Annotated in this window: 51 protein-coding genes, 2 tRNA genes and 1 riboswitch (1 of these 54 cut by a window edge); of the genes, 23 read left to right on the forward strand and 30 right to left on the reverse strand. The window is 68.4% G+C overall.

Features of this window, described 5'->3' with window-relative positions; translation table 11 throughout:
• A protein-coding gene (gene pcnB / locus ACFCQI_RS01170) for a polynucleotide adenylyltransferase PcnB (protein WP_395119559.1) crosses the window boundary here: on the reverse strand, positions 1–672 show its beginning. Its footprint begins 684 nt before the window's first position; 672 of the gene's 1356 nt are visible here — the first part of the coding sequence; it begins with the start codon at positions 670–672; its stop codon lies off the left edge, out of view.
• Positions 673–853: 181 nt separating this feature from the next.
• On the opposite strand from pcnB, the gene ACFCQI_RS01175 reads away from it, so the two are divergent.
• A tRNA-Glu gene (locus tag ACFCQI_RS01175) sits at positions 854–929 on the forward strand.
• Between the two features lie 329 nt (positions 930–1258).
• Complete coding sequence (fdxA, locus tag ACFCQI_RS01180; protein ID WP_395119560.1) at positions 1259–1582, forward strand: ferredoxin FdxA; 324 nt, start codon at positions 1259–1261, stop codon at positions 1580–1582.
• 78 nt (positions 1583–1660) lie between these two features.
• On the opposite strand, the gene ACFCQI_RS01185 is transcribed toward fdxA, so the two are convergent.
• Together ACFCQI_RS01185 and dapA are read right to left on the reverse strand one after the other, a co-directional pair.
• The gene (locus ACFCQI_RS01185) at positions 1661–2257 is read right to left on the reverse strand and encodes a hypothetical protein (protein ID WP_395119561.1); all 597 of its coding nucleotides are present in this window, start codon (positions 2255–2257) and stop codon (positions 1661–1663) included.
• Between the two features lie 50 nt (positions 2258–2307).
• Positions 2308–3186 carry a 4-hydroxy-tetrahydrodipicolinate synthase gene (gene dapA / locus ACFCQI_RS01190; RefSeq protein WP_395119562.1) on the reverse strand — a complete coding sequence of 293 codons (879 nt, stop codon included), beginning with the start codon at positions 3184–3186 and terminating at the stop codon, positions 2308–2310.
• 185 nt (positions 3187–3371) lie between these two features.
• On the opposite strand from dapA, the gene ACFCQI_RS01195 reads away from it, so the two are divergent.
• The 7 genes from ACFCQI_RS01195 (at position 3372) to ACFCQI_RS01225 (ending at position 9079) form a co-directional block, all read left to right on the forward strand.
• Positions 3372–3887 (forward strand): glycine cleavage system protein R, encoded by a 516-nt coding sequence (locus ACFCQI_RS01195; protein ID WP_395121213.1) that lies wholly within the window; start codon positions 3372–3374, stop codon positions 3885–3887.
• Positions 3888–4135: 248 nt separating this feature from the next.
• Positions 4136–4597, forward strand: coding sequence for a peroxiredoxin (locus ACFCQI_RS01200; RefSeq protein WP_395119563.1), 462 nt, complete (start codon positions 4136–4138; stop codon positions 4595–4597).
• A gap of 63 nt (positions 4598–4660) precedes the next feature.
• Positions 4661–6043: a PhoH family protein gene (locus ACFCQI_RS01205; protein ID WP_395119564.1), complete on the forward strand. Its 1383-nt coding sequence runs from the start codon at positions 4661–4663 to the stop codon at positions 6041–6043.
• Positions 6044–6429: 386 nt separating this feature from the next.
• Entirely contained in the window at positions 6430–6567 is a 138-nt protein-coding gene (locus ACFCQI_RS01210) for a hypothetical protein (RefSeq protein WP_395119565.1), read from the forward strand.
• A 102-nt stretch (positions 6568–6669) separates the two neighbouring features.
• The gene (locus ACFCQI_RS01215; protein WP_395119566.1) at positions 6670–7623 is read left to right on the forward strand and encodes an aspartyl/asparaginyl beta-hydroxylase domain-containing protein; all 954 of its coding nucleotides are present in this window, start codon (positions 6670–6672) and stop codon (positions 7621–7623) included.
• Positions 7624–7680: 57 nt separating this feature from the next.
• A complete protein-coding gene (gene sigJ / locus ACFCQI_RS01220; RefSeq protein ID WP_395119567.1) occupies positions 7681–8586 on the forward strand; it encodes an RNA polymerase sigma factor SigJ in 906 nt (301 codons plus the stop codon).
• Between the two features lie 37 nt (positions 8587–8623).
• On the forward strand, positions 8624–9079 hold the full coding sequence (locus ACFCQI_RS01225; protein WP_395119568.1) for a carboxymuconolactone decarboxylase family protein: 456 nt from the start codon (positions 8624–8626) through the stop codon (positions 9077–9079).
• A 169-nt stretch (positions 9080–9248) separates the two neighbouring features.
• Here the strand turns inward: ACFCQI_RS01225 and ACFCQI_RS01230 are convergent, their stop codons facing one another.
• The 3 genes from ACFCQI_RS01230 to grxC all read right to left on the reverse strand — a co-directional run bounded on the left by ACFCQI_RS01230 (position 9249) and on the right by grxC (position 11062).
• A complete protein-coding gene (locus ACFCQI_RS01230; RefSeq protein ID WP_395119569.1) occupies positions 9249–10262 on the reverse strand; it encodes an isocitrate dehydrogenase in 1014 nt (337 codons plus the stop codon).
• Positions 10263–10424: 162 nt separating this feature from the next.
• On the reverse strand, positions 10425–10802 hold the full coding sequence (locus ACFCQI_RS01235) for a carboxymuconolactone decarboxylase family protein (protein WP_395119570.1): 378 nt from the start codon (positions 10800–10802) through the stop codon (positions 10425–10427).
• Complete coding sequence (gene grxC / locus ACFCQI_RS01240) at positions 10799–11062, reverse strand: glutaredoxin 3 (protein WP_395119571.1); 264 nt, start codon at positions 11060–11062, stop codon at positions 10799–10801. The genes ACFCQI_RS01235 and grxC overlap by 4 nt, the downstream gene beginning before the upstream one ends.
• Before the next feature lie 113 nt (positions 11063–11175).
• Between grxC and ACFCQI_RS01245 the strand changes: the two genes are divergently transcribed.
• From ACFCQI_RS01245 to ACFCQI_RS01265, 5 genes are all read left to right on the forward strand, one after another.
• On the forward strand, positions 11176–12867 hold the full coding sequence (locus tag ACFCQI_RS01245) for a M48 family metalloprotease (protein ID WP_395119572.1): 1692 nt from the start codon (positions 11176–11178) through the stop codon (positions 12865–12867).
• A gap of 69 nt (positions 12868–12936) precedes the next feature.
• Entirely contained in the window at positions 12937–15027 is a 2091-nt protein-coding gene (gene ppk1, locus ACFCQI_RS01250) for a polyphosphate kinase 1 (protein ID WP_395119573.1), read from the forward strand.
• 61 nt (positions 15028–15088) lie between these two features.
• Complete coding sequence (locus ACFCQI_RS01255) at positions 15089–16606, forward strand: exopolyphosphatase (RefSeq protein WP_395119574.1); 1518 nt, start codon at positions 15089–15091, stop codon at positions 16604–16606.
• A gap of 84 nt (positions 16607–16690) precedes the next feature.
• Entirely contained in the window at positions 16691–17407 is a 717-nt protein-coding gene (locus ACFCQI_RS01260; protein WP_395119575.1) for a peptidylprolyl isomerase, read from the forward strand.
• A 5-nt stretch (positions 17408–17412) separates the two neighbouring features.
• Positions 17413–18141 carry a UDP-2,3-diacylglucosamine diphosphatase gene (locus ACFCQI_RS01265; RefSeq protein WP_395119576.1) on the forward strand — a complete coding sequence of 243 codons (729 nt, stop codon included), beginning with the start codon at positions 17413–17415 and terminating at the stop codon, positions 18139–18141.
• A 578-nt stretch (positions 18142–18719) separates the two neighbouring features.
• Here the strand turns inward: ACFCQI_RS01265 and ACFCQI_RS01270 are convergent.
• From ACFCQI_RS01270 to ACFCQI_RS01360, 19 genes are all read right to left on the reverse strand, one after another.
• Positions 18720–18812, reverse strand: a tRNA-Ser gene (locus ACFCQI_RS01270).
• Positions 18813–18887: 75 nt separating this feature from the next.
• Complete coding sequence (gene csrA, locus ACFCQI_RS01275) at positions 18888–19091, reverse strand: carbon storage regulator CsrA (RefSeq protein ID WP_395119577.1); 204 nt, start codon at positions 19089–19091, stop codon at positions 18888–18890.
• Positions 19092–19346: 255 nt separating this feature from the next.
• Entirely contained in the window at positions 19347–21974 is a 2628-nt protein-coding gene (gene alaS / locus ACFCQI_RS01280) for an alanine--tRNA ligase (protein ID WP_395119578.1), read from the reverse strand.
• A 79-nt stretch (positions 21975–22053) separates the two neighbouring features.
• On the reverse strand, positions 22054–22551 hold the full coding sequence (locus tag ACFCQI_RS01285) for a regulatory protein RecX (protein WP_395119579.1): 498 nt from the start codon (positions 22549–22551) through the stop codon (positions 22054–22056).
• 235 nt (positions 22552–22786) lie between these two features.
• Complete coding sequence (gene recA, locus ACFCQI_RS01290) at positions 22787–23824, reverse strand: recombinase RecA (RefSeq protein WP_395119580.1); 1038 nt, start codon at positions 23822–23824, stop codon at positions 22787–22789.
• A 157-nt stretch (positions 23825–23981) separates the two neighbouring features.
• Positions 23982–24491 carry a CinA family protein gene (locus tag ACFCQI_RS01295; RefSeq protein WP_395119581.1) on the reverse strand — a complete coding sequence of 170 codons (510 nt, stop codon included), beginning with the start codon at positions 24489–24491 and terminating at the stop codon, positions 23982–23984.
• Positions 24492–24599: 108 nt separating this feature from the next.
• Complete coding sequence (locus ACFCQI_RS01300; protein WP_395119582.1) at positions 24600–24836, reverse strand: hypothetical protein; 237 nt, start codon at positions 24834–24836, stop codon at positions 24600–24602.
• A 277-nt stretch (positions 24837–25113) separates the two neighbouring features.
• Positions 25114–26283 (reverse strand): glycosyltransferase family 4 protein, encoded by a 1170-nt coding sequence (locus tag ACFCQI_RS01305; RefSeq protein WP_395119583.1) that lies wholly within the window; start codon positions 26281–26283, stop codon positions 25114–25116.
• Between the two features lie 18 nt (positions 26284–26301).
• Positions 26302–27417 (reverse strand): hypothetical protein, encoded by a 1116-nt coding sequence (locus tag ACFCQI_RS01310; protein WP_395119584.1) that lies wholly within the window; start codon positions 27415–27417, stop codon positions 26302–26304.
• Positions 27414–28136, reverse strand: a complete 723-nt coding sequence (locus ACFCQI_RS01315; RefSeq protein WP_395119585.1) for a class I SAM-dependent methyltransferase — start codon at positions 28134–28136, stop codon at positions 27414–27416. The genes ACFCQI_RS01310 and ACFCQI_RS01315 overlap by 4 nt, the downstream gene beginning before the upstream one ends.
• Positions 28126–29031: a hypothetical protein gene (locus ACFCQI_RS01320; RefSeq protein WP_395119586.1), complete on the reverse strand. Its 906-nt coding sequence runs from the start codon at positions 29029–29031 to the stop codon at positions 28126–28128. The genes ACFCQI_RS01315 and ACFCQI_RS01320 overlap by 11 nt, the downstream gene beginning before the upstream one ends.
• Before the next feature lie 22 nt (positions 29032–29053).
• Positions 29054–31093 (reverse strand): asparagine synthase (glutamine-hydrolyzing), encoded by a 2040-nt coding sequence (asnB, locus tag ACFCQI_RS01325; protein ID WP_395119587.1) that lies wholly within the window; start codon positions 31091–31093, stop codon positions 29054–29056.
• Positions 31081–32220: a glycosyltransferase family 4 protein gene (locus ACFCQI_RS01330; protein ID WP_395119588.1), complete on the reverse strand. Its 1140-nt coding sequence runs from the start codon at positions 32218–32220 to the stop codon at positions 31081–31083. The genes asnB and ACFCQI_RS01330 overlap by 13 nt, the downstream gene beginning before the upstream one ends.
• Positions 32217–33458 carry an O-antigen ligase family protein gene (locus tag ACFCQI_RS01335; RefSeq protein WP_395119589.1) on the reverse strand — a complete coding sequence of 414 codons (1242 nt, stop codon included), beginning with the start codon at positions 33456–33458 and terminating at the stop codon, positions 32217–32219. Before ACFCQI_RS01335 ends, ACFCQI_RS01330 begins: the two co-directional genes overlap by 4 nt.
• Positions 33455–35758, reverse strand: a complete 2304-nt coding sequence (locus ACFCQI_RS01340) for a glycosyltransferase (protein ID WP_395119590.1) — start codon at positions 35756–35758, stop codon at positions 33455–33457. Before ACFCQI_RS01340 ends, ACFCQI_RS01335 begins: the two co-directional genes overlap by 4 nt.
• Positions 35755–37113, reverse strand: coding sequence for a lipopolysaccharide biosynthesis protein (locus tag ACFCQI_RS01345; RefSeq protein WP_395119591.1), 1359 nt, complete (start codon positions 37111–37113; stop codon positions 35755–35757). Before ACFCQI_RS01345 ends, ACFCQI_RS01340 begins: the two co-directional genes overlap by 4 nt.
• A gap of 29 nt (positions 37114–37142) precedes the next feature.
• The gene (locus tag ACFCQI_RS01350) at positions 37143–38402 is read right to left on the reverse strand and encodes a phosphotransferase family protein (protein ID WP_395119592.1); all 1260 of its coding nucleotides are present in this window, start codon (positions 38400–38402) and stop codon (positions 37143–37145) included.
• A complete protein-coding gene (locus ACFCQI_RS01355) occupies positions 38399–40627 on the reverse strand; it encodes a polysaccharide biosynthesis tyrosine autokinase (RefSeq protein WP_395119593.1) in 2229 nt (742 codons plus the stop codon). The genes ACFCQI_RS01350 and ACFCQI_RS01355 overlap by 4 nt, the downstream gene beginning before the upstream one ends.
• A gap of 206 nt (positions 40628–40833) precedes the next feature.
• On the reverse strand, positions 40834–41208 hold the full coding sequence (locus tag ACFCQI_RS01360; protein ID WP_395119594.1) for a hypothetical protein: 375 nt from the start codon (positions 41206–41208) through the stop codon (positions 40834–40836).
• Between the two features lie 127 nt (positions 41209–41335).
• Between ACFCQI_RS01360 and ACFCQI_RS01365 the strand changes: the two genes are divergently transcribed.
• The 3 genes from ACFCQI_RS01365 to mutS all read left to right on the forward strand — a co-directional run bounded on the left by ACFCQI_RS01365 (position 41336) and on the right by mutS (position 46621).
• A complete protein-coding gene (locus tag ACFCQI_RS01365; RefSeq protein WP_395119595.1) occupies positions 41336–42511 on the forward strand; it encodes a polysaccharide biosynthesis/export family protein in 1176 nt (391 codons plus the stop codon).
• Positions 42512–42687: 176 nt separating this feature from the next.
• Positions 42688–43875: an MraY family glycosyltransferase gene (locus ACFCQI_RS01370; protein WP_395119596.1), complete on the forward strand. Its 1188-nt coding sequence runs from the start codon at positions 42688–42690 to the stop codon at positions 43873–43875.
• Between the two features lie 157 nt (positions 43876–44032).
• A complete protein-coding gene (mutS, locus tag ACFCQI_RS01375; protein ID WP_395119597.1) occupies positions 44033–46621 on the forward strand; it encodes a DNA mismatch repair protein MutS in 2589 nt (862 codons plus the stop codon).
• A gap of 12 nt (positions 46622–46633) precedes the next feature.
• On the opposite strand, the gene ACFCQI_RS01380 is transcribed toward mutS, so the two are convergent.
• From ACFCQI_RS01380 to ACFCQI_RS01395, 4 genes are all read right to left on the reverse strand, one after another.
• Positions 46634–47245 (reverse strand): PleD family two-component system response regulator, encoded by a 612-nt coding sequence (locus tag ACFCQI_RS01380; protein ID WP_395119598.1) that lies wholly within the window; start codon positions 47243–47245, stop codon positions 46634–46636.
• Positions 47246–47355: 110 nt separating this feature from the next.
• Positions 47356–47748: an RNA-binding S4 domain-containing protein gene (locus tag ACFCQI_RS01385; protein WP_395119599.1), complete on the reverse strand. Its 393-nt coding sequence runs from the start codon at positions 47746–47748 to the stop codon at positions 47356–47358.
• 5 nt (positions 47749–47753) lie between these two features.
• Positions 47754–48344 (reverse strand): PleD family two-component system response regulator, encoded by a 591-nt coding sequence (locus ACFCQI_RS01390; protein ID WP_395119600.1) that lies wholly within the window; start codon positions 48342–48344, stop codon positions 47754–47756.
• Positions 48345–48425: 81 nt separating this feature from the next.
• Entirely contained in the window at positions 48426–49337 is a 912-nt protein-coding gene (locus ACFCQI_RS01395; protein WP_395119601.1) for an AEC family transporter, read from the reverse strand.
• Between the two features lie 90 nt (positions 49338–49427).
• Between ACFCQI_RS01395 and ACFCQI_RS01400 the strand changes: the two genes are divergently transcribed.
• The 5 genes from ACFCQI_RS01400 (at position 49428) to ACFCQI_RS01420 (ending at position 55018) form a co-directional block, all read left to right on the forward strand.
• On the forward strand, positions 49428–50639 hold the full coding sequence (locus tag ACFCQI_RS01400; protein WP_395119602.1) for a phosphotransferase enzyme family protein: 1212 nt from the start codon (positions 49428–49430) through the stop codon (positions 50637–50639).
• Positions 50633–50730: riboswitch (TPP riboswitch) on the forward strand. Its footprint overlaps the gene before it by 7 nt.
• Before the next feature lie 57 nt (positions 50731–50787).
• The gene (locus ACFCQI_RS01405; protein ID WP_395119603.1) at positions 50788–52965 is read left to right on the forward strand and encodes a TonB-dependent siderophore receptor; all 2178 of its coding nucleotides are present in this window, start codon (positions 50788–50790) and stop codon (positions 52963–52965) included.
• A complete protein-coding gene (gene pnuC, locus ACFCQI_RS01410) occupies positions 52962–53531 on the forward strand; it encodes a nicotinamide riboside transporter PnuC (protein WP_395119604.1) in 570 nt (189 codons plus the stop codon). The genes ACFCQI_RS01405 and pnuC overlap by 4 nt, the downstream gene beginning before the upstream one ends.
• Before the next feature lie 62 nt (positions 53532–53593).
• Positions 53594–54298 (forward strand): glutathione S-transferase N-terminal domain-containing protein, encoded by a 705-nt coding sequence (locus ACFCQI_RS01415; RefSeq protein WP_395119605.1) that lies wholly within the window; start codon positions 53594–53596, stop codon positions 54296–54298.
• Between the two features lie 93 nt (positions 54299–54391).
• Positions 54392–55018, forward strand: a complete 627-nt coding sequence (locus tag ACFCQI_RS01420; RefSeq protein ID WP_395119606.1) for a DUF4124 domain-containing protein — start codon at positions 54392–54394, stop codon at positions 55016–55018.
• Between the two features lie 47 nt (positions 55019–55065).
• Here ACFCQI_RS01420 and ACFCQI_RS01425 read toward each other — a convergent pair whose 3' ends face one another.
• A complete protein-coding gene (locus tag ACFCQI_RS01425) occupies positions 55066–56400 on the reverse strand; it encodes a M48 family metallopeptidase (RefSeq protein WP_395119607.1) in 1335 nt (444 codons plus the stop codon).
• Between the two features lie 116 nt (positions 56401–56516).
• On the opposite strand from ACFCQI_RS01425, the gene ACFCQI_RS01430 reads away from it, so the two are divergent.
• Entirely contained in the window at positions 56517–57194 is a 678-nt protein-coding gene (locus tag ACFCQI_RS01430) for a DUF502 domain-containing protein (protein ID WP_395119608.1), read from the forward strand.
• Positions 57195–57241 lie beyond the last annotated feature (47 nt).

Consider the following 57241-nt stretch of genomic DNA (forward strand, 5'->3'; position numbering starts at 1 on the left):
CGCCGGCGCGGCGTCGCCCAGCAGCGGCCCCAGCGATTCGAAAGGCGCCGCCGCCGCCGCGTCGATGCGCATGCCGAGCTTGCCCGCCAGCCGCGCGGCGCGCAGCATCCGCACGGGATCTTCGTGGTAGCGCACCTCGGGGTCGCCGATCAGGCGCAGCACGCGATCGTGCAGGTCCTGCATGCCGCCGACGTAATCGCGCACGGAGAAATCGCTGATGTCGTAATACAGGGCATTGACGCGAAAATCGCGGCGCAGCGCGTCCTCCTCGATGGTGCCCCAGATGTTGTCGCGCACGATGCGGCCGTCGACGATGTGGCGGTCGCCCTCGCCTTCCTCGCCGGTGCCGCGGAAGGTGGCGACTTCGATGATCTCCGGGCCGAACACCACGTGCGCCAGGCGGAACCGTCGCCCGATCAGGCGGCAGTTGCGGAAGAGCTTCTTGACCTCCTCCGGCGTGGCGTCGGTGGCGACGTCGAAATCCTTCGGACGAAACCCCAGCAACAGGTCGCGCACCGCGCCACCGACGAGGTAGGCGGCATAACCGGCGTCATGCAGCCGGTACAGCACGCGCAGCGCGGCCTTGCTGATGTTCGCCCGCGAAATGATGTGCTGGTCGCGCGGAATGATTCGCAGCGCGGGGGTGGGATCGGTGCCTGGTGTGGGGTTCAAGCGGTTGGAATCCTTGCGGGACGCAGGCGCCCCGTGCTTGCCATGTTCACGATGCCGAGCATCAACAAATAGCCGCGGCAGGACGACGATCTGTGCACCTGCGCGGCAGGCTTCGACGCGCGTCGATCGGGCGTTGCCGCGCGAAGCAATTCCGCTATACTAGCGCGCTTCGCCGCACAACGCTCCCTTCGTCTAGTGGCCCAGGACACCGCCCTCTCAAGGCGGGAACACGAGTTCGAGTCTCGTAGGGAGCGCCATTTGGTTGTGCAATCTTCCATGATTGCCATGGTCTGGAAGGAGTGCGGTAGCCCAAGGTTACCGGCTATCGGCTGGATCAAAAGCAGCCATCCATGGCCGCACTGTCTGTCACCTGTGCGATCATCCCCGATCGCGGTTGTCCGGGAACATCCGGACAGCAGGGAGTTCCGGGCCTTCGGCCGGATCAGAAGCGGCCATCCATGGCCGCACTTTTCAAAAGAGCCCTCTGCCGAACCCCGCGAGAGCCCTTCGGTGTACTTTGCCGTGGATCTGCGTCGTTTTTCAGAAGAGCGTTCCATCTGCCCCTTCCTACAGCCGAGTTGACTTCATGACTTTCGTCGTCATCGACAACTGCATCAAGTGCAAGTACACCGATTGCGTCGAGGTGTGCCCGGTGGATGCCTTTCACGAAGGCCCGAACTTCCTGGTGATCGACCCGGACGAGTGCATCGACTGCACCCTGTGCGAGCCGGAGTGCCCGATCAACGCGATCTACCCGGAGGACGACGTGCCGGTGGGGCAGGAGCCGCTGGTGGCGCTCAACGCCGAGCTGGCCAAGAGCTGGCCGGTGATCACCGAGCGCAAGGACGCTCCCGCCGATGCCGGCGACTGGGAAGGCAAGCCGGACAAGCTGGCGCTGCTCGAGCGCTGAACCGGCCTGCCGTCACGATGTCGAAACGAAAACGCCGCCCCTCCGGGCGGCGTTTTCGCCTGCGTGGCGCGCTTGCGATCAATCCAGCTTCGACTTCAGCCGATCGATCACCTTGGCCACCGCGCCCAGCGAATCGCTCTGCGCGCGAATCTCGCTGCCGGCGTCGCCGCGGCTCTCCACGTTGACCTGTACCTGGTGCATGCCGCCACCGGCGGTGCTGGCAGAATCATCCCGGTGCCGGCCGAACAGTCGCGAGAAGAAACCGCGCTTCTTGCCGGTGGCGGCCGCCGTCACGCTGACCACGTAGGAGTGCGTGGCGTCGTCGTGGCTGACCAGTTGGCCCGCCTTGCCGTCGGCCAGCACCTTGCCCACCTGCTGGTACACGCTGTCGACCGTGCCCTCGTGCACGAAGCCGTCGGAGATCTGCCCTGCCTGGCCCGGCACGCCCGCCACGGAGGCAGTCGCGCCGTCCGCCGTCGGCTGGTTCGCGCCCGGCGGCGGGATCACCAGGGCGTCGCTGGTGGAGGGACGATCCATGCTGGGCGGAATCTCCAGCGGCGCCTCCTGCCGGGCCTTCTGCCACGCGCTGTGCGAACGGAACATGCCGCAACCGGAGAGCAGCAGGCCGGCGAGCGCGACGGCCGGCAAGGCCACGAGGAGCGAGGTTTTCTTCATCGAATCGGATTCCGTGAGTGAGCCAGGCCCGGATCAGCGGGCGCAGGTGTCTAGGATGACAGACTGGACAGCGCCTGGTGCAAGCGGGCGCGATCCGGGCCGTCGGGCAGTTCCACCAGCGGCAACCGCGGCCGGGCCGAGCCCAGCCCCAGCGGCGGCAGTCCGGCCTTGACCGCGATCGGATTGGGCGCGCAGTCCAGCGCGTGCAGCAAGGGTTCCAGTGCATCCCGGCACCGTGCCGTGGCCGCCTCGTCGCCCGCCGTGGCGGCGTCGCACAGGGCGCGGAACAGCCGCGGCACCAGGTTGGCCACCACCGAGACGGTGCCGGCCGCACCGGCAAGCATCGCCGCACCGGCGCTGGCGTCGTCACCGGACAGATAGACGAAATCCGCGCGCGCAAGTTCCGCCAGCGCGGCGATCCGCGGCGCATCGCCCCGCGCTTCCTTGATGCCGATGATCGCCGGATGCTCGCTCAGGCGCGCCACCGTCTCCGGCAGCAGGTCGCAACCGGTGCGACCGGGCACGTTGTAGAGCAGCACCGGCAAGCCGCCTGCATCGGCGACCGCGGTGAAGTGTCGCCACAGGCCCTCCTGCGTGGGGCGCACGTAGTACGGCACCACCACCAGTGCCGCATCCGCGCCCAGCTCCTGCGCACGACGCGTGGCAGCGATGGTCTTCGCGGTACCGGCCTCGCCGGTGCCGGCAATCACCGGCACGCGACCTGCCACGCGCTCGATCGCGAACGTCAGCAGGCGGTCGAACTCGCCCGCCTCCAGCATGTGCGCCTCGCCGGTCGAGCCGGCCACCACCAGCGCCTGGGTGCCGCCGGCGATCTGCTGTTCGATCAGGCGGCCGAACGCCGCCAGGTCGAGGCTGTCGTCGGCCGCGAACGGCGTGACCAGCGCACAGATGCTTCCACGAATGTCCACGTGCTCGATTCCGCTGCAACGGCAAGCCCTGCATGTTACTTGCCGCTTCGCAAGACGGGCAAGTAAGCTCGATGGGAGTAACCTGATGCTTCCGCATCGGGCGGAATGCTGCCCACAGGTGGACCTCCTTGAAATCTCCCTCCACTGCCTCGCACGCGGCCGGACGCACGACTGGCGACAGCCAGTTGCTGATCCAGGCGCTCACTCCGGCCGACAAGTCGCCGCTGCTGGCGCTGGCCCGCCGCATTGCCGACGCCGGCTGCAACCTTTCCGAATCGCGTGTCTCCACCATCGGCACCGAGGTCTCGCTGATGCTGCTCGCCAGCGGCGCCTGGGATGCGCTGGCCAAGCTGGAAACCGCACTGACCAAGCTGGCCCGCGACGAAAGCCTGCGCCTGGTGCACTACCGCACCGGCCAGCGCGGCAACAGCGCGCAGCTGCCTTACCTGGTGGAAGTGGTGGCCGCCGATCGCCCCGGCATCGTCGCCCGCATCGTGGAGTTCTTCGCCCAGCACGAAATCAGCGTGGAGCAGTTGAACTCCACCCGCTATAGCGCCATGCAGACCGGCGCGGAGATGTTCCAGGCCCAGTTCACCATCGGCATCCCGGCGGACATCCACATCGCCGCCTTGCGCGACGATTTCCTGGAACTGTGCGACGGCATGAACCTCGACGCGATCATGGACCCGGTGAAGTTCTGAAGTGTTGCCGTCCGCCGAGCATCGCGCGAACGCCTTGCCCTGACAAGACCTGTCATCCGCCACCCCGGGCGCGCTAGTCTGTGGCCGTGGCCCTGCCGGAGGACGTCAGCATTGCAGAACCGCGAGTCGATTCACGCCAGCCGGCCCCGGCTTGCCCGGTCGCCTCGCCGCCGCACTGTCGTCATCCGCGCCACGTCTCCCTTCCATCCCACCGCAAGCACGGCCGCGCAGGCCGCGCAGGATGCCCCATGCCCGCCATCGGCAAGAAACTTCCCGCACTGAAAGGCACCACCGGCGACGGCACCGAGCTGAAGCTTTCCGACTACCGCGGCCAATGGCTGGTCGTGTACTTCTATCCGAAGGATTCGACCCCCGGCTGCACCAACGAGGCCAGGGACTTCCGCGACTTGCACGCGAAGTTCCGCCAGCGTCACGCGCAGGTCATCGGCGTGTCACGCGACTCACCGAAATCACACGCCAACTTTGCCGCGAAGCAGGAGCTGCCGTTCCCGCTGATATCCGACGCCGACGAAACCTGGTGCCAGGCCTTCGACGTGATCCACGAGAAGGTGCTCTACGGCAAGCGCCACCTCGGCATCGTGCGCAGCACCTTCCTGATCGACCCCGGCGGCAAGCTCGCCGCCGAATGGCGCGGGGTGAAAGTCCCCGGCCACGCGCAGGCCGTGCTTGACGCGATCCCCGCCGCCTGAGCCATTCGCCCTGATGAGTTGTCGCCATCCGATTTGCCCACCCACCAGCGAGGACACTTCCGCATGACCGGAAGCAAGCGCATCTACGCTCTCGACACCAACGTCCTGCTGCATGACCCGACCTCGCTGTTCCGCTTCGAGGAACACGACGTCTTCATCCCCATGACCGTCCTGGAGGAGCTGGACGAGAAGAAGAAAGGTGCTTCGGAAGTCTCGCGCAACGGCCGCCAGGTCAGTCGCTTCCTCAACGAACTGATCGAGGCCGGCAAGCAGCACGACCTGGCGGAAGGGCTGGAACTGGCCAATCCGCAAGGAGTCAAGCTCAAGCGCGGCGGCTCGGCCGGTCGGCTCTATTTCCAGCATCGCATCAGCAGCAACGGCCACACCAAGGCCGACAACCAGATCCTCGCCGCGGTGATCGAGCTGCGCGACCAGAACCAGGATCGCGACGTGATCCTGGTCACCAAGGACATCAACCTGCGCATCAAGGCCGGCATCAACGGCCTGGTTGCGGAGGATTACGAGAACGACCGCGCGCTCGACGATTTCTCCCTGCTCTACACCGGCTCGACCGAACTGCCGGCGAACTTCTGGGAGCTGCACCCGGAAGTGCACTCGTGGACCGATCACGGCCGTACCTATTACCAGCTCGATCGCCGCGAGGACGAGGCGTGGCATCCCAACGAGTGCCTCTACCTGCCCGGCGAGAACGAGATCGAACTGCGCGTGCAGAAACTGGACGACGAGCACGCGACGCTCATGCTTCTGGACGACCACTCGCACGCCAACCATCACGTCTGGGGCATCGGTGCGCGCAACCGCGAGCAGAACTTCGCGCTCAACGCGCTGATGGACCCGGAGATCGACTTCGTCACCCTGCTCGGCAACGCCGGTACCGGCAAGACCCTGCTGGCGCTGGCCGCCGGCCTGGCCCAGGTGATGGACCAGCAGCGCTACCGCGAGATCATCATGACCCGCGCAACCGTTTCCGTCGGCGAGGACATCGGCTTCCTGCCCGGCACCGAAGAGGAAAAGATGACACCGTGGATGGGCGCGCTCACCGACAACCTCGAAGTGCTCGCCAACCCCGAGGACGGCGGCAGCTGGGGCCGCCAGGCCACCAACGACCTGCTCGCCTCGCGCATCAAGATCCGCTCGCTCAACTTCATGCGCGGGCGCACCTTCCTGTCACGCTACCTGATCATCGACGAGGCCCAGAACCTCACCCCGAAGCAGATGAAGACCCTGATCACCCGCGCCGGCCCCGGCACCAAGATCGTCTGCCTCGGCAACGTCGAACAGATCGATACTCCCTACCTCACCGAAACCACCTCCGGGCTTACCTATGCGGTGGATCGCTTCAAGAGCTGGGAGCATTCGGCGCACATCACGTTGCGGCGGGGAGAGAGGTCGCGGTTGGCGGATTTCGCGGCGGAGATGATGTAGGAGCTGGCTTTCGGTTTTCGGCGTTCGGAAGCCCGGTAGCGGAATACCTGCCAGGCAACACCACTCCTGCCATCATGGTGAACATCCGATGCGCTGCGCGCGGTTGACCAGCCGCGACGCGGAACGCAGGTTGGACTTGCCGGTGTCCAACGATCCATTGCGGGCACGTCCATGGGAAATCGTGCCAAACAGTTGGGGGGCAAGCCTTGAATGCGGTGACCCGTCGAGGCTGGCCAACCTGGCCGCGGGAACGGCGCACGCGCGAATCCGCATCCGGTGGCTGAAGAACGTGATCGCACGTGGTACCGGCCCCGTCACGTAGAATGTGTTGCCGTTGCCAAAGCCAAGACCGAGTTTTCGCCTCTCACGACCAAGCAAGGACCGCCATGTCAACCGCACTTTTGATGCAATTGTTCCAGATCATGCTGGTTCTCGGCCTGGGCACGGCGTTGGCGGTTTCCGCCATACGGTTGATGTGGATTGCCGGCAGTTTCCTCAAGCGCAAATCGCGCCTGTTGCCGTAAAGACAAGTCGCACGAAATGGCGTCCGGCCGGGCCGCCGTCAACTGATGTTGCCATCGGTCGAGTAGAATCACGACATTGCTGGCTCCGTGGTTCCTCTGCCCATGTTCGTGACGCCGCGCCTCATCCTGTTGCTCTTGTTCGCCTTCTTCGCACTGTGCGTGCTGCTGGTGCATTTGCGCGGGCGGGTGCGGTTGCGTTTCGACCGCCAGCTGGTGGATCACTCGGCAGTGTTCGCGCCTTACAACCTGCTGATGTACGCGTTCTCGGCGGTGCCGGCCAAGCCGATACTCGACCGTCGCGGATTTCCCGAGCTGGATTTGCTGCAGGCAAACTGGGAGACGATCCGGGCCGAGGCGCTGCACCTGACGGACCGGGGACACATTCGCGGCACCACGAAGAACGACGACGCCAGTTTCAACAGCTTCATCAAGCAGGGCTGGAAGCGCTTCTACCTCAAGTGGTACGGCGAGCCGCTGGCCTCGGCCCAGGCGCTGTGCCCGAAGACGGTGGAATTGCTCAATGCGATCCCCGGAATCAAGGCGGCGATGTTCGCCACGCTGGCACCCAACAGCAAGCTCAATCCGCATCGCGATCCGTTTGCCGGTTCGCTGCGCTATCACTTGGGCCTGATCACGCCGAACTCGCGCGACTGCCGCATCTTCGTCGATGGCGAAGAGCACGCCTGGGGCGACGGCAAGGACGTGGTGTTCGACGAGACCTTCGTGCACTGGGTGGAGAACAAGACCGACCAGACCCGGGTGATCCTGTTCGCCGACGTGGAGCGCCCGCTGCGCACGCGCTGGATGAGTGCGATCAACCATCGCGTGGGCGCGTTCATGGGCAAGATCACCGCTTCGCCCAACAGCGACACCGGTACCGAGAAGACCGGCTTCATCAACCGCCTGTACGCGTGGAGCCAGCGCAAGGGCGCCATGCATCAATGGAAGGCGGCGTTCAAGCGGCGTCACAAGAAGCTGTACAAGGCCGGAAAATACGTCGGCATCCTTGTGCTGCTATGGCTGATTTTCCTGGCTCCCTGGCCATTGCTCCGCTAGCGGTCACGTTTCGCTCCATCCATGCGTCCTGGCAGCATCCTTTCCCCGGAGTGCCTCATGGATTCGCAAACCGCCCTGTTCCAGCAACACCGCCAGCGCCTGTTCGGCCTGGCCTACCGCATGCTCGGCACGCCCGCCGACGCCGAGGACGTGCTGCACGATGCCTGGCTGCGCTGGCACGCACAGAATGTCGCCGCGCTGGACGACCCGGAAGCCTGGCTGGTCACCGTGACCACGCGCATCGCGCTGGATCGCCTGCGCCGGGCCAAGGCCGAACGCGCGCACTACTCCGGCCCCTGGCTGCCGGAGCCGCTGACCGTGGATACCGACCAGCCCGAGACGCAACTGGAACGCGCCGAAAGCCTCACCCTCACCTTTCTGCTGTTGCTGGAGCGGCTGAGCCCCGAGGAGCGTGCCGCCTTCCTGCTGCGCGAAGTGTTCGACTACAGCCACGCCGAAACGGCCTCGATGCTGGAAATCAGCGAAGACGCCTGCCGCCAGCGCGTGCACCGGGCGAAGCAGCGGCTGCGCGAGGATCGACCGCGCCAGCCGATGCCGAACACCGACATCCAGCGGCGCCTGCTCGAACGCTTCATGCAGGCGCTGCAGCAGCCGGACATGCCCACGTTGCGTGCCTTGTTTGCCGAAGACGCCATGAGCGTATCCGACGGCGGCGGCCTGGCGCGGGCCACCCTGCACCCGCTGCACGGCGCCGAGCGGCTGGCCCGGCTGTACATGCAGATCGCGCTGCAGCAGCAGCGCCATGGTGGCGTGCGCCACGAAATCCGCCAGCTCAACGGTACGCCGGCCCTGTTCGGCTGGCAGGGCGACACGCTGGTCTCGGCCAGTTGGATCGACGACGACGGCGAACGCATCACCGCTGTGCATGCCCTGCGCCACCCCGGCAAGCTTGCCCGGCTGGCGGCGGTCACGAAATCGACGGCGCCCACGTCCTTGCACTGAACGGCCGGTCCCGGCCGCACACCGCAAGGAGAACCCCATGCCTCGTTTCAACGTCAACAAGCGCCTCGACGCCGTGAAGCCCCTGTTCGCCCTGGGCGAATACATCAAGAACTCCGGCATCGAACAAAGTCTGATCGAACTGGTACAGATGCGCGTTTCCCAACTCAACGGTTGCGCCTACTGCCTGGACATGCACAGCAAGGATGCCCGCGCCGCCGGCGAGACCGAGCAGCGCCTGTACGTGCTGCAGGCCTGGCGCGAGGCGCCGTTCTACAGCCCGCGCGAGCGTGCCGCGCTGGCGTGGTGCGAGGCGGTGACCCGGCTCGACCCGGTGCACGGCGTGCCGGACGAGGTCTACGAACAAGCCCGCGCCGAATTCAGCGAAGAACAGCTGATCGACCTCAACATGGCAGTGATCGCGATCAACAGCTGGAACCGCATCGCCATTCCCTCTCGCGCGGAACCCGGTCACTACCGGGCGGCGCAACACTGAACCGGCGGCGCCTCGCGCAAACCGTGCACGGCAAGCCTGCCTCGCGATGCGCGCCAACGGCGTATCCCGTCAACGGCATGACACCGGCTGGGGCACCACCATCCCGCGCCGATCCAACGAAAAGGCCGCGGCATGCCGCGGCCTTCATTGCGCCCAGCGGCGTCCCGGATCAGGCCGCGAGGCGCTTCACGATGGCGTCGGCGAAGCTGCCGGTGCTGCCCTTGCCGCCGATGTCCGGCGTCACGCTGTCGCGATCGTTCGTCATGGTGTCGCGGATCGCGGCGCGCAGCTTGTCGCCCTTGGCCACCATGTCCAGGTAGTCGAGCATGTCGGCCGCGGCCAGCAGCAGCGCGCAGGGGTTGGCGATGCCCTTGCCCGCGATGTCCGGTGCCGAGCCGTGCACCGCCTCGAAGATCGCCGCGTGCTCGCCGATGTTGTCGCCCGGCGCCAGGCCGAGGCCACCGACCAGGCCGGCGCACAGGTCCGAGAGGATGTCGCCAAACAGGTTGGTGGTGACGATCACGTCGAACTGGTACGGGTTCATCACCAGCTGCATGCAGGTGTTGTCCACGATCATCTCGTTGAACTCGATCTGCGGGTATTCCTTGGCAATCTCGCGCGCCACATTGAGGAACAACCCCGAGCTGGTCTTCAGGATGTTCGCCTTGTGCACCGCGGTGACCTTCTTGCGGCCCTTCTTCACCGCCAGCTCGAAGGCGTAGCGCACGATCCGGCTGCTGCCCTTGCGCGTGTTGCGCGCCACCGACTCGGCGATCTCGCCGTCGGCGGACAGGGTTTGCCCCTCGGAGCGGTAGGCGCCCTCGGTGTTCTCGCGCACGGTGATGATGTCGATGTTCTCGTAGCGCGACTTGGTACCGGGGAAGCTCACCGCCGGGCGCACGTTCGCGTACAGGTCGAAGTGGCGGCGCAGGGTCACGTTGACCGAGGTAAAGCCGCCGCCGATCGGCGTGGTCAGCGGGCCCTTCAGCGCGACCTTGTGCTCGGCGATCTTGTCCAGCGTGGCCTTGGGCAGCAGGTCGCCGTGCTTCTCCAGCGCGACCATGCCGGCGTCGACGAAGTCGTATTTCAGGCCGCAGTCCAGCGCGTCGAGCACGCGCAGCGTGGCGGTCATGATCTCCGGGCCGATGCCGTCGCCCGGGATCACGGCGATGGTGTTGTTCATGGGGGGACTCCTTGGGGGCTGATCGCATGCACGGCGCGCAAGGCGCGCGTCAAGACCGCCCATTATCGCTCATGAGCCCCAACGCCGGACACCCGTCCGCCGCGCAAGTCGTTGCAAATCCTCGCATGGAGCGTTGCGGAAAGCCGCATGCCCGCGGGCATCTCAAGCGTGGTCGGCGCACTCCGGCGCACCGGACTCGCCGTTCTCCAGCTGGTCCAGGAAATCCACCGCGCGGCGCAGATGCGGGATCACGATCGAGCCGCCCACCACCAGGCCCACGCTGAACACCTCGAAGAACTCGTCGCGCTGCACGCCGGCTTCCTTGCACTGGGCCACGTGGTAGCTGATGCAGTCGTCGCAGCGCAGCACCATCGAGGCGACCAGGCCCAGCATCTCCTTGGTCTTCACGTCCAGCGCGCCGGCCTTGTAGGTCTGCGTGTCCAGCGCGAAGAAGCGCCGCACGACCTGGTTGTCCTCGGCCAGGATGCGCTCGTTCATGCGTTGGCGGAACGCGGTGAATTCGGCCAGCTTGTCGCTCATGCGCCCGCCTCCAGCAATTGCGCCAGTTTGCCGCTGCGGTCGGCCGCCGCCAGGTCGTCGAAGCCACCGACGTGGTGGTCGTTGATGAAGATCTGCGGCACGGTGCGCGCGCCACCGCTGCGCGTCAGCATCGCCTCGCGCTGGGACGGGTCGGTGTCCACGCGCACCTCGGTCCACTCCAGCCCACGGGCCTTGAGCAGGTTCTTGGCGGCCACGCAGTAAGGACACACCGCGGTGGAATAGACCTCGATCTTCGACATCACGACAACTCCGCAAAACGGGGGAACGGCCTGTAAATGGGGGCGTCCGGGACAACAGGCAAGGTGGGAACCGACGCCGCCCGGGGCGGTCACAATGCTATTGTCGCTTACCCATGGCCATGACACCACGACGACCCGCCCGGCGTGTTCTGACTGCGCTGCTCTGCGCCGGCCTGACCTGCATGGCCAGCGCGCAGGACGACGTACGCCTGCCCGACCTGGGCAGCTCGGCCGACGCGCTGATCTCGCCGCAGGAGGCGCGTGATTACGGCGCCTCCATGCTGCGCCAGATGCGCGCGCTGGACATGGTGGTGGACGACCCGCTGCTGGACGACTACGTCAACGATCTCGGCCATCGCCTGGCATCCAACTCCGACAAGCCCAAGGACCACTTCGCCTTCTTCATCGTGAGGGACCCGGAGATCAACGCCTTCGCCGCGCCAGGCGGCTACATCGCGGTCAACTCCGGGCTGTTCGTCATCACCCGCGACGAGAGCGAACTGGCCGGCGTGATCGCGCACGAGATCGGCCACATCACCCAGAACCACCTGCAGCGGGCATTCGAGGCCTCGCGCAAGGATGCGCCGCTGATGGCGCTGGTGCTGCTGGGTGCGGTACTGGCCGGCGCCGGCAGCCACAGCGGCGACGCGCCGATGGCGGTGCTCGCCGGCGGCCAGGGCCTGATCGCGCAGCGTTCGATCAACTTCACCCGCAAGGACGAGATCGAGGCCGACCGCGTCGGCATCCAGACCCTCGCCAAGGCCGGTTTCGACCCGGAAGCGATGGCGGCCTTTTTCCAGCGCATGCAGGACGTGCTCAGCACCGGCGCCGGTGGCGACGACGTGCCCGTCCTGCTGCAGACCCACCCGGTGACCAGCATGCGCATCAGCGACGCCAAGGCGCGTGCCGGCGCACTGGTGGCGGCGCAGAAGCTGCGGCCCTCGGGCACCGTCATGGACGTGCAGCAGTGGCAGCAGCACACCGCGCCGATCGCCTTCGTCAAGGACCCGACCTCGCTGCTGGACACGCCCAGGCCCGGCCCGCTCGACACCTACCAGCTGATGCGCGAACGCGTGCGCGTGCTGGCCGGCGACGCCACCCGCGAAGCGACGTACTACGGCTCCAACCTGCAGGACCGGCCTGCGTTCGACACCCCGGCCAACCATTACGGCTACGCGCTGGCACTTACCCGCAGCGGCCGCGGCGCACAGGCGGTGGCGCAGTTGCAGCCGTTGCTGCGCGACGCGCCGGACAACCTGATCCTCAAGCTCGCGCTGGCCGATGCCAGATTGCAAGCCGGCCAGCGTGCCGCGGCGCTCGCCATCTACCAGGACCTCAACGAGCAATCGCCGCGCAACCGCGCGGTGGCGCTGGCCTACGCCAAGGCGCTCACCGCCGGCGGCGACAAGGCGCAGGCCGGCCTCGCCGCCAGCTTGCTGCGCCCCCTGCTGGACGACGCCAGCGAACCGGAGATCTACAGCGCCTACGCCCGCGCCAGCGACGCAGCCGGCGACAACGTGCGTGCCGGCGAGGCGTTCGCCGATGCCAGCTATTACTCCGGCCGCCCGTTCGACGCGATGGAACAACTGCAGCGTCTGCTCAAACGCAACGACCTGGATTACTACGCCCGCGCACGCATCCAGGGCCGCATCACCGAACTGACGCCGCTGCTGCTGGAGCTGCGCAAGCGCCGGATCGAGACCAAGGACAACCCGGACAGCCAGCAGCACGCACAACCGTTCGGCCCGTGCATCGAGCCCGCCTGCCGCGGCAGCGCGCCAGTCTCCGCCTGGCGGCAGGATTGATCCGCCGCTGAAGGTCCTTTGCGCGCCGGCGCATCATGCATCGTCCACCGCCATGGGCCAGAATGGGCCATGTCCAGACCTTCCGCCCGCGTACCCGCCGTCGACCTTGCCGCCCCGCAGCTGTACTTCAGCCGCGAGCTGGCCGCCCTGGAGTTCAACTTCCGCGTGCTGGCGATGGCCCGCGATGCCAGCGTGCCCCTGCTCGAACGCGTGCGCTACATGAGCATCGTGGCGAACAACCTCGACGAGTTCTTCGAGGTGCGCGTGGCCATGCTCAAGCATCATCACGCCTACGGCTCGGCCGCGCCGGGCCCGGATGGCGTCCCCTCCGGCGAATTGCTGGCGCGCATCCGCGGCCGGGTGCTGGACCTGGTGGCCGAGGTCTACGCCGCGTGGCGGGAACAGATCCGCCCGCAGCTGGAGCAGGAGCACATCCACATCCTCACCCGCAAGCAGTGGACGCCGCGCCAGCGACGCTGGCTGCAGGGCTATTTCGAGCACGAGGTGCTGCCGGTGCTGTCGCCGCTGGGGCTGGACCCGGCGCATCCGTTCCCGCGCATCCTCAACAAGACGCTGAACATCGCGGTCGTGCTGAAGGGCCGCGACGCCTTCGGCCATGAAGGCCATCTGGCCCTGGTGCGCGCACCGCGGTCGCTGCCGCGGATCATCCGCGTGCCGGCCGAGGTCAGCGGCCGTGGCCATCACTTCGTGTTCCTGGCGGAGTTGCTGCAGGCTTTCGTCGACCTGATGTTCCCCGGCCTCAAGGTGCTCGGCTCGTACCAGTTCCGCGTCACCCGCAACAGCGAGCTGATCGTCGAGGAGGCAGAGGTGGAAAACCTCGCGCTGGCGCTCAGCGAGGAACTCCTGGGCCGCGGCTACGCGCGCCCGGTGCGGCTGGAGATCGCCGAGGATTGCCCGCAGGCGATCACCGCGCTGCTGGTGGAGAAATTCCAGCTCGGCGAGGCCGACGTCTACCGCTGCGACGGCCCGGTCAACATCATCCGCGCCGGCCTGATCTACGACTGGCTGGACCGTGCGGAGCTGAAGTTTCCGCGCTTCACCCCGCAGTTGCCGCCGTCGCTGGACAGCAGCCTGAACAAATTCGAGGTGATCGCCAAGGGCGACGTGCTGCTGCACCATCCCTACCAGAGCTTCGCCGCGGTGATCGACCTGCTGCGCCAGGCCGCCGCCGACCCGCAGGTGCTGGCGATCAAGCAGACCCTGTACCGCGCCGGCGAGGACACCCCGCTGGTCGACCTGCTGGTGGAGGCCGCGCGCCACGGCAAGGACGTCACCGTGGTGATCGAACTGCGGGCGCGCTTCGACGAGGAGGCCAATATCCGCCTGGCCACGCGGCTGCAGGAGGCCGGCGTGCAGGTGGTGTACGGCGTGGTGGGTTACAAGACCCACGCCAAGATGATGCTGATCGTTCGCCGCGAGGGCGACACCTTGCGCCGCTACGCGCACCTGTCCACCGGCAACTACCACCAGGCCAACAGCCGCGTGTACACCGACATCGGCCTGATGACCGCCAACCCCGAAATCGGCGAGGACTTGCACAAGGTGTTCCAGCAGCTGTCCGGACTGGGCCCGGTGATCGAGCTGAAGCGCCTGCTGCATTCGCCGTTCACGCTGTATCGCGGCGTGCTGGCCCGGATCGAGCGCGAGACCGAACACGCCCGCGCGGGGCGACCGGCGCGCATCGTGGCCAAGCTCAATGCGCTTAACGAGGCGAAGGTGATCACCGCGCTGTACACCGCCTCGCAGGCCGGCGTGGAGATCGACCTGATCGTGCGCGGCGCCTGCACCTTGCGACCCGGCCTGCCCGGCGTCTCCGAGCGCATCCGGGTGCGCTCGATCGTCGGGCGTTTCCTCGAACACAGCCGGGTGTACTGGTTCGCCAACGATGGCGAGGCGGAAATCTACTGCGCCAGCGCCGACTGGATGGAGCGCAACCTGATGCGGCGGATCGAGATCGCCTTCCCCATCCTCGATCCGCAGCTGGCCGCGCGTGTCTACGACGAGACGCTGGCCAACGGCCTGGCCGACAACACCCAGGCGTGGCTGCTCGACAGCGACGGCCGCTACACCCGCGCCGAGCCCGGCGACAACCCGCCGTACAGCGCGCAGCAGACGCTGCTGGAACGACTGTGCCCGTGAGCCGCCTGCAATGCGCGCACGCGTGCGAGAATCCGCACTTCGCGATTGCCGGAGCGCCGGATTGAGCGCAGTCGAACAAACGCCGATCCGCGATGGCGAACTGATGGCCGCCATCGACATGGGCTCGAACAGCTTCCACATGGTGGTGGCGCGCATGGAGCATGGCGAACCGCGGGTGATCGACCGCCTGCGCGACACCGTGCGCATGGCCGCCGGCCTGCGCGCCGACGGCAGCCTGGATGCCGAACGGCGCGCGCGCGCACTGGCCTGCCTGGCCCGCTTCGGCCAGCGCATCGCCGGCTTGCCCACCGCGCGCGTGCGCGCCGTGGCGACCAATACCGTGCGCCAGCTCGCCTCGCCGCAAACCTTTCTGACCGCGGCGGAAGCCGCGCTGGGCCACCCGATCGAGGTGGTCTCCGGCCGCGAGGAGGGCCGCCTGATCTTCCTCGGCGCCGCGCACGACCTGCCCGCCTCGCGCGAACCGCGGCTGGTCATCGACGTCGGCGGCGGCAGCACCGAATTCATCATCGGCCGCGGCCTCGCGCCGTTGCACACCGAGAGCGTGCAGGCCGGCTGCATCGCCTCGACCCTGCGTTTCTTCCCCGGCGGCAAGATCACCCGCGCGCGCTGGCAGCGCGGCCTGAGCGAGATCGGCGTGCTGCTGCAGCAGTTCGCGGAGGACTATCGCGAATCGGGCTGGCAGGATGCGTTCGGCTCGTCCGGCACCACCAAGTCGATCGGCGCGGTGGCACTGGCCATGGAGCTTTCCGACGACGGCATCACGCCCGCGGCGCTGGCCGCCCTGCGCGATGCGTTGATCGAGCAGGGCCAGGTCGGCACGCTCAAGCTGCCGGGCCTGGTTCCCGAACGCACGCCGGTGTTCGCCGGCGGCGTGATGATCATGGAAGCGGCCTTCACCGCGCTGGGCATCGAGCGGCTGCGCGTGTGCGAAAGCTCGATGCGCGAAGGACTGCTGTGGGACCTGCTCGGCCGCGCCGGCGGCAGCGACCCGCGCACCGCCAGCATCGACGCGCTGGCGACCCGCTACGGCGTCGACCGCGCGCAGGCGCGGCGAGTGGAAGCGACGGCACTGATGCTGTTCGACCAGGTCGCGCGCAACTGGAAGCTCGACGCCGACGCGCGTGAGTGGCTGTCCTGGGCTGCGCGGGTGCACGAGATCGGCCTGGCCATCGCGCACAGCCAACATCATCGCCACGGCGCCTACATCCTGCGTCATGCCGACCTGGCTGGCTTCTCGCGGCAGGAGCAGGAATTGCTGGCCGCGGTGATCGAACTGCACCGGCGCAAGCCGGACAAGTCCATCGTCGCCAGCCTGCCGCTGCGTTATCGCGCGCTGGCGAAGCACATCACCGCGCTGTTGCGTCTGGCCGTGCTGTTCCGCCGCGCCCGCCGCGCCGAGTCGCTGCCGCAGATGCAACTGGCAGCCAGCGCCCGCTCGCTGCGCCTGAAACTCCCGCCGGGATGGGGCGAGCAGCACCCGCTCACCGAAGCCGACCTGCAACAGGAAAAGGCACCGATGACCGAACTTGGGGTGAAACTGGATCTCGCGAACAAGTGATCCGCCTTTTTCGCGGCATGCCGATGCCATGCCGCGTATCATGGACGCCCGCCTCGTGAATGCCGGTCCGGATCGCTCGCTGCCATGCTCAAATCCCTGCTGATCGCCCTGCTCCTGCTCGTTCCGTTCGGCGCCGCCGCGCAGGCGGGCAAACCTGCACCGGCCACATCGAGCGCCGCGCCCGTCGCCGCACCGCCGCACGTGCTGCTGCACACATCGCAGGGCGATCTCACGCTGGAGCTGTATCCGGACAAGGCGCCCAAGAGCGTGGCCAACTTCCTGCAGTATGTGCGCGACGGCTTCTACGACGGCACCCTGCTGCACCGGGTCATCCCCGGCTATCTGGTGCAGGGCGGCCTCTACACCCGCGACCTGCAGCCCAAGCGCACGCGCCCGGCCATCGCCAGCGAGGCGGACAACGGGTTGTCGAACCTGCGCGGCACGATCGCCGTCGCCCGCGGCGCCGATCCCAATTCCGGCACCGCGCAGTTCTTCTTCAACCTGGTCGACAACCGCCGACTGGATTTCGTCGGCAACCAGAGCGGCCTCACCTGGGGCTTCGCGGTGTTCGGCAAGGTGACCAAGGGCATGGACGTGCTGGACAAGATCGCCGCCCTGCCCACCCGCCCGCTGGGCCCGTTCGCCGGCGACGTACCCGAGCCACTGGTGGTGATCGAGAAGGCCAGCGTGATCGGCGAAGAGGTTCAGGCGCCGGCGAGCAGTGCCAAGGCGCCGGCCAGGGCAGCATCTGTCACCAAACCGACCAGCAAGCCGGCGGCTAAGCAGTCCGGCGGGAACTGATCGGCATGGCCACGTTGTTCATCGCCGACCTGCACCTCGATCCCGCACGCCCGCAAATCACCCGCCTGTTCGAGAATTACCTCGCCAGCGACGAAGTGCGAAGCGCCGACACGCTGTACATCCTCGGCGACCTGGTGGAAGCCTGGATCGGCGACGACGATGATGCCGAGTTGCCGCAGCGCATCGCCGAGGCCATCCGCGCCGTGCACGATGCCGGTGTGCCGGTGCATTTCATGGTCGGCAACCGCGACTTCCTGCTCGGCGAAACATTCGCCGCCCGCGCCGGCATGACCCTGCTCGACGACCGCACCGTGCGCGACATCCAGGGCCGGCCCACCTTGCTGATGCACGGCGACACGCTGTGCACCGATGACCTCGCCTACCAGGCCGTGCGCAAGCAGGTTCGCACGCCCGAATGGCAGGCGCAGATCCTGGCGATGCCGCTGGAGGCGCGCCGCGCGTTTGCCGCCAAGGCCCGCGCCGACAGCAAGGCACACACCGGCAGCACCATGGAAAGCATCATGGACGTCAACGCCGAGGCGGTCGCCGCGGCACTGCGCGGAGCGGGCGTGACGCGGTTGATCCACGGACACACGCATCGGCCAGCCATCCATCGTCTCGAACTGGACGGAAAGCCGGCCGAGCGGATCGTGCTGGGGGACTGGTACGAACAGGGGTCGGTGCTGGTGGTGGACGGCGAGCGCGTGGAGCTGCGTGGATTGGCGACGAGGTGAGGCCCCACGGGCCCGAAACTCGACATCAAGGATTGATTCCCCGAACCGTTCGGGCTGAGCGTAGCGCTGGAGGCACGCAGTCGAAGCCTCGGCGCGACCTGCCAAGCAAGAGCTCGCTTCGATGGAATGCGTCGCGGCGTAGAGGACGCGGGGATTGTGAATCCCATCCACGGGATTCACCCCTTCGCGCTGCGCGCTACGGGGCCAGCCTTCGGCTGTCCAAATTCGTTCCAGACGAATTTGTCGCTCGCGGAGGCAGGATGCCGGAGCGAACAGCGGCAAAGCCGCCGGCCCGAAGGGTGAGGCGCAGGATGCGCCGAGTCACCGGAGAGTTCGTCCACCGCCTCTCTCCGCCAGATACGCAAAACGCCCGCTTCGACGGAGCACGTGGTTACTTGGTCGTGCACGAGGGATTGTTCGGCCCATCCATGGGCCTCACCCCTTCGCGCTGCGCGCTACGGGGCCAGCCTGCGGCTGTCCAATTTTGTTCCAGACAAAATTGTCGAACCGGGAGGGTCCGTCCACCACCTCTCTCCGCCAGATACGCAAAACGCCCCGTTCGGGGCGCTTTGCGTATCTGGCGGAGAGAGAGGGATTCGAACCCTCGATCAGGCTTTTGACCCGATACTCCCTTAGCAGGGGAGCCCCTTCGGCCACTCGGGCATCTCTCCGGGGTTTTGCCGCATGACTGCGGAGCCGGCAAGGATACTGATCGGCGCGGCCCAGGTAAAGTCTTGAAACGGTGGTCAGTGGTCGCCGCTGTCGTCCGGAGCGCTGCCGGCGTCGTGTTCACCGCGGATTCGCTGGTAGATTTCCTCGCGATGGACGGCCACGGTTTTCGGCGCGTTGATGCCGATGCGTACCTGATTGCCTTTCACGCCAAGAACGGTGACGGTCACCTCGTCGCCGATCATCAGGGTCTCACCGACCCGGCGGGTCAGAATCAACATGATTGCTACTCCATAAAATGCTGCTGGTCACAGGCTTGCGGATTGACCCTGCCTCACCCCTGAGCGTGAGTCCATCCGCGGCTCGACGTTTTTGATCCGTCGAAGGCCCTACCGCCTTCCCGGCTCACAGCCAAAACACTCCTTAAGCGTCCTGACTGGCGGCTTTGCGCCTTTTGGCGAAAAACCGACCTCCGCGGATACTAACTGAGCACGATTCCCCGGTGCAATCGGCGCTGCAGCAGTCGTTAAGCCGAATCAATGCGAGGAAACCCAGTCGGCAAGACCCGCCAGGATCGCCGGCAAGTCGGCGCTGTCGGAACCGCCGCCCTGGGCCATGTCGGGTCGACCGCCGCCCTTGCCACCGATCTTCGCCGCGACATGGGCGACCACGTCACCGGCCTTGATCCGGCCCAGCGCCTTGCCGTGTACACCGGCGATCAGCGCGACCTTGCCGTCGGCAGCCCCGGCCAGCAGCACCACGCAATCGCCGAGCTGCTGCTTGAGCTGGTCGACGCTGTCGCGCAGCGACTTTGCGTCGAACCCTTCAAGGCGCGCAGCGACCACCTTGATGCCGTCGACGTCTGCAGCCGAGGCAGTCAGGTCGGCAGTGGCGGAACCGGCGGCCTTGCTGCGCAGCGAATCCAGTTCGCGCTCGAGTTTCTTCTGGCGATCGAACAACTGGCGCAGTTTTTCCACGGCGTCGTCGCCGCTGCTGGAGAGCAGACGGGAGAGATCGGCGAGGCGGCGCTCCTCCTCGGCGACATGCGCGAGCGCACCGTCGCCGGTGACCGCCTCGATGCGACGCACGCCGGAGGCGACGCCGGATTCGCCGACGATCTTGAACAGGCCGATGTCGCCGGTGCGGTTGACGTGCGTGCCGCCGCAGAGTTCGGTGGAAAAGTCGCCCATCTTCAGCACGCGCACTTCATCGCCGTACTTTTCGCCGAAGAGTGCCATGGCACCAGTGGCGATCGCCTCGTCGTAACCCATGCGGTGCACCTCGGCGGCCGCGTTGCGGCGCACCTCGGCGTTGACCATCGACTCGACGCGAGCCAATTCCCCGTGGCTCACTGGCTTGGGGTGCGAGAAATCGAAACGCAGGCGCTCCGGCGCCACCAGCGAGCCCTTCTGGGTGACGTGGGTGCCGAGCACCTCGCGCAGCGCCGCATGCAGCAGATGCGTGGCCGAGTGGTTGAGCACGATCGCCTGGCGGCGCGCGGGATCCACCTGGGCGTCGAGCAGGTCGCCGCTGCGCAGCGGTTGCGTGCCGTGCCAGTGGCCGGCGTGGCCGAAGAACACGCCGCCCATCTTCAAGGTGTCGTCGACCGCGAAACGGCCGGACGTGCCGGACAACGTGCCGGTGTCGCCGACCTGGCCGCCGGATTCGGCGTAGAACGGCGTGCGATCCAGGATCAGCAATCCTTCCTCGCCCTCGCCCAACCGGTCGACATGGCGACCGCCGCGCACGATGCCAAGCACCTTGCCGCCGCGGTCTTCCAAGGCCTCGTAGCCGAGGAACACGGTAGGCGGCAGTTGGCTGGCCAGCTCGGCCGGCATCTGTCCCCTCGCCTCGAACTTGCCGGCGGCGCGGGCGCGTTCGCGCTGCTCGTTCATGGCCTGCTCGAAGCCGGCCATGTCGACGTCGAGGCCGCGCTCGCGTGCGATGTCGGCGGTGAGGTCGACCGGGAAACCGTACGTGTCGTAGAGGCGGAACGCCTCGGCGCCCGGGATGGTCTTGCCGGACTTCGCCGCGGCCTCGTCGAACAGCCGCATGCCGTGTTCCAGCGTTTCGCCGAAACGCTGCTCCTCGGTGCGCAACGCATCCTCGACGATGGCCTGCTTCTCTTTCAGCTCCGGATAGGCCTCGCCCATCTCCTCCACCAGCGGCGCCACCATCTTCCAGAAGAAGTCGCCGCGCACGCCGAGCATCCAGCCGTGCCGCAGCGCGCGGCGGATGATCCGGCGCAGCACGTAGCCGCGCCCCTCGTTGGACGGCAGCACGCCGTCGACGATCAGGAAGGAACAGGCGCGGATGTGGTCGGCAATCACGCGCAGCGACTTGTTGGCCAGGTCGGGCGTGCCGGTGAGTTCGCCGGCGACGCGGATCAGGTGCGCGAACAGGTCGATCTCGTAATTGGAATGCACGTGCTGCAGGATCGCGGCAAGCCGCTCCAGGCCCATGCCGGTATCCACGCACGGCGCCGGCAGCGGGCTCAGCGTACCGTCGGGGGCGCGGTCGAACTGCATGAACACCAGGTTCCAGATTTCGATGTAGCGGTCGCCGTCCTCATCCGGCGAACCGGGCGGACCACCGGCGATGTGCGCGCCGTGGTCGTAGAAGATCTCGGTGCACGGGCCGCACGGGCCGGTGTCGGCCATCTGCCAGAAATTGTCGGAGGCAAACGGCGCGCCCTTGTTGTCACCGATGCGGATGATGCGCTCGACCGGCACGCCGATCTCGTCGCGCCAGATCGCGAAAGCCTCGTCGTCGGTGTGGTAGACGGTGACGGTGAGCCGCTCCGGCGGCAGCTTGAACACCTGGGTCAGCAGCTCCCACGCCCAGCCGATCGCCTCATGCTTGAAGTAGTCGCCGAACGACCAGTTGCCGAGCATCTCGAAGAACGTGTGGTGGCGCGCGGTGTAGCCGACCTGGTCCAGATCGTTGTGCTTGCCGCCGGCGCGCAGGCAGCGCTGCACGTCGGCCGCGCGCACGTAGCCGGGTTTCTCGCTGCCGAGGAACACATTCTTGAACTGCACCATGCCGGAGTTGGTGAACATCAAGGTCGGGTCGCTGGCCGGCACCAGTGAACTGGACGGCACGATGGCGTGGCCCCGGGCGCGGAAGAAGTCGAGGAAGGCGGAACGGATTTCGGAGGTTTTCATGCGGATCGCGGTGGCTGGCGGCAGGGGGTCACACCGGCTTGGCGCCAATCGCTCCGCCACCGCCGGGTGGCGATGGATGTCAGGGAAGATCGTCGGCGTCGTCCACTTCGGCGTGGGTAACACGTCGTACTGTGGCGGCGGCAAAGCCGCGGCGCAAGAGGAACTGTGCCCGGCGGGCGCGTTCGGCGGGGTCGTTGGCGCCTGTCTTGCCGTAGCGTCGGCGCAGTTGGGCGGCGGCCGACGCGTCCCAGTCGACCTCCGCCGCGTCCAGCAACTCGCGGATGCGGGCGTCGGCCAGGCCGTGGCTTTTCAGCTCCTGGCGCAGGCGCATGGGTCCGTAGCCCTGGGCAATCCGGCTGCGCAGCAGCACTTCGGCGAAGCGGTCGTCGTCCTGGTAGTGCTGCTCGCCCAAACGATCCAGCGCCGCAGCGGTTTCCTCGCCCTCGTAGCCGCCCTGGCGCAGCTTGGTCTTCAGTTCCTTGCGCGAATGCTCGCGGCGGGCGAGCAGGCCCAGCGCCTTCTCGTAGGCGCTGCGTTGGGGTTTGGTCGGGTTGCCCGCGCCAGGACGCTTGTTCATGTCATGGCCATGCGAACGCATACCGGGTACGGGCAAATTTCCCCCGCCGTTCTGCCTGGGCGTGGCGTGGCGAAGCCGAAGGGCGACCCTTCGACGCCGATCCTGCGGATCCACGCCCGGGCGGACCGACCGGGAAGACATGCATCGTCGCGCCGAGATACGGCACCTGGCCAAAACGCGCATGGCCCGGGCGAGCCGGGCCATGCGCATGCAACGGAACGTCAACCATCACGGCTCACGCTTCCTCGAGCGCCTCTTCGGGACCGGCCGCGGCCGCCTTGCCCACCGGCACCAGCAGGCGTTCGCGCAGCTGCTTGTCGATCTCGTTGGCGATGGCCGGGTTGTCGCGCAGGAACTGGCGCACGTTCTCCTTGCCCTGGCCGATGCGGTCGCCGTTGTAGCTGTACCAGGCGCCGGACTTGTCGATCAGGTTCTGCGCCACGCCCAGCTCGATGATCTCGCCTTCGCGCGAGGTGCCCTCGCCGTACAGGATTTCGAATTCGCACTGGCGGAACGGCGGCGCCACCTTGTTCTTGACCACCTTGACGCGGGTTTCCGAGCCGATGATCTCGTCGCCCTTCTTCACCGCGCCGATGCGGCGGATGTCCAGGCGCACCGAGGCGTAGAACTTCAGCGCGTTGCCGCCGGTGGTGGTCTCGGGGCTGCCGAACATCACGCCGATCTTCATGCGGATCTGGTTGATGAAGATCACCAGGCAGCCGGACTTCTTGATGTTGGCGGTGAGCTTGCGCAGCGCCTGGCTCATCAGGCGCGCGTGCAGGCCGACGTGGGAGTCGCCCATTTCGCCCTCGATTTCCGCCTTCGGGGTGAGCGCGGCGACCGAGTCGACCACCACCATGTCCACCGCGCCCGAGCGCACCAGCATGTCGGCGATTTCCAGCGCCTGCTCGCCGGTGTCGGGCTGCGACACCAGCAGGTCGTCGACCTTGACGCCGAGCTTTTCCGCGTAGGTCGGATCGAGCGCGTGCTCGGCGTCGATGAACGCGGCAGTGCCGCCGGCGCGCTGGCAGCTGGCGATGGCCTGCAGGGTCATGGTGGTCTTGCCGGAGGACTCCGGGCCGTAGATCTCGACCACGCGGCCGCGCGGCAGGCCGCCGACGCCCAACGCGATGTCCAGGCCCAGCGAACCGGTGGAAACCGTCTCGATCGCCTCGTTGACGCGGTCACCCATCCGCATCACGGCGCCCTTGCCGAACTGCTTCTCGATCTGGCCGAGGGCGGAGGTGAGCGCCTTGCGCTTGTTGTCATCCATCGTTGGTATTCCGGTTGGGCGGTGAGTGGGAGGCATGATGCCCGGATCGAATCTCACGGGTTGCGATCATGCGGGCTCGGCCGCGCGCGGCAACGGGCCATGATCGGAACGTGCAGTATCCCACACTCGTCAAGCCGGTCCGGCAGCGCGCGGCGCCTCATTCCGTCAGGGTTTTCCGCAAGCCTTCGAGCGCCGCCGCCACGGTTTGCCGGCGCACGGCCTCGCGATCGCCGGAAAAATGGAACATCCGCGCATGGGCGTAACCGCCGCGGCGTTTCCAGCCGATCCAGACCGTACCGACGGGTTTGCCCGGCATGCCGCCGGTCGGGCCGGCGATGCCGGTCACCGCTACCGCCACGCCGGCACCGAAGCGCGCCAGCGCGCCGGCCACCATCTCCAGCACGGTCTCTTCGCTGACCGCGCCGGCATGCTCCAGCGTGCGCGGGTTGACCCCGAGCAGGGCCTCCTTGGCCTCGTAGCTGTAGGTGACCACGCCGGCGTCGAACCAGGCCGAACTGCCCGGCAGGTCGGTCAGCGTCTTGGCGATCCAGCCGCCGCTGCAGGATTCGGCCGTGACCAGCATCAAGCGGCAGCGCTGCACTTCCACGGCCACCTCACCGGCCAGCGCCAGCAGTTCGGCATCGGTGGGAACGGACGGCATATCCATACGGGGCTCCGGGGATGGGGCGTGGTCGTCGCCACGCGCGAACGGCACCGTTCTACCCGTTCCGCGCGACCACGCCAAGACGGCGAGTCGCACGTCGGCGCGAGCCATTCAGCGTGTCGAGGAGTCCACCGACTCGGGCCGCGACCGGGACGGCGGCTTTCCGGCATCCCGGGGGCGGACTGCCGGAATCTCGCCGCCCGCGTCGGCGCCGTGTCGGCCAAGCAGGGTTTCCATCTGCAGTTGCAGGTTTTTCAGCGCCACCGTGTGACGGTGAAGCGCGGCCATGATGGCCCACAGCAGCACGCCGTTGACAATGAGCAGGATGCCAAGACTGGTGAGGGTCATCGGTATGGTTCCCGGTTGCAGCAATCGCGGACGCGTGGCGTCGCTTGTGGACATGGAATGGTCGCTCACCCGTCCGGTGGCGCGACGGATGGCCGGCTCGGCAGAGCCTGCAGGGGATTCAAGCACATTCCAGGCCATGACCACCGTGCGCGCGTGCACGTCTCCCCTGATGACGGTCACCCTGCCGGTTGCGCAAGCGCACCGCGCCGCGAAATCCGACGCGCGCAGCGGGTCATCTGCGCGCAGCCGATACCCCGCGCAGGGATCAGGCGAGCCGTCAGTCGACGGCGGCGGCGTGCGCCATGCGGTCGGGCTGCAGCAGTTCGCGGTATACCGCCAGCGTGCGTTCGATGACGAGGCGTTCGTCGAAATTCGCCAGTACCTTGGCCCGCGCGGCGGCGCCCAGGCGGGCGGCCAGTTCGGGCGCATCGACCAGGCGGGCGATGGCGCGCGCCAACGCGGCGGCGTCATGCGGCGGAATCAGCAGGCCATCGACCTCGTTCGTCACTACCTCGCGGCAGCCCGGCATGTCGGTGGTGATCAACGGTCGCGCGCAGGCGGCGGCCTCGATCAGCGATTTCGGCAGGCCTTCGCGGTAGTACGTGGGCAGCGCCACGATGTCCACCGAACGGAACAGCTCGCTGGTGTCGTCCACGTGCCCCAGCCACTCGATCACGCCTTCCTCCACCCACTGTTGCAGCGTGGCTTCCGGCACCGCCGCCGGATTGCCCCGATCGGGCATGCCGGCGAGCAGGAAGCGGATGCGGCGGCCGGCCCCGCGCAGCAGGCGCGCCGCCTCGACGTATTCGGCCACCCCCTTGTCCCACAGCAGTCGCGCGGCCAGCAAAACGCACGGTTGCGGCCTGCGCGGACCGTCTGCGTTCGCGCGCGGACTGAACCGCGTGCAGTCCACACCCGAGCCCGGGATCAGGTCGATGCGATCGGCACCGATCAGGCCCGATTGCCGAAACATCACTTCGTCGTCCGGATTCTGCAGGATCAGCCGCGTACGCCGCCCGCGCATGGCCAGACGCAGCGCCGCGCGCACCACCGGCCGCAGGCAGCGCGCCTTGCGGTCGTTGCTGGCGAACACGTAGCCCAGCCCGGCCACCGCATTCACCCGCGCCGGCACGCCGGCGAACTGCGCGGCAAGCGAGCCGTACACCGCGCACTTGATCGTGAAGCCATGCATCAGCGCCGGGCGCTCGCGCCGGAACAGCCGCACCAGGCTCGCCAGCAGTTGCAGTTCGCGGGCGGGATTCAGGCTGCGCCGATCCATCCCTGCCAGCGGCTGCCAGCGCAGGCCAAGGCCGCGCAGCCGCTCGCCGTACGCGCCGGACGGCGACACCAGCAGCACCTCGTAGCCGCTGGACTGCGCGGCCAGCGCCAGTGAGCGGCGGAAGTTGTAGAGGTACCAGTCGGTGTTGGCGAAAAAGACGATCTTCACGGTGGGTATCGAGCCTCCTCAGTGTGCCTGCCTTTGCGCCAGCGGGTCGGCAGCGCTCGCCGTGCAGGACGCGCGCATCGCATGGATGGCGGCGGTGTACTGCGGAAAGTCGGCGGTGACCGGCGCGCCGCCATAGGGGCCGTCGGTCTGCCACGCGCTGCCGTAGCCGTAGATCCACACGTAGTCTTCCGCCGCGCTGTAGGCGGACCGCAGGTGCTCGGCGAATGCCTGCGACGTATCGCGGGCGGACTTGTCGGTGTAGGAATGCCCCAGCGGCCACAGTCCGGGAGCCACGCTGAGGCCGCTGCGACTGGCCTGTTCGGCGCCCATGAAGACGTCGTAGTTGCGCTGCGTCTGGCGTACCGGCGTGGCCATGTCCGAGCCGTCGTAGGTGACTTCGGTCGCAATCACCACATGCGCCCAGTTCGCCGACAGCAACCCGTGCAGGAACGGGATGGCCAGCGCATAGCCGCCATGCCAGAAATGACGCGAGGGGCCCGGATCGGTGCCGAACTTCGAGACCAGTTCGTCGAGCGGCGTGCGCGGATAGTTCTGGTGAAGCGCGTCCTTGATGACGACCAGGGTCATCTGCGGATAGGCCGCCCGCATGGCCTCGGCGATCGCGCTTGCCTCGGCCTGCACGGTGGCGGACAGCTCGCCGCTGTCGACCCAGGTCGGCTCGTACGGCTCCAGGTCGATCGCGATGCCCTTGAGCCCTGCATGCCGCGCCAGCGCCGCGGCGTGCGAGAAGTTCCGCACCACCTGTTTCAACCCATCCGGGTCATGCCAGTCGATCGGCTTGTACAACGCCACCTTGATGAAGTTGTCGGTCACGCCGTGGCGGGCATAGACGGACTGGAACAGGCCCAGTTGCCGCCACAACTTGCTGTCCGTGCGGGTGCCGACATCGTCCTGCCAGGAGGCCATGACGCGGTTGACGAAGAATCCCTGCACGCCGACCGTGTCGCCCCAATAGGCAGCCTGCCCGTCGGTCGCCTGGGTGTGGAAATTGGTGCCGTCGAACATCAGCAGTTTCGGGCAGCCTGCGCTGACGGGCCTGGCTGCGAACAGCAGCAGCGCGACCGCGCCGAGCAACGCCCGCGTTGCGCGCGGCGACGCATGCACCGCCCTCATGGCGCGGAACCCGGTGCGTCGGCTGCGCCGAACACGCCGGCCCGGTCGCGCCGGGAGCGCAACAGGAACACCATCTCCTGCGACAAGGCGGGCGCGATCCATATTTGCCGGAGCACCTCGAAATCCGCTGACAGCTCGGCATGCGCCTGCCCGACGCTGCAGAAGCACAGCGGGTCCCGCCCGCCGCCGAACACCGCCGCGCGCAGCTCACGCCGTTTCTTGTGGAAACCGGTTTCGATCCCGTACGAGACGATGGTGCAAGGCGCGATCCGGGCGAACTCGCGCAGCATCCGCCGGCGCAGACCCGAAGGCACGCGGTGCATCAGCCGCAGGCACACCACCACGTCGAACGACCCTTCGCGGAAACGCGCCAGGTCGGTCGCGTCCTCCACCTGGAAGCGCGCATCGGTGCAGCCGGCGCGAGCGTATTCGGCCTCGGCCAGTTTCAGCATGCTGGCGGAGATGTCCGAGGCCACCACGCGCGTGCCCCGCGCGGCGAAGATGCCGGCGAGCTTGCCGGTGCCTGCCGGCAGGTCCAGCGCGGTGCGGTGCGGCACCTGGTCGAGCAGGGTTTCGATGGCGCGCCGCTCGCGTCGTGCGACCAGCCGCGAGGGAAGATTGCGCCACCCTTTCGGCGACATGAACATCTGGTGGTAACGCCGCGCCGTATCGTCGTTCTGATAGAAGCCGCGGGTATCGCGCTCATAGTCAAAATTCATGGTTTGCGGCCCAGTGGTTGAGTTGCATGAAATAGCCGGCCAGATACGGTCGGCCAATGACCCGCCTGGCGCCCGCCATGTTGCGCAGCGCCTTCTGTGCAAAATGTCGACGCATGGCGATCGTCTCGCGCAGGAAATAAGTGAGCAGGGTGCCGTCGAGCAGGAAGCCGGCGGCATCCTCGTAGGCGGCGAGCAGGTCCTCCACGTCGAATCCCTGCCACAGCGTGACGCCGCCGCCCTGACCCCAGTTGATCATCAGCAGGGAGATCACGAACCGCGCCACGTCGTCCTCCGGCATGCCGAGGTAGACGTGCTGCGGGTCGAAGAACAACCAGTCCTCGCGCTCCTCGTCGTAGCGGAAATTGCGCACTTCGAAACCGCCGATGAAGAGCGTGCGCTCGCGTTCGCCGATGCGCCGTGCGACCTCCGCGTCGGGCACCAGGTAGCCGTTGTGCAGGTAGTCCTTGGCCGGGTAGCCGGCCGGATTCGAGCGCGCGCGATGCAATTGCGCCAGCACCACCATCGCCTTGCGCAAGGCTTGCGCTCGATGCCGCGCGCCGAAGGCACCGTGCTTCTGCTGCAGCATCGGGCGCAGGTCCGGCCCGGAGAGTCGCGGATAGACCACGCATGCATGGTCGAGCCGCAACGGCGTGCAGACGTGTTCGCTCAGCTCCCGCAGCAGCAGCGCGTCGGCGTACTCGCGGCCGGCCTTTTCCATGCACGTCGGGTCCAGCCAGTCGCGCAGCGGGTCGTCGCTGCGGCGGAATATCTTGTAGAAGCGGTCCGCCGACGAGGCCACCCAGGATTCCTTGCGTGGCGTGAAGGCAAGCTCGGCGAGCCACCCCGCGGAGCCGGTCGGCGGCACCCGTTCGCACGCTGTGTTCTGTCCGTTCATGTCGTCAGCTCGCCGTGCCACGTCAAAAGCCCGCCGGCGCGTGCGTGCCGCACGCGTTCGCGACCGCATCGCGCGGGTGCGCGTCCGGCTGCCGGGTTTCCCGCAGCCAGGCCTGGAACATCAGCACGTCCCACAGCCGGCCGCCCTCGTGCACCCGCCCCGCCAGGTGGTCGACGAACATCGCGCGCACGTATTCGGGTTCGAAGTAACCCTCCTCGCGCAACCGTGCCGGTTCCAGCAGCGCTTCGGCCCACTCGCGCAGCGGCCCGCGCAGCCACTCGCCCATCGGCACGCCGAAGCCCTTCTTGGGGCGGTCAATCAGCGCGCGCGGCACGTGCCGGTACAGCACCTGGCGCAACAGCCACTTGCCCTCGCCGCCGCGCACTTTCTGCCGCATCGGCACGCGCCAGGCGAACTCGGCCACGCGGTGATCCAGCAGCGGCACGCGCGCCTCCAGGCTCACCGCCATGCTGGCGCGATCGACCTTGGTCAGCACGTCGCCCGGCAGGTAGCTGACCAGGTCGCTGTACATCATCCGCTCGAACACCTCCCGCACCTGCGGCCCCAGCTCGGGGTGGCTCAGCCCGGTCGGCGGCTCCTCGCCGTGCAGCACCACGCGGGCGGGATCGCGCAAATGCGACATCAGCAGGCGATAGCGCTGCTCCTGTGGCCCGGCGTCGAGCATGCTGGCGAGCACGCCGATCTTGGAGCGCGGCCGCTTCAGGCGGATGCGCGCCGGTACGCAGCGATTGGCGCCGGCGAGCAGCGACTCGTAGAGACCGGCGCGATGCGACAGCGAGCGCGCGAGCCGCCGCTGCAACCCCGCCGGTATCCAGTCCAGGCCGCGCTCGATCGCGCGCGCCTTGAAATAGCGCTCGTAACCGCCGAACAACTCATCGCCGCCGTCACCGGAGAGACTCACCGTCACCTGGCGCCGAGCCAGCCGCGACAGCAGGTAGGTCGGTATCTGCGAGGAATCGGAGAACGGCTCGTCGAACATCGACGGCAACTTCGGCACCACGTCCAGCGCGTCGCGCGCGGTCACGTACAACTCGTGGTGCTCGGTGCCAAGGTGTTCGGCCACGGCGCGGGCGTAACCCGCTTCGTCGTAGCCCTTCTCGTGGAAGCCGATGGAGAAGGTCTGCACCGGCCGCATCGACTGCGCCTGCATCAGCGCCACCACCAGCGAGGAATCCACGCCGCCGGAGAGGAACGCGCCCAGCGGCACGTCGGCCTCCATGCGCAGGCCGACCGCGTCGAGCAGGAGTTTCTCCAGCTCGTCGGCGGCCGCGGCGTCGGACAGGTGCAGGCGATCGGCCACGCCGGCCTGCGCGACCTCGCGGGCCGACCAGTAGACTTGCGCCCGCGTGGCGAGCGTCGACGCGTCGACGCGCGAGGCGGCCATCCCCTGGTCCACGCTCAGCCAGGTGCCCGGCAGCAGCTTGCGGATGCCCCGGTAGATGGCGTGCGGTGCGCCGATGTAGTTATGCCGCAGCAGCAGGCACAGCGCGTCGCGGTCGACCGGGTTGGCGAACCGCGGGCAGCGCCGCAGCGCCTTCAGCTCGGAGCCGAACACGAACAGCGAACCCACCCAGCCGTAATAGAGCGGCTTGATGCCGAGCCGGTCGCGCACCAGGGCGAGCGTGCGCTCGCGGCGATCCCACAACGCGAAAGCGAACATGCCCACGAAGCGCCTGACCGCCGCTTCCAGCCCCCATTGCTCGATCGCCGCCAGCATCACCTCCGTGTCCGAGCGCCCGCGGAACGTCGCGCCGAGCGGCGTCAGCTCGCGGCGCAGGCGGTGATGGTTGTAGACCTCGCCGTTGAACACGATCACGTAGCGTCCACTGGCCGAAGTCATCGGCTGGTGGCCACCCGGTGTCGGGTCGATCACCGAAAGACGCCGATGGCCGAGCGCCACGCCTGCCGCGGCATCCTGGAAATGACCGTCGTCGTCCGGGCCGCGATGGCTCAGCGCGTCGGTCATGCGCCGCACGATGGCGCCGCCGTCTTCGGCGGTGAAGGCGTGGGAGGCATCCCAGAAGCCGGCTATTCCGCACATGCTTGTCGCTCCTGCACGATGGACGAATACAGATCGGCGTAACGCCGCGTGCGCAGCCTGGCCGTGTAGTTGTCGACGATGCGCTGGCGCGCGCGCAGACCCAGTTGCTGCCGCTCGCGCGGCGACAGCGCGGCCAGGCTGGCCCAGCCGGCGCAGAGCGCGGCGGAATCGCGCGCCGGCACCACCACACCGGTATCGGCCACGATCAGCGGCACATCGCCCACGTCGGTGGCCACGCACGGCACGCCGCAGGCCATCGCCTCGGCCACCGCATTGGGGAAGGCCTCGCCGCGCGAGGCCAGGGTGGCGATGTCGAACGCCGCGTTGATCGCGGGGATGTCCTGGCGCCGGCCGAGCAGGCGCACATGGGTGCGCAATTGCAAGGCGTCGACCTGGCTGGCGAGTTCCGCATTCGCGGCGGTCGCGCCGTCGCCGACCAGCACGAACACGCTGTCGGGATGGCTTTCCCGGAACAGCTTCGCTGCGTGCAGGAAGTTGCCGTGATCCTTGGTCGGATGCACGCGCGCCACCATGCCGATCACCAGGCCATCGCCCGGCACCGCCAGCTCCTCGCGGATGCGCGCGCGCGCCGCCGGGTCCGGCACCAGCACGCCGGTGTCGTAACCGTTGGGAATCACCACCGTGCGCAAGCGGCTGAAGCCGTAGTCCTCGTGCTGCGAGGCGCTGAGCTGGGAGGCATACAGCACGCAGCTGGGCCGCGTCGAGAACACCGCGTTGAGGCGGATCACCACGCGCGTCAGCGGCTTGTCGGTGGCCAGGTCGGTCAGTGAATGGTGCACGCTCCACAGGTGCGGCACGGACTGCCCCCACAGCGCCAGCGAGGTGAGCAGGTGCGCGTGGTACATCCAGGCATGGACCAGGTCGGCCGACTCGTGCGCCAGCAATCGCCGCAGCCGCATCACGTCGCCGGGGCCGGCGCGGCCGGGCCGGATGCCCATGTGGTGCACCCGGGCAGATTCGGCCAGGCGCGCGCTCAGCGTCCCCTCGCCGCCCAGCACCACCACCGCATGCCGGTACGCCGGGGCGGGCAATGATTCGAGCAGGCGACACAGCGCGATCTCGGCGCCGCCGGCGTTCAACCCGGTGATGACGTGGCAGATCTTCACGCCGGCACCCCCACGCGGGGCGACGCCAACCACCGCGTCACCGCGAGCTCGCGTTTCTCCAGCGCCTGCCGCGCAAGCATGAAGCTGATGACGAGGATGATCGTCGGGCTTTCCAGCAGGTTGTGCGAGAAGAAGCTGGCGATCACCAGTTGCAACACCAGCACGCGCTGCAGCCCCGACGTGGCCCGCCACAACACGACCAGCAAGGCCAGGTAGAAAGCCAGCCCGAACACGCCGCCCTCGACCAGGAAACGCAGGTACATGTCGTGCGGCCCGACCGGAAACGCCCACTCGTAGACATAGCCGCTGCCATGCCCGAACAGCGGGCTTTGCGCCGCCTCGTGCAGCGAGAACCAGACCAGGTCCATGCGGGTGGCAGCCGAATCGCCCGACAGCGAGGAGCCGCCCACGCCCATGCGCGCCAGCGTGTTCGGATCGAGATAGCGGGCGAACGACGTGCCGGCCAGCAGTTCGCCCAGCTCGCCGCTGAACAGGGACAGCAGAATGCCGATGCCGGCCAGCGTGGACAGCGTCATCACGGCGAGCTTCCACTTCGCGCCGTGTGTGCGATCGTGCCGGCCCAGCCAGATCAGCGCCACGCCCCACATGATCCACGCCGATCGCGAGAACGTGACCAGCACGCCGACGCCGCAGACCAGCACGAACAGCCAGCGCAAGCGCGCCGGCACGCTGTCCATGCCGCACAACATCACCAGCGCGAGCGCATAGCCGGCCACGTTGGGGTTGATGTACAGCCCGGCCGCGCGCCCGGGCACGTTGGAGAACCGCGGATGGATGAAATCGAGCAGGTTCATGCCGGCGGCGAACAGGGCCAGCAGCAGGAACATCCCGCCCAGCATGTGCAACCGCCGCGGATGCACCATCAGCGTGGCGAACGCCATGCCGATCGCCGCCATCTCGATCAGCGTGATCAGCGCCTGCAACGCGGTATGGCTCTGCGAGGACTGCAGGAAGATCAGCACGCCATACACGATGTAGAGCAGCAGCCAGATGACGAAGCGACGCGTGCCGCCGTCGCGCAGGATGGCCAGCGACTGCGCCGCCGCGCCCTGGGCCACCGCATAGAAGGCGGCAAAGCCGATCACCGCCACGTAGGAATAGAGCGGCTTGAGGCCGCGCGTGGTGAACAGGAAATCGCTGGCATCGCTGCCGAACCACAACACGAAGGCTGCCAACAGGAGGTCCACCGGCGTGCGCGGCAGGAAGCGGGCGTTCATGACGTCGCCCCGCCCAGCGTGCAGTGGCGACGATGCACCTCTTCCAGCACGCGCTCCGAATGGCCGACCAGCCGCGCAGTGCTGAACTGGTCGACGACGCGCGCGCGTGCAGCGTGCGCCGCCGCGAACGGATCGCGCGCCATCCGCTCGCGCATCCGCGCGATGCCGTCGCGCAGCGCCACCGGGTCACCGGCCGGCACGACGATGCCGGTGTCCCCCACCAGATCTGCCGAATCGCCGACGTCGGTGACCACGCACGGCCGTCCGCACGCCATCGCCTCGGCGACCACGTTCGGAAAGCCTTCGCCGCGCGAGGAGGACGCCAGGATGTCGATCGCGCTGTAGGCCGCGGCCATGTCCTCGCACGGGCCGGCCCAGACCAGGCGCTCGGCCAGCCCCAGCCCGCGCGCCAGTGCCTGCAGTTGCTCGGCGTAACCCGCATCGCCGCCGCCGACGCAGACGAAACGCCAGCGCGCATCGTGCGCCAGCCCCGCGATCGCCTGCAGGAAGGTCGGGTGGTCCTTCATCGGATCGAGCCGCCCGACCAGCCCCACCAGCAGCGCAGTGTCGGGCACCTCCCACGCGCGCCGCATCCGCGCGCGCGAGGCCGCGTCGAAGCGGAAGTGTCCGGTGTCGATGCCGTTGGCGATCACCACCAGCCGGTCGGCGGGATAACCCTGCGCACCATGCAGCGTGGAGCCGGCGCGGGAGTTGAAGATGATCCGGTCCGCGCGGCGCGCCATGCGGCAACTCAGCGCAAAGGTGGCGCGCGACATCCAGTCGTAGCGCTGCCGGTCGATGAACGAGGAGCGCACGCCCCAGACCACGCGCGAACCCGGGCTGGCCAGCGGCGCGAACAGCGACAGCAGATTGCCGACGGTGAGGTAGCCGTGCACGATGTCCGGCCGGTACCCGCGCAAGGCGCGCGCCAGGCGCCACAGGAAACCGGCCACGTCCCAGCGCCCGCGCTTGTGCAGGTCGATGATCGGCACGCCGCCGCGCTCCAGCTCGTGCTGGAACGGGCCGCCGGCGTAGAAGCAGGCCACCGCCACCTCCCAGCCGTCGCGGCGCAGGCCGATCGCCAGCGTCGCCAGCTGCCGCTCGGCGCCGCCACGGCCGAGCGAACGGATCAGGAACAGCACGCGCGGCTTGCGCGCGTCGTCCGCGCCGTTCGACGGCACAGTCGCGCGCACGCGCACCGGGCACTGCGCCGCCACGCGCGTCACCAGCGACTGCCAGCGGGCGAACACCGAGGCCAGCGAATGGTTGTGGCGCACCTCGATGGCGCGTGCGCCAAGGCGCCGCCGCAGCGCCTCGTCGTGCATCAGCGTGCCGAGCCCGGCGGCCAGCGCGGGCGCATCGGCCACCGGCACCAGCCAGCCGTTGGTGCCGTGCTCGATGATCTCGCGCGGACCGGTCTCGCAATCGGTGCTGACGCAGGCCAGGCCCAGCGACATCGCCTCCAGCAGCACATTGGGCATGCCCTCGAAACGCGAGGAGAGCACGAAGATGTCGGCCTCGCGCATCGCACCGGCGAGGTCGTCGTCGAACCCGGCCAGCTCCACGCTGGCGCCGAGGCCGAGCCGGTCGATCTGTTCGTTCAGCGCCGCACGCATCGAGCCTTCGCCGGTGATGCGCAGGCGCCAGTGCGGGTGCGTCGCGGCGAGCGTGGCCCAGGCGCCGATCAGGATGTCGAAACCCTTCTGCGCCTCCAGCCGGCCGGACGCCAGCACGATGCGCCCTGGCCCGCGCGGGGTCCGACGCGCGCCGGCCAGCGGCAGCTCGCGTACCGGGTTGGGGATCACCTCGACCGGACGTTGCAGGCGCGCCTCCAGGTCGTCGGCGCCGCGACGCGTCTGCGCCACCACGGCGGCGGCGCGACGGCAGAGCACGCGGTACAGGAGCCGCCAGGGCGCTCGCGGCGGATGCGCCGCGACGAACACCCGCTCCGAAACGATCACCGGCACGCGCCAGCCGGTGACGGCAAGCACCACCATCAGGTTGGTGGTAGTGGTGAAGCTGACGATGACATCAGGCCGCGCCGCGCGCAGCGCATGGCGCAGCGCGCGCAGCCGCAGCACATTGCTGCGCAGCGCCACCAACGCATGCGGCGAGGGCGCCGCCACGTCCAGCCCCACCCGCTGCACCGCCGCGTGCAGCGGGTACTTGTCGCCATGGCTGCGCGCCAGCGTGATCAGGGTCACGGCCGCGCCGTCGGCCACCCACGCATTGGCCAGCGTGGCCATCACGCGCTCGGCGCCGCCGCCGCCCATCGTCGGAATGACCAGCGCCACCCTCATCGCGGCACCCCCTTTGCCGGTACGCCGAAGATCGACGGATCGATGCCCAGTCGCGCGCGCGCCGCGCGCCATGCCAGAGCGCGCCAGACCAGCAGCGACGCCACTGCGCCGATCGCCGCGCCGGTCGCGCCGAGGCTGGGCACCAGCAGCCATGCCACCGCCGCATTGGCGGCCACGCCCACCAGCACCAGCATCGAGGCCCGCCGCTGGAACCTGGTCATCGACAACATGAAGCCGACCTCGCCCAGCGACGTGGTGGCGCAGTAGCCGCACAGCAGGATCAGCAACGGCACATAGGCCGCGTCGAAGCCCGGGCCGAACAGCCCCAGCAACCAGTGCCCGGCGACGCCGAAGCCCAGGCTCACGGCGAGCGCGCCGGCGAAGGAGAAACGCGCGGCGCGGGTGGCCACCAGCTGCAGGCCGCCCATGTCGTGCGCGTCGTAGCGCTCGGCGATCATCGGCGCGAGCACCACGTTGGCCGCGCTCTGGGCGAACAGCGCAAAGCCGGCCATGCGCACCGCGGCGTAATACGGGCCGACGTCGCCAGGACCCATCAGCGCGCCCAGGATGAGCACGTCCAGGCGGCTGCCGGAAACCACGATGATCGACAGCATCGACATCTGCGAGCCGACGACCAGCCAGCGGCGGATCTCGTACGCGGGCGCCGCCGCCCTGCCCTGCTCGGGCCAGCTGCGCTGCAAGTGCCGCGCCGAGCCGGCCAGCGCCAGCGCCGCGGCTGCCAGCGACGCCGCCGCCGCCCACGGCGCGTCGATCTCGCGCACGCTCAACACCAGCACGCCCAGCAACACGATCAGCAGCAGCGGACGCCCCAGCGTCTGGTACAGCCCGCTGACCACCGGTCGCTTGAACGCCCGGTGCAACGCCCCGCTCTGCTGCAGCTGGGTCAACACCGGCAGCATCGCGAAGCCGATGTAGAAGGTGTGCCGCCAGCTCGCACTCTGATTCGCGCCGAGCACGTGCACCACCACGCAGCCGCCCAGCGCGATGCAGCAGCTGGTGGCCAGCACGATCATGCCCACGCCCCGCCGCAGGCCGTGCACCTTGCCCCACGCGCCCTCGCGGATATAGGACGGCAGCAACCGGATCATGCTGATGTCCTGGCCGGCCTGCGCGATCACCGCCAGCACGCTGACCCAGCTGAACATCAGCGCGTAGACGCCGAACTCGTGCCGCCCGATGACCCGCGCCATCACCAGGTTGGCCAGAAAGCTCAGCCCGGTGCCGCCGACGGTGACGAGGAACGCACCGGAGGCGCCGCGCTTGAGCAGCTGCAAGCTGGACGCGTGCAGTGCCGGCAGCGAGCCGATCGTGCGGGCGGCGGCGGTGTCATTCATGGCTTCCACCGAGGCATCCCTGGACGCGCTCACGAGGCGGACGCCCGCGCCAGCAGCGCATCGAGCGTGCGCGCGGCCTCGTCGGCGCCGTACCAGTCCAAGCCGGCGTCCGCCTGCGACGGCTGCCGTTCCAGGCTGCGCAGCGCGTGCACGCAGTGGAAGGCGATCAGGCGTCGATTGGCTTCGTTGCGCGAGCGTCCCAGCTCGCCCATCAACCGTTGTTCGAGTCCCTGCGCCCGCGCGGCCGGCGCATCGCCGCCCAGCCGCGCCACCGCGTCGAGCAGGCAGATCAGGTCGTGGTCGGCCGGATACGCGGCGCCGGCGTATTCCCAGTCGAAGACGCACAGGCGGCTGTCCTGCCGGAAGCAGTTGACCGGCGTGAAGTCGCCATGGGCCAGGCCGCGGGATGCGATCAGCGATGGCTCCGCCGCCAGCACCGCCATCGCGCGATCCAGGCGTTGTCGCCACGGCGGCGCCAGAGCGTCACCGAGTTGCGCAAGGCGTGCGCTCCATTCGTCCAGCAGCGAGGCTCCGCTGCGAGCCCATGACGACGCCGTGCGCGCAGCGAGTTCCTGCAGGAAATCCAGGTGCAAGGCATCGAGGTCGGTCAGGCAGCGGGCGGCAGGCGTCCGCACCGCATCGGTGGCGAGGATCGCGGTGCCGCCGCGCACTTCACTGCGCAACACGCAGGGCAGCCACGCCGAGCGCAGGTCCATCGCCGCAAGCAGGCGCAACACCTGCGCTTCGCGCTGAAGCAGCACCTGCACCGCCGGCACGAGCGACACCTTCGCGTAGGCGCGAATGTGGCCGGCGTCGTCCATCAGCTGCACGCTCAGCTTGCGATGCGGGCCGGGCGTGCCGGTCAGGAAGGCGCCGTGGCGGGCACCGGCATCCGCCATGCGCGCCAGGTCGCCCACCCCGGAAACATGCACCTTGTGCGGCAACAGCGGCCCCAGTCCCAGCCGCGCGCCGACGCTGGCCACGCCCTTGACCGCGCGCGGCACCCACCGCACCGGCTGCACCAGGGCCAGCGCACCGGTGCTGACCGCACGCGGACGCAGCGGCAGCAGGAAGAACCGCGAACCGGTGCGGCCGGACAACACGCCGTACGGCGCGGAGCCGGCATGCGGTTGCGTGCGCACGCGCAGGCCGACCGCCTCCATCTCCCGCACCGCCGCGCGGAAAGACGTATCCGCGCCGAAACCCGGCCGACGGCGCGAGCCGGACCCGTCGCGGTTCGACGGCCGCGGCACCGGCTCAGCCAAGTCGCTGATCTCGGCGCGGATCATTGGGCAAAGCCGTATCCGAGGAACCCGTAGGTGGAAAAGCCGTTGCTTCGCTTCTCCATGCCGTTGAACACCACGCCCTTGATCGACACGCCAGCCTGGCGGAAGCGCTGTATGGCCAGCTCGACCTCGCGCGACTGGTTGAGCCCGTAGCGCACCACCAGCAGGCTGGTGCCCACGTGATGGCCGATGATGGCCGCGTCGGTCACCGCCAGGATCGGCGGGCTGTCGATCACCACCAGGTCATAGGCCGGCGAAAGCCGCCGCAGCAGCGCGCCGAAGTACGGCTGCATCAGCAGCTCCGACGGATTGGACGGCTTGCTGCCGCGCGGGATGAAATCCAGCTCGCCGCCCAGGCCGGTGATCGGGCGGATGGCTTCAGCCACCTCCAGCTCGCCGGCCAGCAGCTCGGACAGGCCGCCGTCCGCGCGCACGCCGAGTACCTGGTGCAGGTCGCCATCGCGCATGTTGGCGTCGATCAGCAACACGCGCAGGCCCGCCTGCGCATTGACCGCCGCGAGGTTGGACGAGACGAAGGTCTTGCCTGCCTGCGAGCTGGAGCCGCAGACCATCAAGCGGTTGTCGCTGGCGCCGAGCTGGGTGAAGCGCATGCTGGTGCGCAGGCTGCGCATGGCCTCGGACGCCACGTCGTCGGGGGCCGCCAGCGCCAGCAGCGCGGAGCGTCCCTTGCCGAGCAGGCGCCGACGATGCTGCGACAGCTCGATCTGCTGCTCGCTCAACGGAATCGCGGAATACACCTCCACGCCGAGCTGTTCGATCTCGGCGGGGTCTTCCAGGCCGCGCCGGAACATCTGCTGCAAGAAGATGTACGCCACCGCCAGGAACCCGCCGAGAAAGGCGCAGCCCATCAGGGTGAGCAGCTTGCGCGGCTTGGCCGGGTGGGTGATATCGACCGAAGGCACATCCACCACGCGCGCGGTGCCCACCGTGCCCGCCTGCGCCAGTTCGAGTTGCTGCGCCTCGTTGAGCAGCCCGGTATAGGTGTTGTTGAGCACTTGCACGTCGCCGGTCAGGCGCAGCAGTTGGCGCTGCGTGTCGGGGAACGTGGTCATCCGCTTGTCGATCGCTGCGCGCTGCGCCTGCAGCTGCCCGATCTGCTGCATGATCGCCTTGTAGGCCGGATGCTGCGGCGTGTACAGGCGCTGCACCTCCGCCTTCTGGATGTTGAGCTGGTCGATGTTGTTGTTGATCGTGGCCATCTCGCTCAGCAGCGTCTGCGTCTGCATCGGCACATCCACCGAATGGGCCTTGAGCTGGAACGCGGCCAGCGCGGCCTGGGCGTCGGCCAGCTTCTTCTTGACGTCGGGCAGTTGCTGCTGCACGAACTTCAGGCTGCTGGATGCCTGGGCCGAATTGCGCCCCACGTTCTGCGCGAGGAACGCGCTGACCACGTGCTCGAGCACCTTGACCGCCTGGTGCGGATCGGCGCTGTCATAGGCCAGCGAGATGATGTTGGAGCCCTGCACCGGCTGGCTGGTCGAGATCGCCTGCTGGATGCCGGCGATCGTGGTCACCTCGTCGTTGCGCACCACGTGGAAGCGCATGCCGGGGTTGGCGCGCATGCTCTTGACCAGCATGGTCACGCCCGACCCGCTCGACACGCGTCCGACATGGCCCTGCAGCAACTGCATCCCCGGCGAGAACGGCACGTCGCTGTCCTCGGTGAGCACATAGCTGCCGTCCGGGCCGGCGGTCAGTGTCATGTCCTCCCCCAGCAACCGGTCGGGCACGTTCAGCTGCGGCATGTCCAGGTGCGCGCCGCCCCATCCGTACCCGTTCAGCCCGAACCAGGGCGCGTTGACCTCGTTGCCCGAGGTCAGGTCGTGCAACCGGGCGACCAGACCGCCGATCACCGGCACGCGATAGGGACTGGTGTCGATATAGAGATGCAGGTTGCGCACCGCCTCGCCGACCACCGATTGCGCGGTGAGGATCGCCTTGGCGTCCGCCGCCGCGGGGCTCGACGGGCTGCTTTGCTGCGTGCCCAGGTTCAATCCGGGCAAGCTCGGCGCCTGCTCCACCTGCACCATCGCCTTGGCCTCGTACTGCGGCGTCGCCACCAGCAGGTAGGCGAGCCCGATCGCCAGGGCGCCCAGGGTCGCCTTGATGATGAGCCATTTGTGGTCCAGCAAGGTGCCCACCAAGGCACGGGGATCGATCTCGTCGTCGGGCTGGATCTGGATCGCGGGACCACTGATGGCTTTCACGGGACTCTCTCCGGAACGAAGCTGGATACGCGGACGCCACGGCGGACGGCCATGCCCGGGAACCGGCATTCGCCGGCATCGGCGACGCGATTACCCGGGCGCATCCACAGTGGACCTTGAAAATGTGAATGTTCCATATGAAACCATTATCTACTCATGCATTTCATGCAGAAGACATTCCGGTTTGAAACGGATATTCACGTCATTCATGAATCAGCCAAGTTGGCGCATCGATCACTCACCATCGAAACAAAATGCGACGCGCCATCGCGCCGAATATCCGCCGCACCCACCGGAGTTTTGCCGCCTCCATCCTTCGCTGCCGCACGAGGCCTCGATGCGATCGGATTCAGGCCATGGATACCGGCTTTCGCCGCGGCCGCAGCGCAATTTCTTGCGGCACGCCGCCTCGCGAGGGCCGGCGTGAACGGTAGAGCCACATGACGCAATGCGCCGTTGTCGAAGGAAGCATTTGCGCGCGGCGCGCCGGAATTGTCAACCCGGACATCGGCACTGAAACGTGAAATGCCGATGAAATGGTTCACTGCCGGGACATGTGAATGAACATCCAATAAATCCATGCACTGGACAAATCACCCACGGCGCGGATTATTGGGCCGGCTCGATATTGCATCAATGCCATTATTCGATCCGAATGACAGGAGCAAATCCGACATGAACCGAGGTGCGCTTGCTGCAGTTCCGACGATGCCCCGCCGCCAGGTCCGCAACGACATCCGCCCGCAGGGCAAGCGCGGCAGGGCGCACGCCGCGGCGTCGATGCGCAGCGTGGCCGGCATGCTGCTGGTGGCATCGCTCGCCGGCTGCGTCTGGGCGCCGGGGCAGTCGATGTCGAAGAGCTCGCTCGGCGGCGAAAACAGCTACGTGACGCTGGTGCCGATCACGCCGAGCCTGGTCCAGACGCAGCAGCAGAACGCGGCGGCGGACACGACCTCGGCGCTGCCACCGGCGCTGCTGGACTATCGCCCGGAAGGCTACCGGATCGGCCCCGGCGACACCCTGCACATCACCGTGTGGGACCACCCGGAGCTGACCTCGCCCGCCGGGCAACAGCAGGAAACCGCCGCCAACGAGCGGCTGGTGCGGCCCGACGGCACCTTGTATTTCCCCTACGCCGGCGTGGTGAAGGTGGCCGGCATGACCATCGAGCAGGCGCGCCAGGCGATCACCTCGGGGCTGTCGCACTTCATCCGGGCGCCGCTGGTGGACGTGAGCGTCGCCGGCTACGGCAGCCAGCGCGTGGTGCTGGAAGGCGCCTTCGTCAAGGCCGGCGCGCAGCCGGTGACCACGGTGCCGCTGACGCTGGGCGAGGCGATCGGCGTGGCGGGCGGCGTGGACAGCAAGAATGCCGACCTCTCCAACGTGGTGTTGACGCGCGGAGACGAGTCCTACCACCTCGACCTGAGCCCGTCGCACGACGGCAAGGCGCTGGCCCGCAAGATCTACCTGCGCCCGGGCGACCGCGTGTTCGTGCCGTTCAACTTCGACCAGGAGGTCTACGTGATGGGCGAAGTGCTGCGCCCGCAGGCGCTGCGCTTCAACACCTCGAACCTCACCCTGACCCAGGCGCTGGGACAGGCCGGCGGCCTCAACGAGACCACCTCCAGAGGCATGGTCTACGTGGTGCGCGGCGCGCTGCACAAGGAGGACCCCAACCAGCGGCCGACCGTGTACGAGCTGGATGCGAAATCGCCTGCCGCGTTCGCGCTGGCCGACAGTTTCAAGGTGCAACCGGGCGACGTGGTGTTCGCCAGCGCGGCCGGCATCACTCGCTGGAATCGCTTCACCAGCCAGTTGTTGCCGCTCACCAGCGCGCTGAGCGCCACCGCGTCCAGCCAGTACTACCTCAACAACAGCAAATGACCGGGCTGGGCGGCGAAGGGTCGCGGAGTCGACCCCTCGCCGATGCGGCATGCCCCTCCACCGAGCCGTTCGTGTGGCATCTCGAACAGGCCGAGCAGCGTCACCGAATGATGCAGCGACCCGGGCTTGCGAAAGCATCGAGGCTGCCGGCGACGCGAAGAACAAGCAGGATTGCCATGACCTTCGACCCGCGGATACTCGAAAGCTGCGCGATCGCTACCGGCGTGTCGGCTGTCTCGCTGATGGCACTGCTGCCGCTCGGTCGCCGCCTGGGCCTGGTCGATTACCCGGACCAGGGTCGCAAGCGGCACGCCTTCGACACGCCGCTGGTCGGCGGCCTGGCCATCGCCATCGGCATGCTGGCCGGGTGGTGGCACGCGGATGTCTTCACCCCGTTCGAGGACGCCGTGATCTGGACCACGCTGATGCTGGTGGTGGTCGGCGTGGCCGACGACCTGCTCGACCTGCGCGTGTGGGTGCGCGTGGTCACCGAGCTGGCCGCCATCGCCATCGTGGTCATCAGCTCGGGCGTCTACATCCGTTCGCTGGGCATGGTGCATGGCCACGAACTCACGCTCGGCTGGCTGGGGATACCGTTCACCGTGGTCGCGGTGATCGGCCTGCTGAATGCGTTCAACCTCATCGACGGCATCGACGGATTGGCCGGCTGCCTGGCCCTGGTCGCCGCCGGCGGCATCGAGCTGCTCGGCCGCCACACCGGATCGAACCTGCAGTTCGCCGCGGTGGCGGTGATCGCTGCCGCACTGGTGCCGTATCTGGCGGCCAACCTGGGTCTGTTCGGACGCGTCGGCAAGGTGTTCCTGGGCGATGCCGGCAGCGTCATGCTGGGCTACCTGCTGGCCTGGTCGCTGATCGGCATGAGCCAGGGCCAGCCGCGGCAGCTCTCGCCCGGGCTGGTGCTGTGGTGCGTGGCGCTACCCGTGTTCGACACTTTGACCGTGATGTTCCGCCGCCTGCATCGGGGCGAGTCCCCGTTCACCGCCGATCGCGGCCACATCCATCACCTGCTGATGGATGCAGGCCTGAAGCCACGCGACACGCTGATCTGCCTGGTGGCGTTCGCCGCGATCATGCCGGTGCTGGGCCACGTCATCCACCAGCTTGCCGGCGCGCTGGCCAACGCGGTGGCCTTCGTCGTGCTGCTGGCCATGTATGCGCTGTTTACCGCTTGCCTGGGGCGGCGGCGGGAGATGGAACAGCCATCGCCGCGGATGGCCTCGCGCGTGCTCGCCGGCCCGGGCATGCCCGCGCGGCCTCCTTCGCGCATGCGCCAGCGCAGCGGTGAGGGCGCGCAACACGACGCACCGCCGCGCGTCCAGCGCAGCACCGACCTGCCGACCTGAATCTCGCCGCCCGCACCGGCGTGTTCACCGGCAGTCGCAGCGCGGGATCACGCACGCCGTTACCATGGGCACGAACTCCGTGCCAGACTCGCGCCCCGGAATCCGGCCGCGGGCATGTCGCCGGCCGGGCGCCTGCTCCCCTTCCAGATCCGATTGCATGAGTCACGACGACCACGCCAAGCACACCCCGTTCATGCGCCAGTACCTCGCCGCCAAGGCCGAGCACCCGGACGTGCTGCTGTTCTTCCGCATGGGCGATTTCTACGAGCTGTTCTACGACGATGCGCGCAAGGCGGCGCGGCTGCTCGACATCACGCTGACCCAGCGCGGGCAATCGGCCGGTGCGCCGATCCCGATGGCCGGCGTGCCATACCACGCGGCGGAGAACTACCTGGCGCGGCTGGTGCGCCTGGGCGAGTCGGTGGCGATCTGCGAGCAGATGGGTGACCCGGCACTGGCCAAGGGCATCGTCGAGCGCAAGGTGGTGCGCGTGGTCACCCCCGGCACGGTGACCGATGCCGCGCTGCTGGAGGAACGCCGCGACAACCTGCTGCTGGCGATCGCCGCCGGCGCGCGCGGCGATTACGGGCTGGCCTGGGTCGATCTTTCCAGCGGCCGTTTCCTGCTCAGCGAAGTGCCCAGCGCCGAGGCGCTGGCCGCCGAGCTGGCACGGTTGCAGCCGGCCGAGACCCTGGTCGGCGAAGACGTGGCCTGGCCGAAGCTGGTCAGCGCCCTGCCCGGCCTGCGCAAGCGTCCGCCGTGGCATTTCGACAGCGACGCGGCGCAGCGCGAACTGAACCGTTTCTTCGGCACCCACGACCTCGGCGGTTTCGGCGTGGACAAGCTGCCGCTGGCCGTGGCCGCCGCCGGTTGTTTGCTCGGCTACCTCGAGGAAACCCAGAAGAGCGCGCTGCCGCACCTCACCGGCATGGCCGTGGAAAGTGCCAGCGAGACGATCGCGCTGGACGCGGCCACGCGGCGCAACCTGGAGCTGGACACCCACCCGAGCGGGCGCACCGAACACACCTTGCTCGGCGTGCTCGACGAGACGGTGACGCCGATGGGGGCGCGAGCGCTGCGCCGCTGGCTGAACCGGCCGCTGCGGGCGCGCGAACTGCTGCGCCAGCGCCACCAGGCGATCGGCGCGCTGATCGACAATCGCCGTTACGACAACCTGCGCGAACAGCTGCGCGGCATAGGCGACCTCGAACGCATCCTCGCCCGCGTGGCGCTGCGCTCGGCGCGCCCGCGCGACCTGTCGACGCTGCGCGACGGCTTGCTGGCCGCGCCGGAGCTGCGGGCGCGCATCGCGGATCTGGACAGCCCGCTGCTGCACGCCCTGGTCGAACGTATCGGCGACCACGCCGACAGCGCCGCGCTGCTCGCCCGCGCCGTGGTCGAACAGCCGCCGGTACTGCAGCGCGACGGCGGTGTGATCGCCGACGGCTACGACGCCGAGCTCGACGAACTGCGCCGGCTGTCCACCCACGCCGACCAATTCCTGGTCGAGCTGGAGGAACGCGAGAAGGCCGCCAGCGGCATCACCACGCTGAAGGTCGGCTACAACCGCGTGCACGGCTACTACATCGAGATCACCAAGGCGCAGTCGGACAAGGCGCCCACGCACTACACGCGCCGGCAGACCACCAAGAACGCCGAGCGCTACATCACCGAGGAACTGAAGGCGTTCGAGGACAAGGTGCTGTCGGCGAAGGAACGCTCGCTGATGCGCGAGCGCGCGCTGTACGAGGCGCTGCTCGACACGCTCACCGAGAAACTCGAACCGCTGAAAACCGCCGCCGCCGCGATGGCCGAACTGGACGTGCTGGCCACCCTGGCCGAGCGCGCCGAAGCGCTCGACTGGAGCGCACCGCAGCTCACCGACGAACCGGGCATCGCGATCGAGCGCGGCCGCCACCCGGTGGTCGAGAAAGTCCGCGACGAGCCGTTCGAGCCGAACGACCTGAAGCTCGACGACACCCGCCGCATGCTGGTGATCACCGGCCCGAACATGGGCGGCAAGTCCACCTACATGCGCCAGAACGCGCTGATCGTGCTGCTTGCGCACATCGGCAGCTACGTGCCGGCGGCCAGCGCGGTGATCGGCCCGATCGACCGCATCTTCACCCGCATCGGCGCCGGCGACGATCTTTCGCGTGGCCAGTCCACCTTCATGGTGGAGATGAGCGAGACGGCGAACATCCTGCACAACGCCACCGCCGACAGCCTCGTGCTGATGGACGAGGTCGGCCGCGGCACCAGCACCTACGACGGTCTGGCGCTGGCCCGCGCCGCCGCCGTGCACCTGGCGCGGCACTGTCGCGCGTACACCTTGTTCGCCACGCATTATTTCGAGCTGACCGAACTGGCCGGCGAGTTCCCGGCGATCGCCAACGTGCACCTGGATGCGGTGGAGCTGCACGACCAGAAGCGCGGCGAGCAGCTGGTGTTCATGCACGCAGTGAAGGACGGCCCGGCCAACCGCAGCTTCGGTCTCCAGGTGGCCGCGCTGGCCGGCCTGCCGAAATCGGTGATCGCCGATGCGAAGCGCACGCTGGCCGAACTCGAGCGCGGCATGCACCGGCACGCCAGCGCAGCGCCCTCCGCTGAAGTTTCGCCGCAACTGGGATTGTTTGCGCCGGCGCAACCCTCGGCCGCCCAGCGCGAGCTGGAACGCATCGATCCGGATACGCTGACGCCGCGCGAAGCGCTGGAAGCCCTGTACCGGCTGAAATCGCTGGACTGAGCCGGCGCGCTGTCAAGCCACGCGATGCAGCGGCAGCGGCGCCTCGGTCGTTCCCGGCGTCCCGGCATCGGGCATGGCGATGTCGGGAATGCCGTCCAGCGCCTCCGCCGACAAGGCAGACAGCAGCGTGTTCTCCGCCACCGAGGTATCGCGGGCGGGCAACCGCCCGGCGGCCACCAGGCTGCCGATGCGCTCGTACACGTCGTCGCGGTCGAACGGCTTTTTCATGAAGTCGTCCGCACCGTAACGCTGCAGGTAGAACTGCTCGGTGGCCTGCTGGTTGCCGCTGATCATGATGATCGGGATGTCGCGCGTGGCCGGATCGTGGCGCAGCGCGCGCAGCACGCTGAAACCGTTCATGCCGGGCATCACCACGTCGAGGAAGATCAGCGCCGGCAACTCGCTGCGCGCCAGCTCGATCGCCGCCGCGCCGTCGGCCGCCTTCAACGGGTGGTAGCCATCCTGGCTGAGCATCTTGCCGAGCACGGCGCAGATCGTGGGCGAATCGTCCACTACCAGCATGCGCGCGCCCTGCGTGGTCTGCACGTGTTGCGGCTCGACCGCATGCCCGCCCAGCAGGCGCTTGATGAAGCCGATGCCACTGATGCGTGCCAGTCCGTCCATGCCTTCTCCCCGGGTCGTGAGTGGTGCGCGCGGGGCGCACTCGTGGATACAGGCGCATGCTCGCGCAGAGCGACGCAGCAATGTGCGACGCAGTACTCAGCCTGAACTTGTCAGCGCAAGTCCTTGATCTTCCGCAATTGCCGGCGCGCCTGCTTGTCGGGTCGATGTGCCGGATGATCGAGTGCCGCGCCGCTCAGGCGACGCTGTTCGCGCAATACCTCGGCGGCCTCGCGGCTGGCTTCGGTTTCCCGATACAGCCATTGCGCCTCGCTGGCCGGCCCGCGCCGCCAGGCCAGCGCGAGCACGTCCAGTTCCAGTCGCTCGTGCCCGCGATTGACCTGCATTCGATCGCCGACACGCACGGCGCGGGAAGGCTTGCAGCGCGCGCCATCGAGTTCCACGCGCCCGGCCTCGATCGCCGCGCGGGCGAGGCCACGGGTCTTGAAGAAGCGTGCCGCCCACAGCCAGATGTCGAGACGCAGCTCGCCGCGTTCCTCGGGCATGCCGTTCAGTTCGTTTCGCCCGGAGGCGGCACCAGGTCCTGCGGATCGGGCATGGCGATGTCCGGAATGGCCGCCTGCTCGTCGGCGCTGAGCACCGGCTCGGCCGCCGCCACCGGCACGCTGGTGCGCGGTCGCACCACCAGGCGGCCGGACTGGGTCAGGTGCTGCAGGCGCGCAAACACCTCGCCGCGGCCGAACGGCTTTTTCATGAAGTCGTCGGCGCCGAATCGCTGCACGTAGAACTGCTCGGTGGCCTGCAGGTTGCCGCTGATCATCACGATCGGGATGTCGTGGGTGAGCGCTTCGCGGCGCAACGCGCGCAGCACGGCGAAGCCGTTCATGCCGGGCATCACGATGTCCAGGAAAATCAGGTCGGGCAATTCGTTGCGGGCCAGCTCGATCGCGCTCTCGCCGTCGGCCGCCCTGAACACCACGTGGCCGTCCTGGGTGAGCATCTTGCCCAGCACCGCGCGAATGGTCGGCGAGTCGTCGACCACCAGGATGTGCGCTTCCTTGGGCACGCCACTGCGCGGCACCGCACGACGCTCGCCGTGTTCGTTGCCGAAAATCCGCCGTATCAGCTCAAAGCCGGACATGACGCGAGCCCCTTCCCCCGGGAAATCCCCGCCCAGTCTCGACGCAGCGCGGCCGCGACGCAAGCGTCCGCACCGCGTCGCTCACCACGCCGCGCCGACCATCAGATAGTTGGCCAGCGGGACGGTCAGCAGCGACAGCACGATGCCCGCGCCCAGCACGGTGTTGGCCAGCGCCGGGTCGAGCTCGTACTCGTCGGCCAGGATCGCCGCCGACACCATCGGCGCCATCGCCGCCTGCAGCACGCCCACCGTGAGCACCAGGCCCTCCACGCCCGCCGCCGTGCCCATCAGCCAGCACAGCAGCGGCGCCAGCAGCAGCTTCCAGCCCAACCCCCAGGCGGCCGCGCCGAGCTGACGCTGGCCGGGATGGAACTTGAACTGCAAACCGACCGAGAACAGCGCCAGCGGCGTCAGCGTGGCCCCGATCGGCGCGAACACCCCGTCGAGCCACTCCGGCCAGCCACCGAGGCGGCCCACCACGATGCCCAGCAACAAGGCCAGGAACGGCGGAAACGAAAACACGCGACGCAGCATCGGGCGCAGCTGCGGCGTGCGTCCGGAATAAAGCGACGCCACCACGATGCCCGCCGACGCCAGCACCGGAAACGCGCCCAGCTGATCGGCGACCACGGCCAGCGCCAGGCCGGCCTTGCCGTGCAGCGCCTGCACCATCGGATAACCCATGTAGGCGGTGTTGCCCAGCCCGCACACCAGGATCAGCGAACCGGTGCGCTGCCGCGACCAGCCCAGCCGCGGGCCGAGCAGGCCGAACAGCAACCAGGCGCCGCCGAAGGTGAGCCACATCGCGGCCACCACGAACCACAGGTCGGCGTTGAACTTCAGCTTCGGGATCAGCTCCAGCACCAGCGCCGCCAGCGCCACGTTCAGCACCCACCAGTTGATGCCTTGCACGATGCCCGCCGGCGGCCGCGCGAAACGCGCCACCAAGACGCCGAGCAGCAGGCAGACGAACAGCAGCAGCAAGGCACTCATGGGATGCGCACGGACCCGGGCAAAGAGCGTCATTAGACGCGAAAAACACCGTCGGCCGAAAGGCGCAGCGGCTGGGCGATAATCGTGCCGATGCCAAAGCCGACCGCCCCTGCAGACCCCGATCACCTCGTGCACGGCCTGGCCGGCGACGATATCGCTCCCGACTGGCCGGCTCTCGTCGCGCCGGAACTGCAGGTGCTGCTGAGCCGCTTTCCGCAAACCGGCGCCTTGCGGCGAGTCGTCTGGCACAGTCCGCGCCCGCTCTCGGCGGCCTGTCTGGTCGACACCGAAGCCGGCACGCTGTTCGTCAAGCGCCATCATCAACGGGTGCGCTCGGCCGCCACGCTGACGGAGGAACACCGCTACATCGCGCACCTGCGCCGGCACGGACTGCCGCTGGCCGACGTGTTGCGCGACGCCGACGGCGACACCGCCATCGCCATCGGCGACTGGGTCTACGAAGTGCATCGGCGCGCCGCGGGCATCGACCTGTACCGCGAGCTGGTCTCGTGGCAGCCATTGCCGAACCCGTTCCACGCGCGCCGCGCCGGCCGCATGCTGGCGCGGCTGCACGACGCCGGCGCCGACTACGCGGCGCCCCAGCGCAGCACCCACATTCTGGTGGCACGCAGCGAGCTGATCGCCGCTGCCGATCCGGTGGCGGCACTGGAATCGCAGTTGCCGCAGCGACCCGGCCTCGCCGATTACTTGCGCGGCCGGCCCTGGCAGCGCGAGTTCGCCGACCTGCTCGCGCCATGGCACGCGCGCCTGCAGCCAGCGCTGGCCCGGCAACCACGGCTGTGGACGCACGGCGACTGGCACGTCTCCAACCTCTGCTGGAGCGGCAGCGGCGACGACGCCGACATCACCGCCGTGCTCGATTTCGGCCTGGCCGCGGCGAACTGCGCGCTGTTCGACCTCGCCACCGCGATCGAGCGCAATGCGGTCGCATGGCTGGCGCTGGATACCGGTGCGGCGGCGATCCATCCGTCCATCGCCCGCGCGCTGATCGAGGGTTATCGGGAAATCCGCCCACTCGCCCGCGACGACCTGCAACTGCTGGCCGACCTGCTGCCGCTGGTGCACGTGGATTTCGCCCTGTCCGAAGTGGAGTACTTCCACGCCATCACGCAATCGACTGCGAGCGCCGACGTTGCCTACGACACCTTTTTGCGCGGCCATGCGGCGTGGTTCCGCACATCCGCCGGGCAGGCTCTGTTGCAAACCATCCGCGCCCTTGCCACCGGCGCGCAGGGCGATTCGGCAGGCCGCGCCCATTCGTGTTTCAATACGCATTCTTGAAGCGGGGGTGCCCGGCAAAACGCCGGGCTGAGAGAGTCCCTTGGAACCTGATCCGGTCAATACCGGCGTAGGGAGCTTGCAGAGTCGGATCGTTCTCGCGAACGTACCGGTTCGCCGTCGCTTCGTCCGCTACCCGAAGACGACGACGATGACCCGCACTCCCCTCGCCCTGGCCCTGCTTGCCGCCCTTGCCGCCAACGGCGCGGCCGCCACCGGCAGCGCCACCCCGCAACCCGATACCCCGCAGGCCGTCGACCTGGCCACCGTGCACGTGCGCGGACAGGCGCCGGAGCACCCGCGCGACAGCGGCCTCGACAGCTACGGCCGCGCCACGCTGCACGACACGCCGGCGTCGATCACCGTGGTGGCGCGCCAGCAGCTGGACGACCGGCAGATCCGCACGCTCAGCGAACTGGCCCGCGAGGATGCCGCGCTGGGCGACAACTACGCGCCGGTCGGCTACTACCAGGACATCGCGATCCGCGGCTACGTGCTGGACCCCGCTACCGGCTTTCGCAGCAACGGCCTGACCATCGCCGGCGAGCAGAAGGTGCCGCTGGAAGACGTGCAGCAGGTGCAGATCCTGAAAGGCCTGGCTGGCCTGGAAGCCGGCGTGATGGAGCCCGGCGGCGTGGTCAATTACGTCAGCAAGCGGCCGGCCGACGTGCGCAGCGTCACCCTGGGCACCGATTCGCACGGCTCGCGCCACGTCGCAGTCGACGTCGGCGGCTGGCTCACGCCGCAGTTCGGCGTGCGCGTCAACGCGGCCCACGAGGACATCCATTCGTATGTGCACCACGCCAACGGCCGACGCAGCATGCTGGCGCTGGCGGCGGACTGGAAGATCAGCGAGCGCACCACGCTGGAGCTGGACGGCAACTACCAGACCAGCGGCCAGCGTTCGGTGTCGGGCTACCAGTTGCTCGGCGGCACGACGCTGCCGGCGCACCCGGACGCCACGCGCATGCTGGGCTATCAGCCGTGGCAGCAGCCGGTGGGTATCCAGTCGTCCAACAGCAGCGTGCGCATCGAGCATGCCTTCAGCGACGACTGGCACCTGCGCTTCGCCGGCGGCCACAGCCGCAGCGTGATCGACGACAACGTAGCGTTCGCCTACGGCTGCTTCTACGCCAGCGAATGCGCCGACGGCAGCGTGCCCGGCTGGTTCTTCGCGCCCAACGGCGACTACGACATCTATGATTTCCGCAGCCCCGACGACACCCGCGTCAGCGACGAGGCCCGCGCCGTGCTCGAAGGTCGTTTCGCCACCGGCGCGCTGAGCCACGAGCTGAGCCTCGGCGCCAGCGCGTTCCGCCGCACCATCGACCGCCGCGCCTATGTCTACGACTACGTCGGCACCGGCAACATCGACCAGGCCGACCCACCCATCTTCGCGCCCTCGCCGAACCAGCCCGGCCCTTCGGTGCGCCGGCTCGCCAGTTGGCAGCATTCACTGTTCGCGCTGGATCGCGTGCACCTGGGCGAGCGCTGGCAGCTGATCGCCGGCGCCCGACTGGCACGCCTGCACGAGCGCAGCTACGACGACAGCGGTGCGCCCGAGCGCACCACCCGCTTGCGCAAGGCGTTGCCGCAGGCCGCCGTGTTGTGGCAGCCGAACGCACCGACCACCGTATACCTGAGCTACAGCGAAGGCCTGTCGCTGGGCATCGAGGCGCCGTACTGGACCAGCAACGGCGGCAGCACGCTGGGGCCGCGGCTGTCGCGCCAGCTCGAAGCCGGCGTCAAGCTGCAGGCCACCGATGCGCTGGCGCTGAGCGGCGCGCTCTACCGCATCCACCAGCCCGGCCAGTTCGCCCGGCCGGACGGCACGCCCGAGGGATTCACCTTCGTGCAGCAAGGCGATGAAGTGCATACGGGTGTCGAGCTGGGCGCGAACGGCCGGCTCGGCGACAACCTGCGCGTGATCGCCAGCGCCAGCGTCATCCAGGCCCGCGCCGAAGGCAGCGGCACCCCCGCGTACGAGGGCCACCAGTTGACCAACGTGCCGCGCCTGCGTACCGCCGTATTCCTCGACTACCGCCTGCCGTCCGCGCCGGCACTGAGCCTGCTCGGCGGCTGGCGCCACGCATCGGCCAACGTCGCCACGCCCGATGGCGCCGTGCGCGTACCGTCGTACGACGTGTTCGACGCCGGCCTGCGCTACACCACGCCGTGGCGCGGCCACGCGCTGACCTGGCGGTTGTCGGTGGACAACGTGTTCAACCACTTCTACTGGCGCGACACCGGCTCGGCCGGCGGCGATCGCTACCTGTTCCCGGGTGCGCCGCGGCTGGCGCGGCTCTCCGTCAGCTACGACTTCCAGTGATCTGGATCGAACTCGCCGGCGCGCTGATCAGCGCCTGGGCCGTCTGGCTCACCGCCAGGCGGCGGCCCTGGTGCTGGCCGGTCGGGCTGGTGTCGGTGCTGGTCTACGGCTGGATCTTCATCGACGCCAGGCTGTATTCCGACGCCCTGCTGCAGCTCGCCTTCGCCGGCCTGATCGTCTACGGCTGGCGACGCTGGCTGCAGAACCTGGACGACGACGGTCGCGTCCAGCTCGCCCCGCTGCCGCTGATGCAGGCGATCGTCCACCTGACCATCGGTACCGTCGCGGCATTGCTGCTCGGCTATTCGATGCATCGGTGGACCGATGCCGCGCTGCCCTGGCTGGACGCGGCACTCACCGCCTTCAGCCTGGTCGCGCAGTGGTGGCAGGGCCGCCGCCACATCGCGGCGTGGTGGCTGTGGATTGCGGTGGACGTGATCTATGTCGGCGAATACATCTACAAGCACCTGCTGATCACCTCGGTGCTCTACGCCGGCTTCGTGGTGCTGGCGGCGATCGGCTTGCGCGCGTGGCGGCAAGCCGGGCGCGCCGCTGCGGCGGCTTGATTTCACGGCACACGGTGCCCGTCGGGGCACAATGGGCGATTCCGCAACCAGGACGAAACAGCATGCCCGACCTGTCCCGTTTTCCGATCACCGCGCGCTGGCCCGCGCGGCACCCCGAACGCATCCAGCTGTATTCGCTCAACACGCCCAACGGCGTGAAAGCGTCGATCATGCTGGAGGAAACCGGGTTGCCGTACGAGCCGCACCTGGTCGACATCACCAACGACGAAAGCCACACGCCGGAGTTCCTGTCGATCAACCCCAACGGCAAGATTCCCGCGATCATCGACCCCGACGGCCCCGGCGGCGAGCCGCTGGCGCTGTTCGAATCCGGCGCCATCCTGCTGTACCTGGCCGACAAGACCGGCAGCTTCATTCCCGCCGAACCCGCGCGGCGCTGGGAGTGCATCCAGTGGGTGTTCTTCCAGATGGCGTCGATCGGCCCGATGTTCGGCCAGCTCGGTTACTTCAACAAGTTCGCCGGCAGGGAGATCGCCGACAAGCGCCCGCGCGAGCGCTACGCCAACGAATCGAAACGACTGCTCGCCGTACTCGAGGCTCGCCTCGCGGGCCGCGACTGGATCATGGGCGACGACTACGGCATCGCCGACATCGCCACGCTGGGCTGGGTGAACAACCTGATCACCTTCTACGAGGCGCGCGAGCTGGTCGACTACGACCGCCTCGTGCACGTGCCCGCCTGGCTGGAGCGCGGCATGGCGCGGCCGGCGGTGGCGCGCGGCCTGCAGATCCCGCGGCGCGGCTGAACCGGGCGCCTGCGGGCTGGACGAAGGTACGCGCCGGAGGCAAGCTTCCAGTCACGCGGCATCCAGTCGCGCTGCCGCAAAGTGGCCATCACCATGAACGACTCGATCGCCTCATCGTTGCTGCCCGGCCTGGCGCTGGCCTTGTGGTTGCTGGCCCCGGCGGCCGGCGCCCAGAACATCTACAAGTGCCCGCAGGCCGGCGGCGGCGTAGCCTATACCGATCACCCCTGTGCCGACGGCAAGGGCCAGCTGCTGCACCAGGCCGACGACAGCGAGGTGATCGACCGCTACCTGCGCCTGGGCCAGCACGACCTCGCCAGGCAGTACGCCCACGCGCGCCATCTCGACGCGTTGTACGAGGAGCGCGTGGCCGCCTATCGGCAGGCGCAGGAGGACGCCGAACAACGCCGCTACGACGAGGCCCTCGCCGCGCAGCAGCGCGAGGATGCCGCGCGCCTGCAGGCGCAGCTCGACCAGGAGGCCGAGCGCAACCAGTTGCAGGTCGAGAACGACACCCTGCGCCAGCAGAACGACCAGTATCGCGAGGCGTTGTCCCAGCCGGTGGACGACTACGCGCCGCTCTACTGGGGGGCGCCGGCGCCGCCGTATCGACACCGCCCGCACGACCACGACGGCGATCACGGCCATCGCTGGACGCCGCCCCCACCGCTGACCTACCAGCCGTGCACGCAACTCGCCGGCGGCCGGGTGCAGTGCTGAGGCCGCATCCGGACCACCGCCGCCGCTGAGGCGCGCAGGCGCCCGATTCAGCGCGCCGCTTGCGGTATGTCGGCACCCTGGCGGCGAACCCCCGGATCGTCCAGATGCTCGGCCTTCCACACCATCGCGCGATGGATGCGCTGCCAGCCACTGGGATGGTCGAAGAACAGGAACTCCTCGACCGGACCGGGATGCATCTTGCGGTACTCGGACAACTGCACCGCGACATGCGCAAAACCATCCGGCTGGCGTGCCGCGTTCAGGCCGAACGCGTCGGCCTCGGCCTCCATGCTGCGGGTGATGGTGTTGTTCACCGGCGTCATGAAGAACATGAAGATCGCGAACAGCGCCGCGATCAGCGGCAAGCCCGCCACGTCGCCCACGTCGCGCAACTGCCAGCGTTCGCCCCAGCGCCGCTGCGCCCAGCCGAAGCCCCAGCGCACGAAGGCGAAGCCGATCACGATGATGACGCCGAAGAACACGATGCCCTTGTAGATGTGGTTGAGCACGTAGTGGCCCATCTCGTGCCCGAGCACGGCCTTGATCTCTTCCGGCGAGCTGCGCTTGAGCAGGTTGTCGTTGAGGCTGATGCGGGTGGTGCCGAACATGCCGCTGACGTTGGCGCTGATGCGCTTGCTCTGCCGCGAGGCGTCGAACCAGTAGACGTCCGAGGCGGGGATGCCGTTGGCGCGCGCCATCGACAGGACCTGCTCCTTCAGCGGGCTCTCCGGCAGCGACTGGTAGGTATTGAACAGCGGCGAGATGTAGACCGGCGCGATGGTGGCCATGAACATCACGAACACGATGGCCACCCCCGCGCCCCACAACCACCAGGTGCGCGTGGCGCGCCGGATCACCGCATAGATCAGCACCAGCGCCAGCGTGCCGAAGATCAGCCCCACCGCCAGCCCCTTGGCCTGCTCGCCCAGCCAGCCGCCGAGGCCCAGATTCGACAAGCCGTACTGGTGCTCGCGGAAATAACCTTCGTACAGCGCCCACGGCAGGGTCAGCACGGTCGTCAGCACGATGTATTGGATCGCGTAGATCGCCGTCTGCAGCCAGCGCCAGCGGGTGAGTCGCTCGGCGAGGTTGCGCATGCGCGCCGAGAGCCGCGTGCCGAGCAGCAGCCACGCCACACCCAGGGCCACCAGCAGATCCCAGCCGGTCAGCCAGTAACCGCCCTCGAAGTAGGCATCGGAATTGGCCCGCTGCGCCGGCGTCAGCTCGGCCATGTAGGCCTGGGTGGCAGCATCGGCGTCGAACGCCGCCGCCGCGGAAACCGCCGGCGCCGGGGCCGCTGCGGTGGACGAAGGTATTGCTTGCGCGTGGATCGCGCCGACGACAAACCATGCAAGCAGCAGCACGCCGATCAGCTTCTTCATGACTCCCCCATCCCCATGTGGAGCCAGCACGCTAACCCAATCGCCGGAAGCCCGCCACCACGCCCGTCGCCGCGCCGGTCGCCTACAATGCGGGACACGACCCGCCGGATCGATCCATGCCCCCGCTCCGCCTCAAACGCTATCTGCTGACCGGCCTGCTGACCTTCATCCCGTTGTGGGTGACCTGGCTGGTATTCAATTTCGTGCTGGGCGTGCTGGCCGGGATCGGCGCGCCGATGGTCGAGGCCCTGCTCGGCACGCTGGCGCTGGTGGCACCGCGTGCCGCCGAGTCGTTGAAGATGGAATGGCTCACCTACATCGCCGCCCTGCTGATCACGCTGGGCTCGCTGTACCTGCTCGGCTTCGTGGCAAACCGGGTGATCGGCCAGCGCTTCCTCAATGCCTTCGACAACCTGCTCGCGCGCATCCCGCTGGTGCAGACCATCTACGGCGGCACCAAGAAGCTGATGGCGGTACTGCAGAACAAGCCCAGCGGCATGCAGCGCGTGGTGCTGGTGGACTTTCCGCGGCGCGGCATGAAAGTGGTGGGCTTCGTGACCCGGGTGATGATCGAGGAAGGCAGTGGCCGGGAGATCGCCGCGGTGTACATCCCGACCACGCCCAACCCCACCGGCGGCTATCTGGAACTGGTGCCGGTGGACGAGCTCGTCCCCACCGACTGGACCATGGACCAGGCCATGGCCTTCATCATTTCCGGCGGCGCGGTGGCGCCGGACAGCCTGCCGGCCGCGCCGGTCCGGCACGCCCTCAGCCCCTCACCCCCTGACCTTTGACACTGTCTGGCCCCTGTCGATTGGCCTAGCGTGAACGGCTGCGTCCG

The organism is Rhodanobacter sp. FW102-FHT14D06 (genome assembly GCF_043950705.1).
Classification (GTDB): domain Bacteria; phylum Pseudomonadota; class Gammaproteobacteria; order Xanthomonadales; family Rhodanobacteraceae; genus Rhodanobacter.

Coding starts and splice junctions, on each gene's coding strand:
- alaS (WP_395119578.1), bottom strand. CDS start 21,974: ATGAAAACCTCCGAAATCCGTTCCGCCTTCCTCGACTTCTTCCGCGCC.
- ACFCQI_RS01335 (WP_395119589.1), bottom strand. CDS start 33,458: ATGAACGCCCGCTTCCTGCCGCGCACGCCGGTGGACCTCCTGTTGGCA.
- ACFCQI_RS01425 (WP_395119607.1), bottom strand. CDS start 56,400: ATGAAGAAGCTGATCGGCGTGCTGCTGCTTGCATGGTTTGTCGTCGGC.
- ACFCQI_RS01385 (WP_395119599.1), bottom strand. CDS start 47,748: ATGCCCGAGGAACGCGGCGAGCTGCGTCTCGACATCTGGCTGTGGGCG.
- ACFCQI_RS01205 (WP_395119564.1), top strand. CDS start 4,661: ATGACCGGAAGCAAGCGCATCTACGCTCTCGACACCAACGTCCTGCTG.
- ACFCQI_RS01230 (WP_395119569.1), bottom strand. CDS start 10,262: ATGAACAACACCATCGCCGTGATCCCGGGCGACGGCATCGGCCCGGAG.
- ACFCQI_RS01295 (WP_395119581.1), bottom strand. CDS start 24,491: ATGGATATGCCGTCCGTTCCCACCGATGCCGAACTGCTGGCGCTGGCC.
- ACFCQI_RS01310 (WP_395119584.1), bottom strand. CDS start 27,417: ATGAGGGCGGTGCATGCGTCGCCGCGCGCAACGCGGGCGTTGCTCGGC.
- ACFCQI_RS01395 (WP_395119601.1), bottom strand. CDS start 49,337: ATGAGTGCCTTGCTGCTGCTGTTCGTCTGCCTGCTGCTCGGCGTCTTG.
- csrA (WP_395119577.1), bottom strand. CDS start 19,091: ATGTTGATTCTGACCCGCCGGGTCGGTGAGACCCTGATGATCGGCGAC.
- ACFCQI_RS01350 (WP_395119592.1), bottom strand. CDS start 38,402: ATGATCCGCGCCGAGATCAGCGACTTGGCTGAGCCGGTGCCGCGGCCG.
- ACFCQI_RS01300 (WP_395119582.1), bottom strand. CDS start 24,836: ATGACCCTCACCAGTCTTGGCATCCTGCTCATTGTCAACGGCGTGCTG.
- ACFCQI_RS01400 (WP_395119602.1), top strand. CDS start 49,428: ATGCCAAAGCCGACCGCCCCTGCAGACCCCGATCACCTCGTGCACGGC.
- ACFCQI_RS01430 (WP_395119608.1), top strand. CDS start 56,517: ATGCCCCCGCTCCGCCTCAAACGCTATCTGCTGACCGGCCTGCTGACC.
- ACFCQI_RS01285 (WP_395119579.1), bottom strand. CDS start 22,551: ATGAACAAGCGTCCTGGCGCGGGCAACCCGACCAAACCCCAACGCAGC.
- ACFCQI_RS01365 (WP_395119595.1), top strand. CDS start 41,336: ATGCCCCGCCGCCAGGTCCGCAACGACATCCGCCCGCAGGGCAAGCGC.
- ACFCQI_RS01320 (WP_395119586.1), bottom strand. CDS start 29,031: ATGAACGGACAGAACACAGCGTGCGAACGGGTGCCGCCGACCGGCTCC.
- ACFCQI_RS01245 (WP_395119572.1), top strand. CDS start 11,176: ATGGCCATGACACCACGACGACCCGCCCGGCGTGTTCTGACTGCGCTG.
- asnB (WP_395119587.1), bottom strand. CDS start 31,093: ATGTGCGGAATAGCCGGCTTCTGGGATGCCTCCCACGCCTTCACCGCC.
- ACFCQI_RS01260 (WP_395119575.1), top strand. CDS start 16,691: ATGCTCAAATCCCTGCTGATCGCCCTGCTCCTGCTCGTTCCGTTCGGC.
- ACFCQI_RS01345 (WP_395119591.1), bottom strand. CDS start 37,113: ATGAATGACACCGCCGCCGCCCGCACGATCGGCTCGCTGCCGGCACTG.
- ACFCQI_RS01225 (WP_395119568.1), top strand. CDS start 8,624: ATGCCTCGTTTCAACGTCAACAAGCGCCTCGACGCCGTGAAGCCCCTG.
- ACFCQI_RS01200 (WP_395119563.1), top strand. CDS start 4,136: ATGCCCGCCATCGGCAAGAAACTTCCCGCACTGAAAGGCACCACCGGC.
- sigJ (WP_395119567.1), top strand. CDS start 7,681: ATGGATTCGCAAACCGCCCTGTTCCAGCAACACCGCCAGCGCCTGTTC.
- ACFCQI_RS01390 (WP_395119600.1), bottom strand. CDS start 48,344: ATGTCCGGCTTTGAGCTGATACGGCGGATTTTCGGCAACGAACACGGC.
- ACFCQI_RS01420 (WP_395119606.1), top strand. CDS start 54,392: ATGAACGACTCGATCGCCTCATCGTTGCTGCCCGGCCTGGCGCTGGCC.
- fdxA (WP_395119560.1), top strand. CDS start 1,259: ATGACTTTCGTCGTCATCGACAACTGCATCAAGTGCAAGTACACCGAT.
- ACFCQI_RS01315 (WP_395119585.1), bottom strand. CDS start 28,136: ATGAATTTTGACTATGAGCGCGATACCCGCGGCTTCTATCAGAACGAC.
- ACFCQI_RS01265 (WP_395119576.1), top strand. CDS start 17,413: ATGGCCACGTTGTTCATCGCCGACCTGCACCTCGATCCCGCACGCCCG.
- recA (WP_395119580.1), bottom strand. CDS start 23,824: ATGGATGACAACAAGCGCAAGGCGCTCACCTCCGCCCTCGGCCAGATC.
- ACFCQI_RS01360 (WP_395119594.1), bottom strand. CDS start 41,208: ATGGATTTATTGGATGTTCATTCACATGTCCCGGCAGTGAACCATTTC.
- ACFCQI_RS01340 (WP_395119590.1), bottom strand. CDS start 35,758: ATGAGGGTGGCGCTGGTCATTCCGACGATGGGCGGCGGCGGCGCCGAG.
- ACFCQI_RS01380 (WP_395119598.1), bottom strand. CDS start 47,245: ATGGACGGACTGGCACGCATCAGTGGCATCGGCTTCATCAAGCGCCTG.
- ACFCQI_RS01215 (WP_395119566.1), top strand. CDS start 6,670: ATGTTCGTGACGCCGCGCCTCATCCTGTTGCTCTTGTTCGCCTTCTTC.
- ACFCQI_RS01235 (WP_395119570.1), bottom strand. CDS start 10,802: ATGAGCGACAAGCTGGCCGAATTCACCGCGTTCCGCCAACGCATGAAC.
- ACFCQI_RS01210 (WP_395119565.1), top strand. CDS start 6,430: ATGTCAACCGCACTTTTGATGCAATTGTTCCAGATCATGCTGGTTCTC.
- ACFCQI_RS01405 (WP_395119603.1), top strand. CDS start 50,788: ATGACCCGCACTCCCCTCGCCCTGGCCCTGCTTGCCGCCCTTGCCGCC.
- grxC (WP_395119571.1), bottom strand. CDS start 11,062: ATGTCGAAGATCGAGGTCTATTCCACCGCGGTGTGTCCTTACTGCGTG.
- ACFCQI_RS01185 (WP_395119561.1), bottom strand. CDS start 2,257: ATGAAGAAAACCTCGCTCCTCGTGGCCTTGCCGGCCGTCGCGCTCGCC.
- ACFCQI_RS01415 (WP_395119605.1), top strand. CDS start 53,594: ATGCCCGACCTGTCCCGTTTTCCGATCACCGCGCGCTGGCCCGCGCGG.
- ACFCQI_RS01370 (WP_395119596.1), top strand. CDS start 42,688: ATGACCTTCGACCCGCGGATACTCGAAAGCTGCGCGATCGCTACCGGC.
- mutS (WP_395119597.1), top strand. CDS start 44,033: ATGAGTCACGACGACCACGCCAAGCACACCCCGTTCATGCGCCAGTAC.
- ppk1 (WP_395119573.1), top strand. CDS start 12,937: ATGTCCAGACCTTCCGCCCGCGTACCCGCCGTCGACCTTGCCGCCCCG.